Raw genomic sequence first — 55,341 nt, forward strand, 5'->3', positions numbered from 1 at the left:
TGGGATGGCAAGTCGCATTAGTCTGTCGGTTGGCTGGAGCCTCGGCGTGACCGCAGGTCGCGCCGGGGAGGTGTGTGAGGTATCTGCGACAACTGTTCGTTTCAGAAGAATGCCACGCGCTCTTGTCTTCCCGTGGTGACATCCTATCTATGCTTGGCAACCGCTTCGGCGGCTTGTGGCCTGTGGATAAGGCCTTTTCCAAGTTTTCTCGCGCTTTTTTGCTGGAAAAGCTTGACGAGAACTAAAATTGTGGGAATCACCGTTCGACTTGAATAGCGGTGAACTGGGTCAAGGGCAGATCGCACAACCATGGCCGGACATTTGGTGACATATGAACTCTGTCGTCCGGCGCCGGCAATCGTGGTTAATCAGGCATTAAATGTCATCCCGTTATCTGGGATCAGGTGATTCGAGACGGCCGTTTGCGGCGCGCCGGCTTTGATAGGGCCGTTTTACCGCAGCGAGTTTGAATAGCGTCAGGAAGGCGACGATATACATGGCAACGAAGGTCAAAGAGAACGAAGAAGCGGAAGTCGAACGCGACGGCGGTACCGACGGCCCTCTTCTCGATCTTTCCGATGACGCGGTCAAGAAAATGATCAAGGCCGCCAAGAAGCGCGGCTATGTGACGATGGACGAGCTCAATGCCGTTCTCCCGTCCGAGGAAGTGACATCCGAACAGATCGAAGACACGATGTCGATGCTGTCGGATATGGGCATCAACGTCATCGAGGATGAAGAAGCCGAGGAAGCTGGCGGCAACGACGGCGGCGACGACGATTCCGGTTCGGACGACGAAAGCGAAGGCGGCGAGCTTGCTCCCTCCGGCGGTACCGCACTTGCGACCGCCAAGAAGAAAGAGCCGACCGACCGCACCGACGACCCCGTGCGCATGTATCTGCGCGAAATGGGCTCGGTGGAGCTTCTGTCGCGCGAAGGCGAAATCGCCATTGCAAAGCGCATCGAGGCCGGCCGCGAAACGATGATCGGTGGTCTCTGTGAGAGCCCGCTGACCTTCCAGGCGATCATCATCTGGCGCGACGAACTCAACGAAGGCACGACACTGCTGCGCGAGATCATCGATCTCGAAACGACCTATTCCGGTCCCGAGGCGAAGGCTGCTCCGCAGTTCCAGAGCCCCGAGAAGATCGAGGCCGACCGCAAGGCCGCCGAAGAGAAGGAAAAGACCCGCCGCACCCGTTCGGGCGACGACGACATCACCAATGTCGGCGGCGAGGGCCTGCCTCCGGAAGAGGAAGAAGAAGACGAGGACGAATCCAACCTGTCGCTGGCCGCCATGGAAGCGGAACTGCGTCCGCAGGTCATGGAAACGCTCGACATCATCGCCGAGACCTACAAGAAGCTGCGCAAGCTGCAGGACCAGCAGGTCGAGCAGCGTCTCGCTGCGACTGGCACGCTGTCTTCCGCCCAGGAGCGCCGCTACAAGGAGCTCAAGGATGAGCTCATCAAGGCGGTGAAGTCTCTGTCGCTGAACCAGAACCGCGTCGACGCCCTTGTCGAGCAGCTCTACGACATCTCCAAGCGACTGATGCAGAACGAAGGCCGTCTGCTGCGTCTGGCCGAATCCTACGGCGTCAAGCGCGACTCGTTCCTGGAACAGTATCAGGGCGCTGAGCTCGATCCGAACTGGATGAAGTCGATCGCCAATCTGGCCGCACGCGGCTGGAAGGAATTCGCCAAGGGCGAAAACACGACGATCCGCGACATCCGCCAGGAGATTCAGAACCTTGCAACGGAAACCGGCATCTCGATCGCCGAATTCCGCCGCATCGTGTCGATGGTGCAGAAGGGCGAGCGCGAAGCGCGTATCGCCAAGAAGGAAATGGTCGAAGCGAACCTTCGCCTCGTCATCTCCATCGCCAAGAAGTACACGAACCGCGGCCTGCAGTTCCTCGACCTCATTCAGGAAGGCAACATCGGCCTGATGAAGGCGGTCGACAAGTTCGAATACCGTCGCGGTTACAAGTTCTCGACCTATGCGACATGGTGGATCCGTCAGGCGATCACCCGTTCGATCGCCGACCAGGCTCGTACGATCCGTATTCCTGTGCACATGATCGAAACGATCAACAAGATCGTTCGTACCTCGCGCCAGATGCTGCACGAGATCGGCCGCGAGCCGACGCCGGAAGAACTGGCCGAGAAGCTCGCCATGCCGCTCGAAAAGGTTCGTAAGGTCCTGAAGATCGCCAAGGAGCCGATTTCGCTCGAAACGCCTGTCGGTGACGAAGAAGATTCGCACCTCGGCGATTTCATCGAGGACAAGAACGCGCTTCTGCCGATCGACGCGGCCATTCAGGCGAACCTGCGCGAAACGACGACGCGTGTTCTGGCATCGCTCACGCCGCGCGAAGAGCGCGTGCTGCGCATGCGTTTCGGCATCGGCATGAACACCGACCATACGCTCGAAGAAGTCGGCCAGCAGTTCTCGGTTACCCGCGAACGTATCCGTCAGATCGAAGCGAAGGCGCTGCGCAAGCTGAAGCACCCGAGCCGCTCGCGTAAGCTCCGCTCGTTCCTCGACAGCTAAGTCGCGGACATATGTCATTGGAAAAGCCGGGCCGTTGGTCCGGCTTTTCTCGTTTCTGACGGTGTCTGGCTGGGGATTATCCGCCTTGGCGTTCACGCCCTTGTCAGGTGTGCGTGTTTTTTGCCTTTAAGGCTTGATGATGCCTTCTTAAAAGGCCACATCGACAACTTGTCGTTCAGCATTGCGTGGGTATGGCCAAGGCAACGGAAAAGCAATTGGGGTTGTTCGGCTGGGGCGTCATCGCCTCAGTGCTGCTTCATATTGTCGTCGTCGCCGGCTTCCTGATCAAGCTGCCGCAGCCGACGCCGCCTCCTCAGGAGGAGACGGTCAATGTCGAGATGGTGCCGCCGCCGGAAGAGAAAAAGCCCGAAGAGAAGAAGCCGGAGGAGCAGGCTGCGCTGAAGGTGCCGGAAGAGCCGAAGCCCGAGGAGAAGAAACCCGAGCAGCCGGCTGCGGCCGAAAAGCCCGCCGACGAACAGAAGCCGGAAGAAAAGAAAGCCGAGCAAAAGCCACCGGAGCCCAAGCAGGAAGAGGCCAAGGCCGAACCACCACCGCCGCCACCAAAGCCGCCGGAGGAGAAGCCGCCGGAAGCGCCCAAACCGCCTGAAGAAAAACCGCCCGAGCCGCCGCCGCCTGAAAAGCCTCCGGAAGAAAAGCCGCCCGAGGAAAAGAAAGCTGAGGAGAAGAAGGCCGAGGAACCGCCGAAGCCTGATCCTGCCGAACAGGCAAAGGCCGACCAACAGCCGAAGGGACCTGACGGCAAGCCGCAGCCGATCCAGCCGCTGCGCCCCGTCTTCGAGTTTGGCGACAAGGCGAGCGGCCCGAGGAAGGCCGAGGATGGCGATGCTTCCACCGAGGCGGGGAAGCCCGCAGGCGCACCCGATGCGGAAAAGCCGACGGATGACCCCGCATCGGCTGGGAAGCCCAATGCCGACGACAAACCGCCGGCCAAGCCGATGCCTGACGATATCAACCTGCCGCAGGTTGATGTCGCCGATGCGCATCAGGAAAACAACGGGCCGGCCGCAGAGGCGACCGGTGTGGTGACGACCGAAATTACGCAGGCCAAGCCGAAGGAGATCGCCAAGGCGGATCCCGCCGCCAGTGCCGCTCCCACGGCCGATCCGCTGACCAAGGTGAAGAAGCTCTATTCGCAGAACGACACGGGCGGTGACGTGGCGCGGACGGCGATCGACGGCATGCCGCGCGGTATGCGCGTTGCCGAACTCTGCACGACGGAACTGCGCGAGCAGCTCAGGCACTCGCCGCAGGGGTTCCGGCCGGAGCTCTTGCCATCCTATCGCCTGCAGCAGGGCAATGTGCTGGAGATCAAACGCGGCGCCTTCCGTGCCAGTGCGCGCTGGTACGATATGAGCTTCCGCTGCGAGGTCGATACCGACGGAACCAAGGTGCTGTCGTTCGCCTATGACGTGGGCGCCGCTATCCCGAAGTCGCAGTGGCGCAGCCGCGGGTTCCCCGATTTCTGAAGGGCGGATGCGGGCGCTGTTGTGGCACCCGCGAGCCTTGATCCAGACCTATTTGCTGCTGCCCGCAATCAGCGACGGCAGTTCGGCGAAGAGGGCGTCGCGGGCGCGAACGCCTGCCGTACCCTCGGTCTTCTTGTCGTCCTGGATCAGGCGGGCGAAGACCACGGTCCGGTCACCCTTCGTCGCCCAGCCGACGAACCAGCCCCAGGGATGCTCCTCGTCGAATGTGTAGTCTGGCAATCTCGGATAGGCCATGCCGGTCTTGCCCTGCACCGACCAGCCATCCGGCAGCTCGGTCTTCTCGACGACCTTCAGCGTCATGTCGGTCGCGTGGGCGGTGACGGGAAGCTGGCGGTTCACGAGCTTGCGCAGGAACGCCACCTGTTCCAGCGGCGATATCTTCAGCGACGAGGCGATCCATGCCCGGTCGAGGCCATTGTTCTTGCCCTTGTCGCCGGAGAAGTCGGCATTGCCGTAGTCCAGCTTCGTCGCGTAGTCGTGCAACGTGTTTTCACCGAGCGCGTGGGTGATGCGCTGGGAGAACCAGACGACCGAGTACTTTAACCAGCGGACGGCATCCGTCGGCTTCTTCCAGTTCTCGCCGCCCCAATCGGAATCGCCCTTGCGGAAGTTCAGGGTCGGGGTGTGTTCGTCCTTCAGGAAGCCGCTGTCATAGCCGATGACGCTCAGCGCCACCTTGAAGGTCGAGGCCGGCGTGACGCGGCCTTCGCAATCGCCCTCTTGGACAATCGTCTGTCCGGTCTTGGCGTCGGCCACGACAGTACAAATAGTCTTGGCTTGCGCGGTCGTGCCCATCGTGGCGAGCGCTGCGGCGGCAAGCAGGGTGGAGCGGAGATGCATGGAATGGCCCTTTCTTGGTGGCTTTCTCGGGATAGCTACCAGTCGTTTGACCCAACGACAAAGGACCAATACTAGATGAAGCCATTAGAAAAATTGGGGCTTCATCATGGTTCGGCCATATCTTCCGCTGAACGCCTTCCGGGCTTTCGAAGCGTCTGCGCGGCATCTGAGCTTCACCAAGGCGGCGATCGAGCTCAACGTCACGCAGGCGGCCGTCAGCCACCAGGTGATCGCTCTCGAGGCGCAACTCGGGGTGACGCTGTTTCGGCGGTTGCCGCGCGGGCTGATGATCACGGCCGAGGGTGACAGCCTGCTGCCGGTGCTGCGCGACAGCTTCGATCGCATGGCTGATGCTGTCGAGCGGCTTCGCGACGGGCATGTGCGCGAAGTGCTGACGGTCGGCGCGGTCGGAACCTTCGCCGTCGGCTGGCTGCTGCCGCGCTTGCCGTCGTTTCAGGAGCGCTATCCCTATGTCGACCTCAGGCTTTCCACCAACAACAACCGGGTGGACCTCGCGGCTGAGGGGCTCGACCTCGCCATCCGCTTCGGCGGCGGGGCATGGCATGCGACGGAGGCGACGCGGCTCTTCGAGGCGCCGCTGTCTGTTCTCTGTCGGCCCGATCTCGCGGAAGGGCTGAAGCGTCCGGAGGATCTCATGGGTCAGACGCTCCTGCGCTCTTATCGGCCGGACGAGTGGACGCGGTGGTTCGAGGCTGCCGGCGTTTCGCATCCGGGGCTGATGCAGAAGAGCATCGTCTTCGACACCTCGCTGGCGATGATGGAGGCGATGCAGCAGGGGATCGGCGTCGGGCTTGCGCCGCCGAAGATGTTCGAGCGCCAGCTGACGTCGGGACTGGTGGCGCAGCCATTCGCGATCACGGTATCGATGGGGAGCTATTGGCTGACGCGGCTGCACTCACGCCCCGTGACGCCCGCGATGGCGGCATTCTCCGCGTGGATGACGTCGGTGATTGCACAAAGTGATGAGGCAGGATGTTAGGGAAATAACAGAAGTTTTGCTGAACGGTCTGGAAGCGTTTTCGAAATGCGCTAAGTTGGGTGTGTCGAAGTGAAACGGAATCGTTAATCGTTTTCCGCTCCAGTCCGACACAAGCATGACCGCCTAGCTTTGTCCCATCGCCGGATGTTAGCGGCACAAGAGGGGACAATGACATGTGGAACGAAATCGAGCGCTTTTTCGAACAGCAGGACGAAGCCACCAAGGTGGCGATCATCGAAAGCCGTGGCGACGAGTTGACCGACATGCTGGTATCGGCGCTCGAAGACGCGCTTTCCATCCTCCACGGCGAAATGCAGCCCGAAACATTGCACTGATCGCCGCAGCCTCGATCGAGGCGAGCACAACTGCCTGAGGCCTTGCTTGGCTCATCCCGTTGCATTGCGCAGCTTCATTGCAGGCTATTCCTGGGATCGCGATCCTGTGGGCCGGTCTCCCTCCGAAGTGTTTCGGCTGGAGTGCGCAGGTGCGCCTGCGCTCTATCTCAAGCGCGAGGCGCAGAGCGCCTATGGCGAGTTGGCGGATGAGGCGGCGCGTTTGCGGTGGTTGTCCGGCCAAGGGCTTCCATGTCCCGATATTGTCGCTTCCACCACGGACGATGGTTGTGATTGGCTGCTGATGAGCGCCCTGCCGGGCCGCGATCTTGCGTCGGATTCGGCTGTTGATGCTGAGGCGCGGGTGATCATGCTGGCTGCGGCGTTGCGTGCGCTTCACTCTCTCGACATTGTCTCGTGCCCCTTTGATCACCGTTGGTCGAAGCGGCTTGCCGTTGCTGAGCAGCGCATGCGGGCCGGCCTAGTCGATGAAGAGGATTTCGACGAGACGCGGCTTGGGCGCAGCGCCGCCGATCTTTATTCAGAGCTTTGCCAGATGCATGTCGGCGAGGAGGATCTGGTCGTCACCCATGGCGACGCCTGCCTGCCGAACTTCGTGGCATCAGGTGATGCCTTCGCTGGCTATATCGATTGCGGACGTCTCGGCGTCGCGGATCGCTATCAGGATATCGCGCTCGCCTGCCGCAGCATCGCTGCGAATTTCGGCGAGGCGTTCGTTGAGCCGTTTTGTCGGCACTACGGCATCGTGTCGTTGGATGCTGATAAAATGCTGCGGTATCAGATGCTTGACGAGTTCTTCTGAGTGATTGATTCAGGCTGATCACGCCGCAAGCGCGTTTCGATCACCGCAACGTTATGCCGTCTTGCCTGCAAATGAGCGCGGCGCTCCCCATATGGATGTCATGAGCATTCAGGGAGCCGCCAATGTCCGCCCAGCCGAGGAAGATCCCCGGTCCGGATCATCCGATCACGATTACGCCCAATCCGAAGCGCGTGGTGGTGACATGGAACGGCCGCGTGATCGCCGATAGCCGCAAGGCGTTGACGTTGAAAGAGGCGAGCTATCCAGCTGTCTCTTATATCCCTCGCGGTGACGTGGATATGCCGTTGCTGACCCACAGCACGCACAAGAGCTTTTGCCCCTACAAGGGCGAGGCGTCGTATTACGGCATCGCGTTGGATGGCGAGCGTTCTGAGAATGCGATCTGGAGCTATGAAGATCCCTCGGATGCCGCCAGCGAGATCAAAGGCTATGTCGCCTTCTACCCTGATCGTGTCGATTCCATCGAGGAGCTGACGATATAGGGGAGGCGAGACGCCGACGGCTTAGGGAGACGTGGGTTCGGCGATCGGTCGCTGCAAACCTGTCTCTGAAAAATCAAGGATCGGTCCGGCAGGGAAACCGGACCAATCCCCGTAACTGATCGGAGGTCAATCGGATCAGAAAAGGCAAACTTGTGAAAGGTGCCCCGGCCTAGACCGGGGCGCCGATAGTCAAATTAGAAAGCGCGCTGCAGGCGGAAGAAGCCCTTGGTTACGCTGTCTTCGTGGTCAACGTCGGTGTAGTCGACGGTAGCCTTGGCGTAGAGGTTGTCTACGATCTGGTAGTCAACAGTTACGCCGACCTTCCAAGCGTCGTTAGACGAGAAGTCGGTGTCCGTTGCATTGTGGCCGTAGTTGCCGAAGTACTGAGCCATCGGTGTGATGGTCCACTTGTCGGTAACCTTAGCTGCGTATTCAGCAGCAACGGTCCACTCGGATTCGTCGTAGTAGCTGTTGATGCCGGTTGCGTAGGCAGCGGCCAGGCCGAGCGTGCCAGGTCCGATGTCAGCGAAGAGCATGCCACGGATCGCGCCGTCTTCGGTGTCCGTGTCGTAACCGCCGATGAGCTGGTAGGATACTACGCCAGCCTTGCCGCCGATTGCAGCAGCGATACCAACAGCGTTGCCGGAGTTGGTGCCGCGCTCTGCGCCAGCGCCGTCTTCCAGTTCGTCAACCGAAATACCAGCGTAGAAGTCGCCGGATTCGTACTGGTAACGAATGGAGTTGTGCAGGGTCTGGTAGCTGGACAGAACGTCCGGCTCGCCGCTCAAATCGTCATCCCACCAGCTGTAGAACAGACCGGCGCGGATGCCAGCGATGTCGATGTAAGCCGAGTCGAGCGTGGACGTCGTCGAGGAGTTGTCGCCGTTGTTACGGAGAACGATAACGCCGGTCAGAGGACCGTATTCCGTGTCGCTCTTGGCGGTGAACTGAACCTGAGCGCGCGTACGAGCGTTCCAGTCCGAGGTACCCTTCTGGTTCGGGCCGCCGTATACTTCAAAACGCAGGTAACCGCCGACCTTGAGGCAGGTTTCGGTGCCCGGGATGTAGAAGTAGCCGGTGCCGTAAGCGTCGCAGACGCGAACGTATTCTACTGCTTCAGGCTCAGCTGCTACGATAGCGTCGGCAGCGAAGACGGGGGACGCGGCGGCAGCGAGAGCTGCTGCGGACGTCAGCATAACCATCCGAATGTTCATTTGAAATCCATTTCCTTTTAGAAGAGACCGTCGCCACACACTGGGAGGTGATAGGCAACCGTTCCGGTAACAGCCTTTCGGCACGCGGATCAGCGAACCGCTGACACTCTTCTCTCATCCCTCAGTAATTCTATCAATTCAGATAGTGCCGAAATCGTTGTTTGTGAAACTTCTTAGGCATGAAATGTGGCGAATATGCCACAATATCAAATAGTTAGACAAATAGACGCAATGCCCCGGCAGCTGCGGAGCAACATAATATCAAAGCCATTTCGGTTGCTCGCGAGAGCACAGTAATGCCGCCATGCAAACACATTGACGCCAATGTCGGCGAGATAATGTCGCGCCGCAGCAAAATGAAGAGGGGCGATTGGAACGCTATGTTCCAAATTTGGAACGAAAGGTTTTCAGGCGGCAGTTGGCATCTTGAGCTAAGCGGCGTAAGCGACTCGCCCAGGGAGGCATTTTAGCATCCCGTTGCAAAAGGAATAACTAATGCCGGCGGCTGACAATATTTTCCCGGACATGAACGATTTTGCTTATTTTGCAGCGGTTGTACGCTACGGTGGCTTCTCCGCCGCGGGGCGCGTACTTGGCTTGCCGAAGTCAAAACTCAGCCGGCACATCAATGCGCTCGAAGATCGGCTGGGGGTCCGATTGATCGAAAGAACGGTGCACAGGTTCCGTGTAACCGAGATTGGTCAATCACTATATATTTACTGTGAGAACATGCTCCGTGAAGCGGAACGTGCCACGAAAGCCGTTGCCGATGTGAATGGTGAACCGCAGGGCACGATCAGACTCAGCGTTCCCACGGGCCTGCTCGAAGGGTCGCTTGGTGCAATCTTCCCCGAATTCCTGCTGCTTCACCCGAAGATCCAGCTGCAGATTCTCGCGACCGACCAGCGAGTCGACATCATCAATGACCGACTCGATCTCGCAATCCGGGCGCAATTGACCGAAGAAACCGATGCCGAGCTGACGATGCGGGTTCTGAGCAAGGTCGATCTCATCCTTGTCGCCAACAAGGAGATGGCGGCGCAGATGCCAAAGGGGGAGGGTATCGAATCGCTTGATGGCGTGCCGACTGTTTCTTTCACCAGCGGCATGGCCGAGTGGCGCGAGGTCGATGTGTGGGACTTCACCGGCCCCGATGGTGCACTGCACAGGCATGAGCATCGACCGCGCATGAGCTGTCGCAGCGTGCCCGCCGTTCTGGAAGCCATTCATGCGGGTGTGGGCGTCGGGCTGCTTCCCGACATCGTTTGCGCAGAGGGACTGCGGCACGGAACGCTGGTCCGCCTGTTGCCTGACTATCAGATGTCGCAGGCGACCATCTATCTGGTGTTCACGGCATCGCGGGGCCTGCCGACGGCGGTGCGCACGCTCGTCGATTTCCTTGTCGAACGCTTCCGCACCTTCAACGCGGCCATCGAGGGCGACCGTGCGGGCGCGGCATGAGTCGATTCTGCTCCTCGCGTCCATATCTTGCCCAACGCGTATGGCGCCTATTTTGAAAGAGGTGTCGGTTCGGGTGCGTCTCGTTCGTCCTTGAAGCGATGCCAACGTTCAAGGGAGAGAGAGCATGTCCTATGTCGACGGTTTTATCGTTGCCGTGCCAAAGAAGAATATCGAGGCCTACAAGGCGCTCTCGGCCAAGGCCGGCGCGATCTGGAAATCATATGGCGCCAAGGATTATGTCGAATGCGTCGCGGACGACGTGCCCTATGGCGAGCTGACGTCATTTCCGCGTGCGGTTCAGGCGACCGATGACGAGGTCGTGGTGTTTTCTTGGATCACCTATGAAACGCGCGAACAGCGCGATGAGATCAATGCCAAGGTCATGGCCGATCCTGAACTGCAGGTCACTGAATGCCTTGATATCTTCGATGCCAAGCGGATGATCTATGGCGGCTTCGTTCCGCTGCTTTGGCTTTGATGTTTCGCCGATCACCGGCATTGACATGACGGCGGGTGCGCGCGACCTCTGGGCGGAGTTTCATCGTCCGGAGGTGCTGCCATGCCACAGAAGATTCTAAGCCTGCAGACGCGCGGGCAGGGCCTTTATGAGTTTACCGATCAGGTCTCGGCCTTCGTGCGCGCCGCGAATATCGAATCCGGGCTGCTTACCGTTTTCGTGCGGCACACATCCTGCTCCCTGCTAATCCAGGAGAATGCGGATCCGGATGTGCGCACCGATCTCAACGGTTTCTTTCGCCGTCTCGTGCCGCCATCGTCCGATCCTTCGATGCGCTGGATCGTGCACACGATGGAGGGACCGGATGACATGCCCGCCCATATCAAGGCGGCTCTGACGCAGGTTTCGATCGGGATTCCCGTGATGGACGGGCGGCTCGTGCTGGGCACCTGGCAGGGGATCTATCTGTTCGAACACCGCGAAAGTCCGCACCGGCGCGAGGTCGTGCTGCATCTTAGCAACTGAACCAAATGTGAACGGCCGGTTCGAACATCGTTCATTTTCAGGCGTTTATCGTTTGTCCAATCCCGCAAGGGAGACCATCGATAACAAATGAAAGCATGAACATGACCCATTTTATCGCCAAAGCTTCGTTCGCCGCCATCCTTGCAATTGCGTCCATTCCCGCGACGTTCTCGGTTGCGTCAGCCGCCAGCCCCGAGCGTGCATCGGTCGTCGAGATTCAGTATCACCGCCCAGCTCCGCCGCGCGCATGCTCACCGATCCGGGCTGTCGAGAAGGCGCGTTATGCCGGTCTGCGCAATGCGCGCGTCACCGATATCACGCCGCGCCGCGTCGTCGTTTCCGGCCGTGGCTATCGCGGCCATTGGGACCGGATGTTCTTCGCGAATGTTCGCGGTTGCCCCGAGATTCGTCGCTGATCCGCCGCTAGTCGGAGCTAGCCACAATAGGAACTGCATCGCCTTGGCCGCGCCATTTTCAGGCTGCTTTGTGCGAATCGCATAACAATGCGTTTATCCGGGAGGGCCGCTCTTCTGACCGGCCGAGAGAATCGAAAAAGGAGCGCGGTCGCAACCGCGTGATATGGAGATTTCGATGATGCAGTTTCTGACCAAGGCGGGGATTGCCCTAGTACTGGGCGTCGGCACGCTTGCCGGCGCTACGGTTCCGGCCTCCGCTCAGGTGGACATCTATATAGACGATGGTCGTCCACCACCGCCTCCGGGCTACGGACGCCCACCACCGCCTCCAGGCTATGGCCGTCCGCCACCGCCGCCGGTTTATGGCCGCCCACCGCCGCCACCGTATTATGGCGGCCGGCCGCGCGGTTGCGATCCGCGTCTGGCTGAGGACAAGGCGATGGACTACGGTTTCCGCCGTGCCCGCGTGGTCGATATCACGCCGCGCCGGGTGATCGTGCAGGGCTTCACGCGTCGCGGACCTGACGAGATCACCTTCGGTAACGTTCGCGGTTGCCCGGTTCTGCGCTGACAGGCCGGTTCCGATAGTTTGAAATGAAACCACCCCTGCCTGCGTGGAGACGCGGACAGGGGTGGTTTTCGTTTTGGGGTGATGTTTCGGCTGCCGCCGATGCCTGTCAGGCCTTCGGCGTGTTCGCGCTTTCGCCGGCGGCCGAGGTGGCAAGCGGCGCCTGGCTGTCGGAGGAGACGACGGATGTCGGCAGCGGCGTGCCGCGCTTGCGTTCGCGCGCCAGCGTCAGCAGGCCGGAGCAGATGATCAGCAAGATGCCACCCGCCATCGGCAGGTCGATCGCGTCATCGAAGATCAGATAGCCGAAGGCGATCGCCCAGAGCATCTGGCTGTATTGCGGCGGCGCCACGAGGTTGGCGGGCGCAATGCGCGCGGCGGTCATCAAGAGGACGTTGCCGGCGGCGCCGAGCAGGCCGTAGCTTGCGATGAACAGCCACTGTCGCGGTGTCGGCATGACGAATTGCGAGGCCATCAGGATGCCGCTGACGATGATGGTGCCGAGCAGGGCGGCGCCGTAGAGCGACAGGCGCTTTTCGGCCGGGCCCATCTTTCTAAGGACAACGATCGAGATCGCCGCCGTCAGGCCACCGATGGCGGCCGCGAGGTGGCCGACGGAGAGCTCGCGGAAGCCGGGGCGCAGCACCACCAGAACGCCGAGGAAGCCGACGATAACGGCGGCCCAGCGCTGCCAGCGCACATCTTCCTTGAGGAAGATGACGGACAAGATCGTCACGAAGGAGGGCAGCAGGAAGAGCAGGCAGAAGGCTTCCGCCATGGGAAGCAGCGTGAAGGTGATGATCGAGGCAATCGCGCCGATCGCGCCGCAGATGAAGCGCAGCAGCCACAATGTGCGGTTCGTGGTGCGGACGACATCCAGCCAAGAATCGTCCTTGGCCTTGATGAAGGGCAGGGCGGCGGTACCGAACAGGGCACCGATGAAGGCGATCTCGTAGGATGGGATGCTGCCGTGGAGGATCTTGATCGAAGCGTCGCTGAACGCGAACACGGCATAGGCGGCAAACGCGATGAGAACGCCGCGCGCGGGCGAATGGGGAGCAGTCATGGGAGCAGTTTCAATTTGAAGAGAGCTTCGGGCGCCGGGGCATCGTTGCCGACAACAGGAGGTATAATTGAGAATGCTGCCCTGCACAATTGAGGAGAAGGCTGCGCCTATCTTAAAGCGAAGGGTGTGATAGCCGCGCCACGCTGTGCCTTGCGTGGCGGCGATCCGCCACCACGTATCATTGGCTATATCCTCAGTTGGAGCCGCGTCGGAGCGCCGGCCCATAGTCGCGGTAGATGCTGAGGCAATCGGTGTAGCTCAGCGATTCGTTGGCGCCGTAGATCACATGCGCGCTCGATGCGTTGGTGGACGCTTCCTCCGATACGAAGAGGATGGCCTCGCCCAACGACTTGCCTGTGATCGGCGCATCGGTGCCATCGTCGAGCGTTATTCCCTTTATGACTGCGGCAATCTCGCGGTGGCTGAAAACTGCCTGTCTGTCTTCCGGTGTCATTGCCTTTACCTCGAACTGAAAATGGATGGTTCTATCGTTGCCGGCCAATAACTGCGCCGACGGTCGCGCGATGCCATCGCCTTGCGGGTTCGATGGCAGGCAGACGTGCGCAAGCACGGCCTTTTCGCGTCTGTATTCGTCGATCGGATGCCGCCGGCGGCCGCCAGCGTCGGATATCCGACCGACATATTATGGACATATGGCCCGATCGCCGCCGGACAAGATCGCTTCCTTCAATCCCCTGTGAATTTAAAAGGAGCCGGCGTGAATTCGCGCGGTGATTGCCGGGCAAGGCTACACGGCTGCGAATTGGCAAGCGCTATCGGGATCGCTATATCAGGCCCCAACGCATGCAAGCATCGGCTGGAAGGTGAATCGACATGTTTCAAACGGCGAAGATCGATCAGGCCGACAAGAAGGCATTCTATCGCGAGCTCGCGCAGCAGCTGACCGGGCTGCTTCACGGCGAGCGCGATGTGATCGCCAACGCGGCCAATACCTCGGCGCTGATGTTCGAGATGATGCCCGATCTCAACTGGGCCGGTTTCTATTTCCTGAAGTCTAGGGATGAGTTGGTGCTCGGGCCGTTCCAGGGGCGCACCGCCTGCGTGCGGATCGCAGTCGGGCGCGGGGTTTGTGGGACGGCGGTCGCAAAGGGCCAGTCGATACTCGTCGAGGACGTGCACGCCTTTCCCGGCCATATCGCCTGCGACGCTGCCTCGCGCTCGGAGCTGGTCGTGCCGTTCAGCCACAATGGCGAGATCCTCGGCGTCATCGATCTCGACAGCCCGATCCCTTCGCGCTTCGATGCGGACGATCAGGCGGGGATCGAGGCGCTGGCCGACATCTTCGTTTCGGCCAGCTATTGACGTTAATTCCACTCAATGAACGAGAAGAGGCTGCGCCCGGATCGAGCGCAGCCTCTTTTGTTTGTCCTGTCACTCAGGACTTCTTCTTTTTGGCCTCATCGTCGATCAACTCGTACCACATGGCGTTGAGGACGGCGAAGGCGGCCGCGAGCGGCAGGCCAAGGATCCATGCGAAATACCACATCCTATTTCTCCTTCAGTATGCGTGACCGCTTTTGTCGGTGATCTGCTTCTCGTCGACCTTGCCCCAGAGCACTTTGTAGACCCAGGCCGTGTAGGCGAGGATGATCGGCAGGAAGATCAAAGTGACGACGAGCATGATGAACAGCGTCAGGTGGCTCGAGGATGCATCCCAGACCGTCAGGCTCGACTTCGGATCGAGCGAGGAGGGCAGGATGAAAGGGAACATCGAGACGCCGACGGTCGAGATGATGCCGAAGATCGACAGCTTGCTGAAGAGCAGCGTGCCAATCTCCAGCCTGGCGCGTATGGCGATCAGGGTGGCGACGGCACCGGCGAAGCCGGCGACCGGGGCGATCATCATCCAGGGATAGGTGCCGTAATTGGCGAGCCAAGAGCCCTCATGGGCTGCCGTCTTCAGAAGCGGGTTCGATGGGCCGTCTGTGACGATGGCGCTCGAGATCGTGTAGCCGTTGACACCCAGCGCCAGGAAGACGCCGCCGAGCGCGAAGAGCACGATGACGAGGATGGCGGCGATGCTGCCATAGCCACGAGCGCGCTCCGCCACCGGTCCGCTCGACTTCAACACCAGCCAGGCGGCGCCGTGCATGGCGAGCATGGCGACGGAGAGCAGACCGCAGAGCAGGGCATAGGGGTTGAGCAGGCCGATGAAGGTGCCTTCGTAGAAGATGCGCATGTCGGCCGGATCGAAGCGGAAGGGTACGCCCTGCAGCACGTTGCCGACGGCGACGCCGAAGATCAGCGACGGAACGAAGCCGCCGATGAAGAGCGCGAGATCCCAATTGCCGCGCCAGCGGGCGCTCTCACGCTTCGAGCGGTATTTGAAGGCGACCGGCCGCAGGATGAGCGCCAGCAGGATCGCGAACATCGCCAGATAGAAGCCGGAGAAGGAGACCGCATAGAGCGGCGGCCAGGCGGCGAAGACGGCGCCACCGCCGAGGATCAGCCAGACCTGGTTTCCTTCCCAGACCGGGCCGATCGTGTTGATGGCGACGCGCCGCTCCGTATCCGTCCTGGCGACGAAGGGGAGCAACATGCCGACGCCGAGGTCGAAACCATCGGTGACAGCGAAGCCGATGAGGAGGACGCCGAGAAGCAGCCACCAGATGAGGCGCAGGGTTTCATAGTCGATGAGTTCGTGCAGGATCATGATCAATCACTCCGCGGCAGGAACGAGGGTTTCGGAAATCAGCTCGGCTTCCGGCTCGGTGTCCGGTTCCGGGCCCTTCTTGATGGCCTTCACCATCAGCGTCATCTCGATGATGATCAGCACCGTGTAGAGCGCCGCGAAGCCGAGAATGGTAAGAAGCACGGTGCTGGCGCCGAGGCTGGAGACGGCGGCGGCCGTCGGCAGCACGCCTTCGATGATCCAGGGCTGGCGCCCGACCTCGGCAACCACCCAACCGAACTCGATGGCGATGAACGGCAGCGGGATCGCCAAGACTGCAACGCGCAGCAGCCAGGGATGGGCGTCGAGACGGCGGCGGGCCGAGAGCCAGAAGAAAGTCGCCGTCAGCACGATGAAGAATACGCCGAGCCCGACCATGATGCGGAACGACCAGAAGAGGGTCGGCACATGCGGGATGGTGTCTCGGGCGGCCTGGTCGATCTGCTGATCGGTGGCGGTGCGGGGATCATCGACATAGCGTTTCAGGAGAAGAGCATAGCCGAGCTGGTGGCCAAGATCCTCAAACGCGCTCTTGGTTTCCGCCGTGATCTTTTCAGGCGAGCCGGCGGCGCGGATCTGCATCAGCGCGTCATAGGCCTTGATGCCTTCGCGGATGCGGGTCTTTGCGTGTTCCTCGAGCTCGTTGATCCCGGGGATGACGGTATCCAGCGAGCGGGTGCCGATCAGGCCCATGACCCAGGGGATATGGACGGCGAAGTGGGTCTCGCGTGCCTGTTGATCCGGGAAGCCGATGGCGGTGAAGGGGGCCGGTGCCGGCTCCGTTTCCCACATGGCTTCGATGGCGGCGAGCTTCATCTTCTGGTTTTCGGTTGCGAGATAGCCGCTTTCGTCACCCAGCACGACAACCGAGAGCGCGGACGCCAGGCCGAAGGAGGCGGCGACCGTCATCGAGCGCTTGGCGATCTCGATGTGCCGGCCCTTCAGCAGGTACCAGGCCGAGACGCCGAGCACGAAGATGGAGGCACAGACGTAGCCGGCCGATACGGTGTGGACGAATTTCGCCTGGGCGACCGGGTTGAAGACGACGTCGAAGAAGCTGGTCACTTCCATGCGCATGGTCTGCGGGTTGAGCGCCGATCCCACAGGGTTCTGCATCCAGCCGTTGGCAACGAGAATCCAGAGTGCCGAGAAGTTCGAGCCGAGCGCCACGCACCATGTCGCCACGAGGTGACCGACCTTGGAGAGCTTGTCCCAGCCGAAAAAGAACAGGCCGACGAAGGTGGCTTCGAGGAAGAAGGCCATCAGACCTTCGATCGCCAAGGGCGCGCCGAAGATGTCGCCGACATAGTAGCTGTAGTAGCTCCAGTTCATGCCGAACTGGAATTCCATGACGATGCCGGTGGCGACGCCGATGGCGAAGTTGATGCCGAAGAGCACGCCCCAGAACTTCGTCATCTGCCGCCAGATCTGGCGGCCGGTCATGACGTAGACGGTCTCCATGATGGCGAGCAGCACGGCGAGGCCGAGCGTCAGCGGTACGAACAGGAAGTGATAGAGCGCTGTCAGCGCGAATTGAAAACGCGATAAGTCGACAATGTCTAGTTCCATAGTCTTTCTCCCACGCCCCATGGGGGTACGAAGATTTTCCGCCGGGCCGGATTGCCTGGCGGTCATGCACGCGCTCAGTCCGGTCTCAGCCGATTCAGAGCTTCTTCGAACGCCGTCTCTCCGCGGCGCGAAATGCTGGCGATGCGGCCGCCATCGAGCGTGGCGATCACATCAGCGATCTCCGCCTCACGGCGGATATGGGTGGCGATAACAAGCGAGCGGCCGTTCGCCTTCTCGGACAGGCGGGCCATGACATCGAGTGCTGTGGCGCGGTCGAGGCCCTCGGTCGGCTCGTCGAGCAGCCAGAGCGGCGTGTCGCGCAGGAAGAGGCGCGCGAGTGCCAGGCGCCGCGACTGGCCGCCCGAGAGACCCATGCCGCCTTCGCCAAGGCGGGCCTCGAGGGCTTCGGGCAGGGCGGCGATATCGGCGAGCAAGCCGGCGGCAGCGAGTGCGGACTTGAGGTCGCTTTCGGTCGCGTTGGGACAGGCCAGACGCAGATTGCCGGCGACCGTGTCCTTGAAGAGTTCGGTGCGCTGGGTCAGAAGGGTTGCCGTCTCGTTGGTGACCTTGCCCTTGAGCGGTTCGATCTCGCCGGCCAGCAGGGCCAGCAGTGTCGACTTGCCGGCGCCGCTGGCGCCGATGAGCGCGAGCTTTTCGCCCGGTTTTAGTGCGAGATTGATATCGGCCAGAACTGGGGTTGCGGCTGCATCATAGGCGGCGCTGACGCCGGCGAGTTGGACCGCCAGTCCGGCTGCGGGTGCGTCGTGCTGGCGTGTGGCTGTGTCGTCTGCCAGGCGAGGGCCGATGCGCTTTGCCGCCAGAAGTGTGCGTCCGAGTTCCAGCGCACCGCGACGCAGCGCGCCGAAGGGCTCGACGGCGGCAAAGGCGATCAGGATGCCGAGGGCGGCAACCGGCGCGGTGATGGTGCCGGCGCCGGCGAGGGCCGCGACGGCCAACAGGGCGCCGGTGAGCAGGACCGTCGAGGCGATGCCGAAGCCTAAGGTCACTGTGCTCTCGATGCGGTTCAGCCTGTTATCGGCATCTTCAGAATAGCGGTCGGCGGCTGCTATGGCTGCCGTCTGCGCTTCGATCCTTCCGGCCATCAAGAGGTCCGACTGGCCGGCGATGAGGTCGATGGTGCGGGCGCGCAGCGCCTCGATGCCATAGGCGCGGCGCCGTGCATGGGCGGCGGCGAGGTGGCCGGCGCAGAGTGGGATGCCAAGGCCGGCGACGAGGAGGAGCAGTGCCGCCGAGAGGCCGAACAGGGGATGCATCAGGCCGAGCGCGATGCCTGTGGCGATGGCGGCGAGGATTGCGACGCCTGCGGGTACCAGCACGCGGAGATAGAGAGAATCGAGCGCATCGATGTCGCCGGTCAGGCGAAACAGCAGGCGGGCAGGGCGTCTTGCGAGATCACGGGCAGCACCGGCCTGCGCCCAGCCACGAAACAGGCGTTCGCGCAGCGCGGCTAGCACGGCGAGCGTTGCGTCATGCGTCGTCAGCCGCTCGCCATAGCGCGAGGCGGTGCGGCCGATCGCCAGCAGGCGGATGCCGGCCGAGGGGGCGAAGACATCGAAGGTGATGGCGGTTGCCACTGAGGCGCCGGCGATCGCCGTTGCGGTGATGAACCAGCCGGAGAGGCCAAGTAGCGCGATGCCGGCGCCAGCCGTCGCGGCCGACATGACGGCGCCCAGCAGCAGGCCGCGCTTCTTCTCCCTGACGAAGAGCTTGAGGATAGGCTTGAGATCGGTCAGCGACGCACTCATTCGGCGGCCTCCCGTGCGGGTTCCGGATTGAGATGAATCGTTCTGCCCATGCGGGCGGCGAGGCGGGGATCGTGGGTGGCGACGAGCAAGGTCTTGCCCTTGGCAAGCGCAAGCAGGCTCTCGGTGATGTCGTCGGCCGTTTCGCTGTCGAGATGGGCGGTCGGTTCGTCGGCGAGGACGATCAGCGTCTCGGGGTCCACGGCGGCGCGGGCGATGGCAAGCCGCAGCGCCTCGCCACCCGACAGGCCAGCTCCGCCATCGCCGAGAGGACGGTTGCGGTAGGCGCTTGCGAGTCGTCCGAGCCGGGCGGCTTCGAGTGCGGCGGCGGCCTGTTGAGTGGAGACCTGCGGCCGGCCGAGCGTGACGTTGCGGGTGATGCTGCCGGCGAAGATATGCGGCTTCTGGCCGATCCAGGCGATCCATGTCCGTGACGATTGACCGGCCGGTTGCCCGCCGATCTCGACGTGGCCGCTTTCACAGGGTGCAAGGCCGGCGGCGAGTGCCAGCAGGGTCGACTTGCCCGAGCCGCTTGGGCCCAGCAGGGCGACATGTTCGCCGGCGCGGATATGGAGATCGAAGTCCTCGATGGCTGAAGTATCGCTGCCGGGATAGCGGAAGGTGGCGGTGTGGAAGCGGATATCCGCGCCAAGGGGGCCTTGAGCGGCCTCTCCCTGCGGCAGCAGCATGCCGTCTTCGCTGAGCGCATCGAGTGCCTTCATCGCCGCTTCGCCCGAGGCGCGGTCGTGCCAGACGGCCGAGAGTTCGCGCAGCGGCTCGAAGAAGGCGGGTGCGAGCAGCAGCACGAAGAGGCCCGATGTGAGGTTCAGTCCGCCAGTCCAGGCGCCGAAGCGGATCTCGCCGAGCAGCGAGAAGCCGACATAGACGGCGACCATGGCGACTCCGAGCGCGGCGAAGAGCTCGAGAGCAGCCGACGACAGGAAGGCGATGCGCAGCACGGCCATGGTGCGGGTCTTCAGGTCCTCGGCATCGGCGCGAAGGCGCGTTGCCGTGGCATCGACGGCATCAAGCGCGCGGATGGTGGCAAGGCCACGCAGGCGATCGAGCAGGAAGCCGTTGAGGCCGCCGGTCGCGGCCAACTGCTTCTCGCTGGCCGCCTGCGCGCGCCAGCCGATCAGCGCCATGAAGACGGGGATGAGGGGCATGGCGAAGAGCAGCACGAGCGCCGCGATCCACGAGATCGGAAAGACGCAGGCGAGGATGACCAGGGGCACGGCGCTGGCCTTGAAGCGGGCCGGCTGGAAACGTGCGAGATAGGGGACGATGAGCTCGGCCTGTTCGCCGACGATGCTGGCGGCCTCGCCCGATGTGTGGCGGGTGCTGTCGACCGGCGAACGGCGCGCAAGGGCCTCGACGGCGCGGGCGCGCCTCAGGGTGAGTTCGGAGCGGGCGGCACGGAAGGCGAGGCGGCCTCCTGCTGCTTCGAGACAGCTTTTTAAGACACCGAGCAAGGCGATGATGATCGCCGGCCAGATGGCGGCCTCTAACCCGCCGCCATCGGCGATGCGGCCGATAGCGATTGAGAGGAGACCTGCCTGCGGAATCCAGAGGAGGGCGGCGAGCGTCTGGACCAGTGCCGCGTTCCGCAGGCCAGACGGCTGGCGGGCGCGCTTGCGCTGTCCGTCGCGGGCCTTATCTTGCTTGGCATCGAGAAAGGCACTGGTCATGGCGCTAACTCTTGTTCGCAGGATTGGGACGGCGGCCACGGCCGAGCGAGATGACCCGGTCCTTGGCCTCAAGCAGCTTCGTCACTTTCGCGCCTAGCGAGAGTAGCGTTGCAAGCCTTTCTGTTTCAAGTTGTTTCACATCGTCATACCAATGTGTCAGCTGTTCAATCAGCGCATGCATTTCACTCATGCGTTCCTGCGCATGGCGCTCGGCTTCGCTTGCCGGCCGCTGCATCAGGATTTCGCGCAACACCGAGAGCGTCGGATCGACTTCGCGCTTCTTGCGCTCTTCGGCGAGCGTGCGAAGGATCAGCCAGACATCGTCAGGCGTGGTGAAGAAGTCACGGCGGTCGTCCGGCCGGTGCCTGAGCAGCACGAGGTTCCAGGTCTGCAGCTCGCGCAGGCTCATCGAGACGTTCGAGCGCGAAATGCCGAGCGCGTCGGCGATCTCCTCGGCGCAGAGCGGCTGCGGGGAGACGTAGAGCAGCGCGTAAATCTGGCTCACCGTCCTGTTGATGCCCCAGCGCGAGCCCATTTCACCGAAGTGCAGGACGAAGGATTGGACGAGCGGCGCAAGGTTCATCATCTGGTTTCCGTTATGACTGTGATTTCAGAAATTTCTGAAATCACTATAACTGGCAATGCGTGGCTGACAATCGGCAAGCCGGGGCTGCGGCAATTGGCGCCGGACTTGACGATAGTCAGCTTTTCGTCCGGGTTTATTGATTCAAATCAAATCGCCGAGGAATGTTTGGCCTTGCCCTCAGCGAGGTAGCGATCGAACTTGGCGGCGATGGTGCGCACGAAGGGGCGGCCTTGATCGGTGATCACGAACCTGTCGCCGTCGAAGGAAACGAAGCCATCCTCGTTGAAGCTTGCATGCAGGGCGTCGTTGCAGGCATCGTCGGCGGCCTTGCCGAAGCGGGCGCGCAGCTCGGTGACCGAGAAGGCGTACTGGCACATCAGCTCCTCGATCGCCTGCGCGCTGGCGCGGTCGGCATCCGAGAGCGCGAAACCCCGGGCAACGGGAAGGCGGCCTTCCGAGATCGCCCGGCAATATTGTCCCGTCGCGACGATGTTCTGGACATAGCCTTGCTGAAGCTTGCCGATCGAGGAGGCGCCAAGGCCGATCAGCGTATCGGCGCCATCGGTCGTGTAGCCCTGGAAGTTGCGCCGGAGTGCGCCATCGCGCAGCTGGCGGGCCATGCTGTCATCGGGCTTCGCGAAGTGGTCGATGCCGACGGCGTCATAGCCTGCCGCAAGGATGGCGCTAGCGCCGGCCGCGGCCATCGCGAAACGGTCGGCGGGACCGGCAAGGGTCGCGGTATCGATCACCGACTGGTGCTTCTTGACCCAGGGGACGTGCGCGTAGCCGAACATGGCGATGCGATCGGGCTGCATCGACAGCGACAGGTCGATCGTGCGCAGCAGCATCTCGCGATCCTGATGCGGCAGGCCGTAGACGATGTCGAGATTGATCGAGCCGATGCCGAGTTCGCGCAACGTCTTCACGACCAAGGCCGTCTGCTCGAAGCTCTGCGGCCGGTTGATCGCGGTCTGGACGATCGGCTCGAAATCCTGCACGCCGACGCTTGCCCGCGTCATGCCGAAGTCGCGCCATGCCTTCAGCTTCTCTGCATCGACATGCGTCGGGTCGATCTCGACGCTGATCTCGCAATTGGGGCCGATGTCGAAATTGGCGTCGAGCGTGGCGCGCAGGCGCATGAGGTCGGCGGGGCTGACGATCGTCGGCGAACCGCCGCCGAAATGGATGGCTGCGACCTTTCGCCGTAGCGGGAGATATGTTGCAACGAGCGCGATCTCGCTATTCAAGGCTTCCAGGTAGGTCGCGATGGGGTCGTAGCGGCGCACCTGCTTGGTATGGCAACCGCAGTAGAAACAGAGCCGGTCGCAGAACGGAATATGCACGTATAGCGATAGTGCGCCTTGTGAATTTGCTTCGAGCCACTGCCGGTAATCCATCTCGCCGACGCCCTCGTGGAAGTGCGGCGCGGTCGGGTAGCTGGTGTAGCGGGGGACGGGGGCGGAATAGCGGGCGATGAGATCGGCGTTCATGAGCGTGTCCTTTCAAGGACCGAAATAATGGGGGTTTTCGATGACTGCCTTGATCTCGATCAAGAAAACGCTGTTCTCCGAAGATGAGCTTGGCTATGCTTCAGGCGGAGCCGGGTGTATGCGAAAAGATATACATAATTCTAATATTCCAGTACGTTGCGTCAGTTGCGAGGTCCGCCACAAGGGGATGTGCGGGGCGCTGACGTCTGACGAACTGCTGTTGCTGTCGGCCCATACGCGGCTGGTCACGCATGATGCCGGCGAGGAACTGGCCGGCGAAAAGATGCCCGTCGAATCCTACGCCACCGTCATCAGTGGTGTGGTGAAACTGACGAAGACGCTCGAAGACGGACGCCAGCAGATCGTCGGCCTGCAGTTCGCCCCGGATTTCCTCGGCCGGTTGCATGCCAATGAAAACGGCGTCTCGGCGGAGGCTGCGTCGGACGTGCATCTCTGCCGGGTTCCGAAGGCCGCCATGGAGCGGCTGGTCAAGAGCACGCCGGCGCTCGCCGAAAGGTTGATGGACCAGACGATGCGCGAGCTCGACGAAGCGCGCGACTGGATGGTGACGCTGGGGCGCAAGACGGCGGCGGAGAAGGTCGCGAGCTTCCTGTTTCTGATCGCGACGCATCTCGATCCCGAAGCGAAGGGCGATAGCCGTCGCTTCGACCTGCCGCTCTCGCGCGCCGATATCGCCGATTTTCTCGGGCTGACGATCGAGACCGTGTCGCGGCAGATGTCGAAGCTGAAGAGCGAAGGCGTCATTTCCATCGTTGCCAACAGGCATATCGAAGTGCCCAAGCTCTCCAAGCTCAAGGCCTGCTGCGGCGCCTGACGGCGTTCACCGCGCGCGCTTCGAATGCGTGTTGCCGAGGCGGGGTGTTTTGTGCAGGAGTGATGGTTTCCATCATTGATTTGAGAGCCTCCATGCCCGCCGCTGAAGCCAATCTCCTCGTCTCCCGCCTGTCTCCGCCGCCCATCCCATCGGTGCTTGCCTGGGCGCGCGAGTACAAGGGCGCCAAGGGGCCGCTGGTCGATCTCTCGCAGGCGGTGCCGGGATATCCCGCGCATCCCGAGATGCTGCGGCTGCTGGGTGAGGCGGCGGCGTCGCCCGCCACAACAGGCTACGGACCGATCGAGGGCGAGAGCGTGCTGCGCGAGGTCTATGCCCGGCAGATGTCCGAGGTCTACGGCGCGCCGGTCGCTGCCGATAACGTCCAGATCACCGCCGGCTGCAACCAGGCCTTCATGGCGGCGGCCATCACGCTTGCCGGGGCAGGCGACAGCGTGGCGCTGACCAATCCCTTCTACTTCAACCAGGAAACGACGCTGTCGATGCTTGGCATCAACAGGGTGCTGGTCGAATGCGACGCCGATAACGGCTTCCTGCCCGATATCACCTCGGCGGAGAAGGCGCTCGCCTCGGGCGCTAAGGTGCTGGCGATCGTCACGCCGAACAACCCGACGGGAGCGATCTATCCGCCGGAGCTGTTGCGCGCGCTGTTTGACCTCTGCCGCAGCCATGGGGCGTGGCTGATCGTTGACGAGACCTATCGCGATTTCCTGCCGGAGAACTATGGCGCCCCGCATCCGCTGCTTGCGATCCCCGGCTGGGAGGAGACGCTGATCCTGCTCTACAGTTTCTCCAAATCCTTCTGCATTCCCGGCCACCGGCTGGGCGCGATCACCGCCGGGGAACGTGTCATCGCCGAGATCGTCAAGGTGATGGACAACATGCAGATCTGCGCGCCGAGGGCTGCGCAGGTGGCGGTTGCCGAGGCGATGCCCGTCCTGGCCGACTGGCGGGCCGCGAACCGGCTGGAGATCACCCGGCGGGCCGATGCGCTGCGGGCGGTGATGGCGGAACTGCCTGGCTGGGAGATCGGCGCGCTTGGCGCGTACTTCGCCTTTATTTGCCATCCGTTTGCTGATTTGAGTTCATCCGAGGTTGCCGAGCGGCTGGCCAAGGAGGCGGGCGTGGTTTGCCTGCCGGGGAGCTATTTCGGGGTGGGGCAGGAGCGGTATTTGCGGTTGGCGTTCGCCAATGCGGATGCGGTGTCGATCGGGCGGTTGGTGGAGCGGTTGCGCTAGGGTTGTTTGGGGTGCGGCGGGGTTGGTGGCTGGTGTGATGTTGGGTGGTGCGCTGGGGATTGAACGCGGTGCCTTGCGTTACCCCCCCTCTGCCCTGCCGGGCATCTCCCCCACAAGTGGGGAGATTGGCTGGGGGCAGCCGCTCGCTCAAGGCTCGTTGTTTGATTGTGGAGCAGGCCACGGGTCGATCTCCCCACCTGTGGGGGAGATGCCCGGCAGGGCAGAGGGGGGTATCCCACGGCAGAACCTCTCTTTAGGCACCTGACAACCGTATGCTATATTCCAGCACACGACGCGTCATCACAGAGGTCCCCCATGCCCCGATTTCTTGCCGTCTACACCATGAAACACGAGGACTTCGACGCTTTCCGGCGTCTTCCCAAATCCGAACAAGACGCCATCGATGCCAAAGGTGTGCCGCTGTGGATGGCCTGGGAGGAGCGGAATGCTGCGGCCATTCTCGATCGCGGCGGCATGGTGGGGAAGACGACGCGGGTCAACAAGGAAGGGGTTGCGGAGGCTTCCAATGCGCTCTGCGGCTATCTGGTGGTCGAGGCGGAGAATGCCGAGGCCGCGGCACGGCTTTTCCTCGATCATCCCCATATCACCGTCTTTCCCGGAGACGGCGTGGATATCATGCCGTTCGTGACCTGACACAAAGGGCGCGTCGATCTAGGCGATCATCGCCCGATCATCCGGAAAGTCTCGCAGCGCTGGCGTGTTGTTGATCGCGCCGCGTGTTCGATTGCGCCCCGCGCTCTTGGCTTCGTAGAGCAGCTTGTCGGCCCGTTCATAGAGCGTTGCGAAATCCTCATCGCCGATGATGCCAGTCACGCCCATGCTTGCCGTCACTGGGCGTTTGAGGCCCGGTACCGTCCGGGCGACGATGGCGGGGATTGCCTGGCGGCGGAGTTCGGCCTGGGTGTCGGCGTCGTCGCCGCGCAGGAGAAGCACGAATTCCTCGCCGCCGAGGCGGTAGGCGCGAACGATCGGGCCGGGCTGGAGCGCCTTGGCGACGGCCTTCAGCACCTCGTCGCCGACGCTGTGGCCGTTGATGTCGTTGATCGCCTTGAAATGATCGATGTCGATAACGGCAAGGGCCACGAAGCCTTTGGCTCGGAGCTGCTCGAATTGTTGTTCGATCGCACGCCGGTTCAGCAATCCGGTCAGCGGGTCGGTTTCGGACAGACGTTCGAGCAACTCGGCGTCGTTGCGGGCACCGTCGCGTTCGCGTTTCATGGTGACGAAGCGCTCGGCCACGCCAAGCGTCGTGAACACGACCTCGCACATGCAGCCGATATAGAAGAGCAGCGTGGCGTCGGTGCTGTGCAGCCAGGGAACGATACCCGTCACCAGACGGATCAGGCCGACCACGACCATGGGCGCGTAGCCGATCGCCTGGAACCGGGCGGCGCGGCTTCCGCGGCGCAGCGCATCGATCATCGACAGGATGAAGATGGCAAGCACCGGCGCGAAGGCGGCCGTATAGGCGCTCGACTGGATGGGGCGGGCAACGAAGGGGAAGGCGGCGTGAAAGATGCTCAGCGCTATCGCCCACGCCGCGCAATAGGGAAGCACGCGGCGCAGGAGCGGATGCATGAGGCCAGGCTCGACGAAGCTATAGGTGAACATCGCTCCCGACGCGATGGTCATGCCGAAGATCACCGTCGTCATCCAGCTCAAGGTCATCGCCGGCGGATCAAAGAGCATGACCGCAAGGCCAGATGTCACCAGAATGGTCATCAGCAGCGAGAATGTCAGCGCCGAGTGCCAGAGAACGAAGGGTTCTCGCAGCGCCCGGTAGAAGGCCGCATTGAAGATCAGCGGCATGACGAGCATGCCGGCAAGGCCCGCCAGAACAAGCATCAAGCGCATGTCGCCGATGCCGCCGGCTGCGTCCGTTGGCGCCAGATAGGCGCGCTCCAGCGTCATCCGATGGCTTGGGAGGTCGATCGCGGCGATGACCTGCCGGGTCTCGCTCGTCACGTCGGGCAGGGGCGCCTTGAAGTAGCCGCCGGCCATGGAGCTTTGGAGTGCTGCGGCGGGAATGGTCTCCTGGCGGATCGCGCCATCGCGATCAATGGCAATGAGATGCACCGCCTGAAGTGCCGCGCGCCTGGAGAGCAGATAGTGCGGAAGGGGTTCACCTGCGTTAATGTCGAAGCGCAGTAGCACGCGCTCGGCATCGATGGAGCGGGCTTGGTCGCCGCAGGACCATCGATCCTGGTTCCTGGCGACCGCGACCACGTCTTCCGACAGGTTGGCGGATGCCCAGCAGGAACTGCGTGTCTCGAAAGAATCCGCCGGGGCAGCCGATGCGGCGCTGAATTGCAGCAGCATCACCAGGAACAAAAGGGCCGCCGGGAGGCTATTTCGAAATCCACTCGAAGTCATGGCTCTAGGCTAGGGCGGAAAGCTTTTGATGCCGTTAATCCGGGCCATCGACTTGGCGGAGCAGTCGATCACGTTATCGGGAGGGCGTGCAATCAGTCATTAACACCGCCCCAACAAATGGCCTCGCCGGGATCGCCAAGCAATGTCACAATCCTGTTCGATTTGATGTTTAGAGCGCAGAAATCGGCACAGAGGATCGTCGGGATGGCAGAAGAGAAGTCGCTTGAGTTCGCGGGTGGGATCGTGGATTTCGATGCCGGGCACGGCGAGACCGCCACCGTCGAGATGAAGGACTACAGCGACAGTCTGGAGCGCGCCAAGGCGAAGTCCGTGCGCCTCGTCGATGCGATCACCGGCGCGGCGTTGAAGAAGAAGGACGCCATCCACTTCGACGACCTGCGCCCTGCGCTGGCCGAGTTCATGCGGCAGAAGCATCCGGGACTGCACTCGGACGATTATATCAATCGCAAGGTGGTCGACGATTATCGCGGCCAGTATATCGCCGAATTGTTGCGCGACGAACGCGGCGAGCTCTCCAACCTCGAGGACGAGGTCGTCGAGAGCCTCAGGAGCCACGATACGCTGGCCGAAAACATCGAAGAGGATTACGAGGAGCATCGCTCGATCGGCGACCGCGTGGCCGATGTCGTCGCCACCTTCGGCGGCAGCTGGACCTTCATCATCTCTTTCTGTCTTTTCCTGGCCGTCTGGATGGGCATCAATCTTCTGATGGGCGAGCGGCAAGCCTTCGACGCTTACCCCTTCATCCTGCTCAACCTCATCCTCTCGACCATCGCCGCCCTGCAGGCGCCGATCATCATGATGAGCCAGCGGCGCCAGGAATCGAAGGATCGGCTGCGCGCGCTCAACGACTACAAGGTCAACCTCAAGGCCGAACTGGAAATCCGCCACCTGCACGAAAAGGTCGATCACCTGCTGAACCGGCAGTGGGAGCGGCTCACCGAAATCCAGCAGATCCAGATCGAGATGATGCTGGAGCAAGCCAAGGCCGCCAACCGCGCGCTGAAGCTCAGTAAGGCGCAGAAGACCAAGACCAGCGCCTTGAAAAACCTCTTCAGCGCCGCGCCGAAGACGGATGAGGCGGACGGCTAGCGCGGAGTGCCGCCGGCGTGATCCTCATTGTGCAAGTGCCCCAAAATAGCCTATAAGATTCCGCTAGATAGCTGCTCCTGATGGCTCAACATCAGGTAGCGTTTTCGATGCCGATAACGGCAAATTGTGGGAGGAATAGACGATGAAAACGGTTCTCATTGCAGCAGCCTTGATCCTGTCGGCTGCGACGGCGCATGCCGCCGACACATGCGCCTCCAAGGCAGTCGACAAGAACGGCAAACCACTGGCAGGTGCTGCGCTGACGTCGTCGATGAACAAATGCCAGAAGGATGCAGCCGCCGCTTGCGACATGTCCGCCAAGGACAAGAACGGCAAGGCGCTGGCTGGTGCCGCAAAGACCGCCTACACCAAGAAATGCGTGAGCGATGCCGTCGGCGGCTGACGCTGGCTGAGACGAGCATGATCTCTATCGGTCGCGGACCGCATAGATTTGACCGGTTATCGGGCACGTTTGTCTAGCTTCGGTCCGATCGCTGGAAGATGTGGGCTGCGGATATGCGTGTTGTCCGGATCGTCGGGCCGACCAAGGCGCTGAGGTTTTCGATCAGCGCCTGAGCTACGGCTGTGTGCTTTTCTGGAGCCAAAGCCAGAAAGGGTGAGAGGCTGCGATGAAGGGCGACGAAGCGCTCGACGCTGTAGTCCTCGGCGACCTCGACATGGCAGAAGAGTTTTTCGGTGAAAGATGCCGTCTGTAGCGGCTTGGAAAGTCCCCAGAACACCTGGGCGACCTCGTCGCGGGATTGCCGCTCGATCGGCTGCGGGTAGCCCGAGCGCTGGAATGCCTCGTCCACGGCCTTGGTCTGCTGCGCCACCGGCTGGGGTTCTTTGTTCCACAGCAGCACGACAAATCCGTCCGGCGCGATCAATTGCCCGATGCGCTGGACACCGCGCTTCTGATCGATCCAGTGAAACGAGGATGCCGCGAGAACGATATCGAATGGACCGGCGAGATCGGCCTGTTCCAGCGTGCTCGTCTGGAAGCTGATATCCGGGAAATGGGCCAGAACGTCTCGGGCGATGGCTAGGAAGTCGGCGTTCGGTTCGACACAGGTAAATCGGCCGCCCAAGGCGGCGAAGTCCTGCGTGGCCGTGCCGGGGCCGCTGCCGATTTCGAGGACACGACTGTCTTGTCGCCATCCCGCCGCCGCTGCCGACGCGGCTATCAGGGCGGGAGGATAGCGTGGTCGCCCTTCGACATAAAACCGTGCGCCGTTGGAATACCAGCGTGCCTTTTCGTCGTCGGTCTGTTCGTCGTAGATCGCCACGTTTGATCCTCCGCGTTGGGGATGCGGACAATTTAGTTCAGGACTTGGGCTTGGCGATGCTTGGTGTGCCGGCTTTCGGGATGGTCCGACGGGCCCAGCTTGTAAAACAAGGCCGATCGCTTCTGTTCCCGAGGCGGCCGTGACACGGGTAGGGGGTAGGCTCCATCGCGGATTTTCGGTTCCCCGCTACGGCAAAGCCTTCACGGCGGTGTCTCATACCGTAACATACATTACAGGCTCGGTTGCCTCCTGTATGATTGCGATGATTTCGATCTTGTCATGGCCAGCGCCAGCGCGTCCATTCAGCGGCAGGGTCATCCTTCGTGCAGCTTTGGAGACACACGATTTAGGGCCGAAACGAAGGCCGGGGGACGGAAATGGCCTGGAACCGACTGTATAGCTTGAAGAGCTACATGAGGTCGTCCTTGTGGCTGGTTCCGTTCTTTGCCTTGCTCATCTATATCGGTGCAATTCGGCTCGTCTATCTGCTCGAGCCATGGTTGGTGCAGATAGAGCCATGGCCCCCATGGGGTGTTGCAGGCTCCCAGCGCTTGCTCGAGACAATCATCACGATGACGCTGACCTTCGTCGTCTTCACCTTCGGCTCGCTTCTTGTTGCAATTCAGATCGCGGGCGGGCAGTTGACGCCCCGGATCATCGCAACGACATTGCTGCGCGACAACGCCATCCGATTTACAGTTGGACTGTTCATATTCACCCTGCTGTTTGCAACCGGATCGCTGGCCCGGCTCGAGACAGATGTCCATCATGCCGTTGTCGGCATCGCGGGGGTCTTTGGCTTCTTGTCCATCATCGCCTTCCTCTATCTGATCGACTACGCGGCTCGGCTGCTGCGGCCCGTCAGTATCGTCCTGCGTGTCAGTCAGTTGGGTCGCGATGTTATCGAAGACGTTTTTCCGACCACGGTTGGAGACGAGGTCGACCTCATGCCAGCGCCCTCCTTGCCGAACGGGCAGCCGGATAAAGTCATCCGCTATCAGGGGCGGCCCGCCATCATCGTCGCTGTAAACAAGAGCGCGCTCCTGAAAATGGCGCAGAAGACCCATTCGGTCGTGGAACTGGTGCCGAGGATTGGCGACTTCGTGGCATCCGGCGAACCGCTCTTCCGGTTGTATGGCGCCACGCTTCCCGACGAGACGCTGCTGAGGACGATGATTGCCTTCGGTCCGGAGCGAACCCTGGAAGAGGATGCCACCTTCGCTTTCAGGATTATCGTCGACATCGCGATCAAGGCGCTGTCGAAAGCGATCAATGATCCAACCACAGCGGTGCTCGCGATCGATCAGTTGCAGCGCCTTCTTTGTTTCGTCGGAAAGCGGAGCCTTCGCGAGGAAGCAACGCTGGATCAATCCGGAGAGTTGCGGGTGCTTTGTCGGACGCCTGATTGGGATGATTTCGTCAAGCTGACCTTCAGTGAAATCCGCCTCTACGGCGCTGGAAACTTCCAGATCGCCCGACGCCTGCGGGCGGTTCTGGAATCCGGCCTGCAGGTCCTGCCGGCGTGCCGCAGGCCGGCGCTCGAAGCCGAGTTGGTGCTGCTCGATCAGCAACTGGCTGAGCTGTATCGTTTTCCGGAGGATCTGGCGCTCGCCCGCGTTGCCGACGCCCAGGGCCTGGGCGGCTCGAAACCTCTGCCGGATGAAGCCAGAATCCGGATGGAGAATGCCCAGTGGGAACCGCGACGCAGCGCGTGAGCGGGACGTCCGGACACCCAGCGCTGATCCTGCATGCTGAACATGCAATCGGAGATATCGGGCGTTCGAAACTCCGGGACAATTCATAGTCGAAATGCTATATTTTGGCGTCTTCGAGGCTGCCAATCCCTGCCCGGGGCTGGCGGTTTTGAAGCGGATACTGATGACAACCTCAAGCTCCGAAACGGAGCGGTTTCTAGGGAGTGAACGATGATGAAATTCTGTCTTTCAATCGCACTCGCAGTCGCAAGTATCAGTTTGGGAAGTCATGCGTTCGCCGCGGAAGCGGATATGTCGAAGTTAACGTGTAAGCAAGTTGGCGCCATGCCCGCCGCCAAGACCATCGGCGTCGCCATGTGGGTGAACGGCTATGTTCACGGCAAGGCGGGCAACCCAATGATCGATGGCGAAAAGGCGCACGCCAATGCCGAAAAGGTCGCGACGTACTGCAAAAGCAATCCGACCACCACATTGGCGGATGCGATAGAAGCCGTCAGCAAGTCCTAGCCGCGGCTGGCACTGCGGAAATCCTCAAAGCATCCGAAGCGATACGAAAGGGGCGTCCACATCCGGACGCCCTAGAGGCGGTGAGTGCCGCGAGGGCTTCGTTTCTCTGCTAGAGACGCCGCGGCAAGGCCCGCTTTCGCGGGCCCTGCATCCTCAATCCACCCTTACACCACCACGGTCAGCGGCGGGATGCGCTTGTCGGGGGCGCTGTCCTGTTCCTGCGCTGCCAGGAGGTTGAGCTCGCGGCGTTCGCGTTCGGAGACGATCGCGAGGTCGATGACCTTCTGCAGGTTGGCGGCGTGGCGGAAGGTGGGGTCGTCCTGTTTGCCAGTGCGCACGGCTTCGGCGAAGCGCTGGTAGTTGGTCAGCACCGGCGGCACCTCGATGTCGCGCCAGGTGGCGCTTTCGATATCGTCGCCGAAGCAGCCGCGCAGGTCCGAGCCATCAGGGCGATGGGTGACCTCGAGGCTGCCCTTTTCGCCGTAGATGCGCAGCTTCAGCTCGTTGAGGTGGCCGGTCGCCCAGCGCGTGGCGTGGATGACGCCGAGCGCGCCGTTGGTGAAATCCACCGACATGGTGAAGCTGTCGTTGGCATCCAGCAGATACTCGCCGATCTGGCCGCCCGGCGCCTTGTTGAAGGTCTTCAGGCGGGCGAAGACGTGGTCGATATCGGTCGCCGCACCATAGGCCGCGAAGTCGAGGATGTGGATGCCGACATCGCCGAGCACGCCGTTGGAGCCATGTCCGGTGGACAGGCGCCACAGCCAGCGCGATTCCGTGCGCCAGTCGCCCCAGGCGCGGGAAACGAGCCAGCTCTGGAGGTAGGAGGCTTCGACGTGCCTGATGGTGCCGAGCTCGCCGGCCAAGACCATCTCGCGGGCGCGCTGCAGGGGCGCGACGTTGCGGTATGTCAGGTTGACCATGTTGATGACGCCGGCGGCTTCCGCCGCTTCCGTCATCTCCAGGGCGTGGTCGTAATGCTCGGCCAGCGGCTTTTCGCAGAAGACGTGCTTGCCGGCCGCGATCAGCGCCAGGCTGGTCGCGTAGTGGATGCGATCAGGCGTGACGTTGGTGGCGCTGTCGAATTCGCCCCATTCGATTGCTTCTTCCAACGTGCGGAAGCGCTTTTCGATGTGGAAGTGATCGGCGAATTCGGTCAGCCGTGCGAGATCGGTATCGACCGCGCCGACAACCTCGACGCCATCGATGGCGAGAAAATTGGCGACCTGGTTTTTGGCCATGACGCCCGTGCCAAGAACGAGTAGACGCATTGCTGTTCTCCTCAGCGGTAACCGGCTTCGCCGGCCTGGTGCAGTCTCGGGCCGCGTTCCGTGATCGGCTCCAGCGCCTTCTCGACCGGGACATTCGGGGCATCGGTGATGCTCTTCAGGTCGCCTTCAGGATTATAGGCCCATTTGACGCCATTGATCAGCACCTTCTGGACGTTGGCGTCGTGGTAGGTCGGATAGGTCTCGTGGCCCGGGCGGAAGTAGAAGATGTTGCCGGCGCCGCGGCGCCAGGTGAGGCCGGAGCGGAAGACTTCGCCGCCCTGGAACCAGGAGATGAACACCGTTTCGAGCGGCTCCGGAACGGAGAACTGCTCGCCGTACATCTCTTCATTCTCCAGCACGAAGTTCTCGCCGATGCCGGCAGCGATCGGGTGGCGCTGGTTGATCGTCCAAAGGCGCTCGCGCTCGCCGGCCTCGCGCCACTTCAGCGCGCAGGGCGTGCCCATCAGGCGCTTGAAGATCTTCGAGAAGTGGCCGGAATGCAGGACGAGCAGGCCCATGCCTTCCCATACGCGCTTGGCCACGCGCTCGACGACGACGTCGGAGACGGCGCCGTGATCCTTGTGGCCCCACCAGGTCAGAACGTCTGTCTCGGCGAGCCGGGCTTCGGTGAGGCCGTGTTCCGGCTCCTGCAGCGTCGCCGTGGTGGCGCTGATCGCGGGATCGGTGTTCAGCGCGTTGGCGATCGTCGTGTGCATGCCGTCGGGATAGATGCCGCGGACGATCTCGTTGGTGTTTTCATGGATGTTTTCACCCCATACGATGGTGCGAATAGCCAAGGTCATGCTCCTTCATGCGCGTGGTGGATCGAAACCGTTGGGAAGCGGCCGGGATCCGGTTGTTTGGGTTGGTTTCAGGCGGCGCCCTTCAGGGGGATCCTTTCGAGCGCGCGTCCGGATGGATCGAAACGGTGGATGGCGCCGGCGACAGGCGAAACGCCGAGATTGTCGCCGGGCTGGTGTCGCGAAACGCCGGTTTCGCGAACGACCAGCGGTTCCGGCGTGCCGATGTCGAGATAGACGAAGCTGTCGGAACCGAGGATTTCGGAGTGGATCACCGTGCCCTTCCAGGCGGGCTCGTGGTTGGTGATCTCGATGTGTTCGGCGCGCACGCCGATGGTGTGGGCGTTGTAGGGTGCGGAGAATTCGCCGGTGAGGAAATTCATCTTCGGCGAGCCGATGAAGCCGGCGACGAAGACGGAATTCGGGGTTTCGTAGAGCTCAAGCGGCGTGCCGATCTGCTCGACGACGCCATCACGCAGCACGCAGATGCGGTCGGCGAGCGTCATCGCCTCGACCTGGTCGTGGGTGACGTAGATCATCGTCGTGTCGTGCATGCTGCGGTGAAGCTTGGCGATCTCAAGCCGTGTGGCGACGCGCAGTGCGGCGTCGAGGTTCGACAGCGGCTCGTCGAAAAGGAAGACCTTCGGATCGCGGACGATGGCGCGGCCGATCGCGACGCGCTGGCGCTGGCCACCGGAGAGCTGGCGCGGCAGGCGCTCCAGATAGGGCGAGAGCTGCAGCATGCCGGCTGCCTGTTCGACGCGGGCCTTGCATTCTTCCTTCGTGCGGCCCGACAGTTTCATGCCGAAGGCCATGTTGTCGAAGACGGTCATGTGTGGATAGAGCGCGTAGGATTGGAAGACCATGGCGATGCCGCGCTTGGAGGGCGAGAGCTGGTTTACCGCCTGGCTATCGAAGGAGAGCGTGCCCTCGGAGATATCCTCCAGGCCGGAGATCAATCGCAGAAGCGTGGACTTGCCGCAGCCGGACGGGCCGACGAAGACCATGAATTCACCCTTGCGGATATCCATGGTGACGCCCTTGATGACTTCGAGAGCGCCGAAGCTCTTTCTGATATTGTCGAGTCTAATCTGTGCCATATCGTGCTTTCTTCAACCTTTGACGCCGCCGGCGGTGAGGCCGGAAATGATCCGGCGCTGGAATATGAGCACCAGGACAACGACAGGGACCGTGACGATGACGGATGCCGCCATGATGTTGCCCCACGGAATCTCGAACTGGCTCCCGCCCGACAGGAGGGCGATGGCGACCGGCACGGTTCGCTGCGCGTCCGAAGACGTAAAGGTTAGGGCGAAAAGGAATTCGTTCCAGGCCGTAATGAATGCGAGCAGCCCGGTCGTGACCAAAGCCGGCCACATCAGCGGCATGAAAACCTGCGTAATGATCACCCACGGAGAGGCGCCGTCGACGATCGCCGCTTCCTCGATTTCGATGGGCAGATCGCGCATGAAGGTGGTCAGAACCCATACCGTGAAGGGCAGGGTGAAGATCATGTAGGAGAAGATCAGCGCGAACGGCGTGTTGAAGATGCCGATCCAGCGGATCAATTCGAACAGGCCGGCCAGCACCGCGATCTGCGGGAACATCGAGACCGAGAGGATTGTCAGCATCAGAAGCGCGCGGCCGCGGAAATGCACGCGGGCCAGCGCATAGGATGCGGTGACGGCGAGCAGCAACGAGGCGGCGACGACGCAGACGGCGACCAGCAGCGAATTGCCGAGGCTGTGGATGAAGCTGCCCGTGGTCAGCACGTTGGCGTAGTTCGCGAACGAGATCGAGGTCGGCCAGTATTCGATTGCGAACAGCGCCGTGCCGGATTTGAAGCTGGTCAGGATCGCATAGTAGAAGGGGAAGACCGCGATGATGACTATGACGCCGACGAGGAGATAGAAGAGGGTGTTCTTGGTGGCTGTGAGAAGCATCAGCGTTCACTCCCGCCGAGGTTGACGCGGCCGAGCCACATGTAGAGCACGGTGACGGTGGCAATGAGCAGGAAGAGAACCGTCGAGGCGGTCGCGCCATAGGCGAACTTGTCGAAGTCGAAGAGGTTCTCTCTCGCCATGACCGACATGGTCTTGGTCTGCGCGTTGTTCGGCGTCAGCACGTAGATCAGGTCGAAGATGCGCATCGCGTCGAGCATGCGGAAGATGACGGCGACCATGATTGCCGGGCGGATCAGCGGCAGCGTCAGGCGCCAGAAGACCTTGACCGGATTGATGCCGTCGATCTTGGCGGCCTCGTAGATATCGCCGGGCACCATCTGCAGGCCGGCAAGGATGAGGAGCGCCATGAAGGGCGTGGTCTTCCAGACGTCGACGATCAGAACGGCGATCATCGCGGTTTCAGGATTGGCGGTCCAGGCGATCTTCTGGCTGATCAGGCCGAGCGCCATGAAGAGGTCGTTCAGGATGCCGAACTGGTCGTTGAGCATCCAGGCCCACATCTTGGCCGAGACGATGGTCGGGATCGCCCAGGGGATGAGGATTGCGGCGCGCACGATGCCGCGGCCGACGAACTGGGCGTTCAGCACGAGGGCGACGATGAGGCCGAGCGCGGTCTCGATGGTGACCGAGAGCAGCGTGAACTTGGCGGTGTTCCACACCGCATTCCACCAGGCTGGATCGGCGAGCAGGCCCTTGTAGACAGTGCGGCCGCTCTTCAGCGTGATCCAGGTGAGGTAATTGTCGAAGCCGACGAACTTGGCGTCGCCGAGACTGGTGAGCGAGGCGTTGGTGAAGCTGAAATAGATGGTGCGGAACAGCGGCCAGCCGGCGACGACGGCGAGGATGAACAGCGTCGGCGCCAGGAACATCCAGGCGGAGCGGACGCGGTCGGCCTTCAGGTCCGACGAGGTGGCCCGGGCGCGCGTCTGCGCTTTCAGGCCTTCAGAAACTGCAACTTCACTCATGGGATACCCGCTTCCTGAGACGATTGACGGTGGCGTCCTTCGGAGCGCCGGCAGCGGATAGCCCGCCGCCGGCGCATCGATGGATTACCAGTTGTCGCCCTTGAGCGACGTCAGGTCGGCTTCGAGAAGCTCGAGGTTTTCAGCGGCCGTGCCATTGCCCGACAGCGTGTTGTGGACGGCGGTCCAGAACTTGGCGGAGACCTCGTTGTACTTGACCTTGGCCGAGGCCGAGGGGCGCGGCACGGCGTTTTCGAAGATCGGCTTCCAGTTCGGCATGAAGGGGGCTGCTGCAGCCACATCTTTGTCGTCGTAGAGAGCGGACAGCGTCGGCAGGTTGGAGAGCTCGATGGCGCGCTGCTTCTGGCTTTCCTTGGACGTCAGGAACTTCACGAGTTCGATCGCGACCTCGGGGTTCTGCGAATATTTGGAGACGGCGAGGTTCCAGCCGCCGAGCGTCGAGGACGGCTTGTCGCCATCGGCCGCTGCCGGCAGCGTGGTGACGTCGAACTTGCCCTTCACGGCGCTGTCGGGGCCGTTGCCGAGCGCATAGGCGTAAGGCCAGTTGCGCATGAAGACGGCGTTGCCGGTCTGCCAGACGCCGCGCGATTCTTCTTCCTGGTAGGCGAGCACGCCGCCCGGAGAGATCGTGCCGACCCAGCCCTTGGCGCGCTCGATGGCGGCCGCGGCCTTCTCGTTGTTGATCGAGATGGTGCCATCGGTTTCGATGATCTGGCCGCCGCCGGAGGACTTGATCCATTCCAGCGCGTTGCAAGTCAGTCCTTCATAGGCGTTGCCCTGGAAGACATAGCCCCAGAGGTCCTTCTGGCCGGCTGCGCGTTCCTTGTCCTGGATCTCCTTGGCGGTCGCCGCCATCTCGTCCCAGGTCTTCGGCGGCTGCTTGCCGTATTTGTCGAGCAGGTCCTTGCGGTAGAAGAGGGCGGGCGCGTCGGTGTAGAGCGGCATGGCCACGAGGCGGCCGTTGACCGTCTGCGACTGGATGATCGAGGGGAAGAAATCGCCCACGACGTCCTTGGCGGCATCCTTCAGATCGAGGAACTGGTCGGCCAGCTGCGGCGCCCAGATCACGTCGGTCTGGTAGACGTCGACGTCCTTGTTGCCGGCGGCGAGCCACAGGCGGTACTGCGAGAATTGCTCGGTCGACGAGGACGGCATGGTGACGATGCTGACCTTGTTGCCGGTCGCCTTTTCGAAGGCGTCGAGCTGCTTGCGGAACAGGTCGAGGTTTTTACCGGTGGAGCTTGCAGAGATGCTGATGTTGGCGGCGTAGGACGGCATGGCCACGCCGATGAGCGCGGCCGCGATAACGGCCGTCGTGAAACGAAACTTCATGATCTTCCTCCCAAAAAGAACCATTGCGTCCTCAAATTTGAAAACGATTTGGTTGGAAAAAATTGTCAGAAGCGCGATATCAAGTCAAGCGGGTAGTTTGGTGGCGGCTTTGACCTGCCGAAATTGGCGATTTTCCACTTAAAAACAATGGAATGCGGCAATGCGTGGATGTGGAGAACGTCGGGCGCTGTGTGTCGATTGTGATTGAACATTGAAATCGGTTTGGCTGATGTGCGGTTTTTGTGCCAAATATCGACGGATTGGCTTATAGGGTGTGTTAGGGGTCCAATAGCGGGCGATGAAAGACGTGTCGGTGCATGAAGCTTAGAGAGTTCGCAAAACAGCTCGGATTGTCGCCGACGACGGTCAGCCGCGCGCTGAGCGGCTATCCCGAGGTGAGCGAAGTGACCCGCGCGCGCGTGGCGGAGGAGGCCGTTCGGCTGGGCTACCGGCCGAACGTCAATGCCGTGAGATTGAAGACCGGGCGTGCCGGCGCAATCGGCGTGGTGATGGGGCGGGCGGGCGAGTTTCACTTCGCCGAGTTCATGGCGGGAATGGCCGAGAGGCTGTTGACCGAGGACACCGACATTCTCGTCATTCCGATGGCCGATCCCGATCATAACGACGAGATGCAGCTCTACCGGCGTCTGGTGGAAAGCCAGCGGGTCGATGCGATCATCGTGCATTCGCCGCGGCCGAACGACGAGCGTATCGCACTGCTCCACAAGCTCGGCATGCCGTTTCTGGTCCACGGCCGCTCGGATATCGACGTGCCGCATGCGTGGCTCGACATCGACAACGAGGGTGCGGTGCGTCGCGCCACGTCGCATCTCATCGATCTCGGCCACACTAGGATCGCCATGATCAATGGCCGACCGGGCGCGACCTATGCGCTACATCGTGACAAGGGCTACCGCGAGGCGCTGCAGAGCCGGGGTATCGAACTCGATCCCCAGTTGATCGCCAGCGGCAATTTCACCGACGAGCTCGGCTTCCGCTTTGCCCGCTCGCTGCTTGAACAGTCCAATCCGCCGACCGCGATCGTCGCCGGCTCGATGATGACGGCGCTTGGTGTCTATCGTGCGGTTCGCTCGCTCGGGTTGCAGGTCGGTCGTGAGGTTTCCGTCATTGCCCATGACGATGTGTTTCCCTATCTGACCGCCGACAACATGGCGCCCTCGCTCTCTGCGACACGCTCATCGATGCGCGCGGCGGGCACGCGGTGCGCGGATCTGGTGCTGCAACTGGTGTCCGGCCGGTCGCCGCTCGAGATCCACGAATTGTGGCCGGTCGAGCTCATCCTGCGCGAATCAACGGCGCCGGTGCAGCGCTGATTTTGACGGGCGAGGCAGTTGCTGAGCGCCTGTTTTCTGGATTGCAACCTGAAAGTGGTAAATTATCCCCCGTTTCCGGGCGGATCTGGAAATTTGATTTACGTCCCTCGATAAATTCAGCTGCCAATTGATTGAATTTTTACGATAGGGGACTAATATTACCTATAGTTGCTTATGCAGTCGGCCGGCCCGCTGGTCGATGACGCAACTGTTCCCCTCTGGAGGTTTTGAAGACCTTCATGACTACGGCCACCGTCACGAGCGGTGGCTTTTTTTTGGCCGCGCGATGGCGCTGGCCGTTAGCGGAACTTTGTCGGATGGCCGCCGTTGTTTCCTCAGATGTGCAAAGGAGACAGTTCATGCAGGTCATCGGCACGCAGGTCATTCCAGAGCAGGGCGGTAGACGAGGATTTACTGTCGAGTTCGTCGGCAAGGGCGGCGAGGTCGTGTCCGTGCTGTTGCGCAAGGACATGGATCGGACGCTGACGTCGAACAATGCGATCGATCGGGCCAAGGCCGTCATGGGCGAGTTGGCGTCGTTCGACGAGACCGCCGCGCTTTCGAGCGTGGAAACAGGCGCGGCGCAGCCAAGCGCCCGGGCGGCCGGCGATGTGGACGAAATGGAGGATCAGCTTGCGCAGGGGCTGGAGGACAGCTTTCCGGCAAGCGATCCGGTTTCGGTCACTTCATCCGCCATTCCGACGGGCAAGGTGCGCAAGCACTAGATTGCTTGCTGCGCGCCCGGGATCGCGCAGGCCTCACCGCCGCCAAACATGCGAGAGCGGGTGAGGAAGCGCTTTTCCCGGCCATTGTCCAGCGAGAACATTCCGCCGCGACCGGCAACGACGTCGATGATCAGCTGCGTGTGCTTCCAGGCTTCGAACTGGCTGGCGCTGATGTAGACCGGGGCGCCCGATATTTCGCCAAGCTTCACGTCATGGTCACCAACGATGAAATCATCGGCCGGGTAGCACATGGGCGAAGAGCCGTCGCAGCAGCCGCCGGACTGATGGAAGAGGATATCGGGATAATCACGCCTGATTTCGTCGATCAAGGCGACGGCGGCGTCAGTTGCGAGAACGCGGGGTTCTCCGTTGACTGTGGTGTCCATTGTTTCCTCCCAAATGGTCCCGCTCCCACATCATATCGTTCCCTCAAACGAAAATCCCCTCCCTTGTCAGGGAGGGGTTTGGGAGGGGTGTTGCGGATGCCCTCCCTGCTGTCGAAAAGGCTCAGAAGAAACCGAGCTTCTTTTCGCTGTAGCTGACCAGCATGTTCTTGGTCTGCTGATAGTGGTCGAGCATCATCTTGTGGGTCTCGCGGCCGATGCCGGATTGCTTGTAGCCGCCGAAGGCCGCGTGGGCCGGGTAGGCGTGGTAGCAATTGGTCCAGACGCGGCCGGCCTGGATTTCACGGCCGAAGCGATAGGCGCGGTTGCCGTTGCGGGTCCAGACACCGGCGCCGAGGCCATAGAGCGTGTCGTTGGCGATCGACAGCGCTTCGGCTTCGTCCTTGAAGGTGGTGACCGACACGACCGGGCCAAAGATCTCTTCCTGGAACACGCGCATCTTGTTGTGGCCGGCAAAGATCGTCGGCTTGATGTAGTAGCCGCTTGCCAGTTCGCCGCCGAGGTCGTTGCGCGAGCCGCCGGTAAGCACTTTTGCGCCTTCCTGCTTGCCGATGTCGAGATAGGCGAGGATCTTCTCCATCTGCTCGTTGGAGGCCTGGGCGCCGATCATCGTGGCACTATCGAGCGGGTTGCCCTGCACGATGGCTTCGACGCGCTTGACGGCGCGTTCCATGAAGCGGTCGTAGATCTTTTCATGCACCAGCGCGCGGCTCGGGCATGTGCAGACCTCGCCCTGGTTCAGCGCGAACATCGCAAAGCCTTCCAGCGCCTTGTCGAAGAAGTCGTCGTCCTCGTCGGCCACGTCGGCGAAGAAGATGTTGGGTGACTTGCCGCCGAGTTCCAGCGTGACAGGGATCAGGTTCTGGCTGGCATATTGCATGATCAGCCGGCCCGTCGTGGTTTCGCCGGTAAAGGCGATCTTGGCGATGCGTGGGCTGGATGCCAGCGGCTTGCCGGCTTCGAGGCCGAAACCGTTGACGATGTTGAGAACGCCTGGTGGTAGCAGGTCGCCGATGATTTCGGCCCAGACGAGCAGCGAGGCAGGGGTCTGTTCAGCTGGCTTGATGACGACGCAGTTGCCGGCGGCAAGCGCGGGCGCCAGCTTCCAGGCAGCCATCAGGATCGGGAAGTTCCAGGGAATGATCTGGCCGACGACGCCGAGCGGTTCATGGAAGTGATAGGCGACAGTGTCGTTGTCGATCTCGCCGATCGAGCCTTCCTGGGCGCGCACGCAGGAGGCGAAGTAACGGAAGTGGTCGATGGCGAGCGGAATGTCGGCGGCCATGGTTTCGCGGATCGGCTTGCCGTTGTCCCAGGTCTCGGCCTGCGCCAGAACTTCCAGCTTGTCCTCCATCCGCTGGGCGATCTTCATCAGGATATTGGCGCGCTCGGTGACCGAGGTGCGGGCCCACTTGTCCTTGGCGGCATGGGCGGCATCGAGCGCTGCGTTGATGTCCTTTTCGCTGGAGCGGGGAATTTCGCAGAGCTTGCCGCCGGTGACCGGGGTGATGTTGTCGAAATACTTGCCTTCGATCGGCTCGCGCCATTCGCCGCCGATATAGTTCCCGTATTTCAGCTTGAATGGCGACTCGACGATTTTCTGATGCAGCATGTCATCCTCCCTTGAGATGAGCCAGGTTCGGACGTGAACCCGTGGGAGGAAATCTGCGCGTCTTTTGTGTCGAGATACAGCGGCACCGAGCAATACCGCAGCGCACAGTGTCGCATCGCTGCTACATCAGTGCCGGCTACAACAGGGTCAATGCAGATTGAGCTTCTTCATCTTGCGATGCAGCGTGGCGCGGCTCATGCCGAGCGCGATCGCCGCCTGCGAGACGTTGCCGCTGGAGCGGGTCAGCGCCCTCAGCAATGCCGCGCGTTCGGCCTCGATGAGGTCCTCGTCGTCGGACATGCGGGTCTCATGCAGGGCATCGGCGGCAGGAATGCCGGCGGCGATGCTGCGGTCGTCGAGCTTCAGCGCCAGGCGCGCGGCGCGGGTGGCGCCGAGCACGAGATCGTGGCGATCGACGGCGAGGAGGGCGGCCGCCGGGTTGGCGCCTGCGGGCACCATCACGAAGCGGGCGCCGGCATAGGCGCTGCGGAAGAGGTTGATCTCGATGCGCATGGCGGCGTCGCGCACCATCTGCGCGAGGATGCCGAGCGTCATCTCGTTGACGTCGTCGCGGCAGGTGGAGATGTCGAGTGCTGCCGCGAGTTGCCCGCGATGATCGCGGATCGGCGAGGTCGTGCAGCTGAGCTTGATGTTGGAGCAGAAGAAGTGCTGGTCGCGGAAGATCGAGACCGAGCGCTCGTCTGCCAGCGCCGTGCCGATTCCGTTGGTGCCGATACTGGCTTCCGTCCAGACCGAGCCGGTCCAGAGGCCGAGATCGTGAAACTCCTTGTCGTCACCGATCGCGCCGCGGCGCTCGAGTGCGATGCCGTCGCGGTCTGTCAAAAGCAGGCAGCAGCCGGCTTTTCCAGCGGTCGTGAACAGCCGGTCGAGCTCGTCGGTGGCGTTGGCGATCAGTTGCTCGGATTGTTCGCGGGCCCGCTTGAACTCCTGGTCCATGAGGCGGAGCGGGGTGCGCCGCTCTTCCGGCGCCAGCTGGTGCATGGCGATGCAACGGCGCCACGAGGCGACCACCGAAGAACTTGCCGCGGCTGAATCGCGCTGCGTGCACGTATAGACATGCTCCGCATGGGCAGAGTGTTCGTGCATCGGGGTTCCTCCCATCAAAGAGCTGCAGCTCCTACCACCACAGATCATCGACAGGAGTGTGACGAAAACTAATGTTCTTGGCAACTCGCGGCAATGTGAGCGGTTGCTTGGATTTCACGGCGCGGATCGCACCTGTCTCAGATTTGCGACAGTTGGCCATTGACGGATGTGCGGAACTTTCCTGCCGCTGCGCTGTTTCTGCTCCAATCGGCAAGGGAGGCAGGTTTCGATGACGCATGTCCGCAAGACCGAGCAGAAACGCAGCCATTTCGACGCGCGCGACAGGCTGATCATCGCGCTCTACGCGCAGCTGAAGGCCGAGCGCGAGACCCGCGAGACGCTGGAGTGGGTGATCCGCCACGGCGCGCTGTCGAGCGAGGTGCTGGAGGCGATCGCTGGCGATCCGGTTCCCGTCGTCACCAGCGACGACATCGCTTCAGTGGAAAAGATCGTGGCGCTGGATCAGCGGCGGCGCAACAAGGGGCGGGGAGAATAGACATGGCCGCGCGGGCAAGCTGGAAGGGGCATCTGAAGGTGGGCGATCTCGTCTGCGCGGTGGGGCTCTACACCGCTGTATCGGTTGCCGACCGCATCTCCTTCAACATCATCAATCGCAAGACCGGCCATCGCGTCGAGCGCCAGTTCGTTGATAGCGAGACGGGAAAGCCGGTGGAGCGCGACGACCAGGTGAAGGGCTACCGCCTGGATAGCGGCGACTACGTCATGATCGAGGGTGAGGAGCTCGCCGCATTCGCGCCCGAGAGCGACAAGCTTCTGACGGTGCAAGGCTTCGTTCCCTACGACGAGATCAACAAGCTCTATTTCGACCGGCCCTATTACCTGGCGCCCGTCAACGAGGACGATGAGGAGGCGCTGGCGCTGATCGCGCGGGCGATGCGCGACCAGAAGGTTGCCGCACTCGGGGAGGCCGTGCTGTTTCGCAAGACGCGGACGGTACTGATCCGGCCGCAGGACGACTGCATCGTCGCGACCACGCTGAACTACGACTACGAGGTGCGCAACGCCGAGACGGTGTTCAAGGATATTCCCGACATCAAGTTCGACAAGGAAATGATCGAGCTCGCCGGCCATATCATCGGTACCAAAAAGGGCAGCTTCAATCCTCGGGATTACGAGGATCGCTATGAGGCAGCTCTTGCCGAACTGGTGCAGGCAAAGATCGAGGGCAGGGCGCTGCCCAAGCGCAAGGCCGAGCCGAAGGGCAAGGTGATCGACCTGATGGAGGCGCTGCGCGAGAGCGCGAAGATGAGCGGCAAGACGAGCGGGAAAGCGGCGGGCAAGACCGCTGCCAAGAGCGCCGCGCGCGGTAACGGCGGCTCGAAGAAGGCGAGCTGACCATGGCGCTCGAAACCTATCACGCCAAGCGCGACTTCAAGCGGACGCCGGAGCCGCGCGGCGGAAAACATGCCAGTGCGGCGCGCGACAGCAATGCGCTGAGCTTCGTGATCCAGAAGCACGACGCGACACGGCTGCATTACGACTTCCGGCTGGAAATGGACGGGGTGCTGAAGAGCTGGGCGGTGACGCGCGGGCCGAGCCTCAACCCCGACGACAAGCGTCTGGCGGTGCATGTGGAAGACCACCCGCTCGACTATGGCGACTTCGAGGGCATCATTCCAAAGGGAGAGTATGGCGGCGGCACCGTCATCGTCTGGGATCGCGGCACATGGGCGCCGCATGGCGACATGCACAAGGCCTACAAGAAGGGCCACATGGAGTTCGACCTCGATGGCGACAAGCTGAAGGGTCGCTGGCATCTGGTGCGGATGCACGGCAAGCCCGGCGAAACCAGGGAGAACTGGCTGCTGATCAAGGCCGAGGACGAGGAGGCGCGCGCCAAGGGCAATATCCTGAAGCTGCGGCCCGAATCGGCAAAGACCGGCCGGAAGATCGAAGAGGTGGCCAAGAATCCGGATGCCGCGTGGCACTCACGCCCGAAGGGGGCGGGGAGCGCGAATGGCAGCAAGGCGTCCGTTCCCCGACCGAAGGCCGCGAAGGCCAAGGCAGCTTCGCGCCAATGGCCGGATGGAGCGGTCAAGGCTGATCTGCCTGATTTCATCGAGCCGGCGCTTGCCAAGCTGAAGCCGAAGCCGCCTGCCGGCGAGGAGTGGGTGCACGAGATCAAGTTCGACGGCTATCGGCTGCAGATCAGGATTGACCGCGGCAAGGTGACGATGCTGACCCGCACGGGCCTGGACTGGACGGAGCGGTTTGGGGAGACGCTTGCGAGGGCATTCTCGGAGCTACCGGTGCAATCCGCTTTGATCGACGGTGAAGTGGTGGTCGAGCGTGACAATGGCGCTTCGGATTTCTCCGCGCTGCAGAGCGATCTCAGCGAGGGCCGCAAGGATCGCTTCGTGTTCTACGCCTTCGACCTTCTGCATCTCGATGGGCATGACATGCGCGAGGTGTCGTTGCTCTCGCGTAAGGCCTTGCTGGAAACGCTTCTGGCTCCCGATGATCCGACGCTGCGCTACAGCAGCCATTTCACGGAGAAGGGGTCTTTGGTGCTCGACCACGCCTGCGGGCTGGGGCTGGAGGGCGTGATTTCCAAGCGCGGCGACAGCACCCATAGCTCGGGGCGCACCGGCGAGTGGATCAAGTCCAAATGCTCGAAGCGGCAGGAGTTCGTGATCGGCGGCTTCGTGCCGTCGACGGCGACGAAGAACGCCATCGGGTCACTGGCCATGGGCTATTACAAGGGCGGCAAGCTGCACTATGTCGGGCGGGTCGGCACCGGATTTTCGGTCGCGGCGGCCAAGATGCTGCACGATCGTCTTTCCGAGGACCGGCAGACGAAAACAGCTTTCCACGATGCGCTTTCGGCCGAGGCGAGGCGCGGGCTTGTCCACGTCAAGCCGAAGCTTGTGGCCGATGTGGAGTTTCAGGCATGGTCGGCGGACGGCAATCTGCGGCATGCGGCATTTCGCGGGCTGCGCGAGGACAAGGCGGCGGGGGATGTGATGCGCGAGACCGAGAAAAGCAAGGCCGAGCCGGCGCCGCAATCGAGCGTCACGCTCACCCATCCCGATCGCATCTACTGGCCGGACGAGGGTGTCACCAAGCAGGGACTTTCGGATTATTACGCGCAGGTCTGGCGCTTCATGGAGCCGTTCGTGATCAACCGCCCGCTGGCGCTGCTGCGCTGCCCTGATGGTATTGCCGGGCATCAGCGCTTCTTCCAGAAGCATGCCTGGAAGGGGATGAACGCCCATATCGAGGAGATCGCGGACCCGAAGGACAGGGGTGGTGAAAAGCTGCTGCGTATCGCTGATTTCGACGGGCTTGTCGCACTCGTGCAATCGGCGGTGCTGGAGATCCACCCCTGGGGTGCGACGACCGCGAGCTTTGAGAAGCCCGACATGATCACCATGGATCTTGATCCGGCCGATGATGTCGCCTGGGCCGAGGTGATCGCGGCGGCTGAAGAGCTTAAACAGCGGCTCGAGGCGGCGGGGCTGGCGGCCTTCGTCAAGACTTCCGGCGGCAAGGGTCTCCATGTGGTGACGCCGCTGAAGCCGAAGGCCGGGTGGGTGCAGGTCAAGGCCTTCGCGAAGGCGCTGGCGGACGCGATGACGAAAGACCAGCCGGACAAATATCTGGCGACCGCCACCAAGGCGAAGCGCAACGGCAAGATCTTCATTGATTATCTCCGCAACGGCCGCGGCAACACCGCCGTCGCCGCCTATTCGACCCGCGCGCGGCCGGGCGCTGCCGTATCGATGCCGCTCGATTGGAGCGAGCTGACGGAGGAGATCGGCGCCGCCTATTTCACGGTCGACAACACGCCGTCGCGGATGAATTCGCTGGCAAGCGATCCCTGGGCGGATTTCTTCAAGGCCGCCGCGCCGCTTGAAAAGCGCAAGTGAGGAGATGCCGACGTTCGCGCCGGGCTAGTGCTTCGGCCGTCCGCCATCCTTGGCGATGCTCTTCTTCAGCGCGTCCATGATGTTGACGACGTTGCCGGTGGATTTGACCGGCGTGCGCTTCGATGCCGCCACAGGTTTTGGAAGGCTCTTCTGCTTGGCGCGGATCATCGCCCTTATGCGCTTCTGCACGGGATCGGTCACCATCGAGGGCTTCCACTCCTCTGTGCGGTCCTTCACCAGCTTGCTCATCAGCGCCAGCACCTTCTGATCCGTCTTGGCGGTAAGATCGACCGTTCCGGCCGGCTCGCGCACCTCGTCGCCGAAATGCAGCGTCCAGAGCACGATGCCCTTGCCCTGCGGCTCGAGCAGCACGGCGCGTTCGCGGCGGTAAAGCACGAGGCGTGCGATGCCCACGACATCGTTTGCCTTCATCGCCTCGCGGATGACGCAGAAGGCCTCGACGCCGACCTTGTCTTCCGGCGCCAGGAAGTGCGGCTTGTCGTACCAGATCCAATCGATCGAGCCGCGCGGCACGAAGCTCGATATGTCGATGGTGCGCGTGCTCTCCAGCCCGACCTCGCTGATCTCGTCATCCTCGAGGATCACGTAATCGTCTTCGCCGCGCGGATAGCCCTTGACCTGATCCTTGTCCGAGATCGGCTTGTGGGTGACGCTGTCGACGTAGCGGCTTTCGACGCGATTTCTGGTCTTGCGGTTCAGCACATGAAACCGCAGCTGGTTACTGTCAGTGGTCGCCGGCGTCAGCGATACCGACGCGGTCACGAGCGACAGCTTGAGATAACCCTTCCAATAGGTCTGACGCGCCATCCGATGCCGGCGCCTACGCGCCCCTCCAAGCCGCAATGCGGCGATCCAGCTTCAACGGTCGGAATGCAGATTTTGTTCCCTCGATTGGTGCTCGGCGCCGCATCTCCCAAGGGCGTCGAGCATCATATGGAGGTCAGCGGATCAGCTGAAAGCGCGTCTCGAACTCTCAGATCCAGCGAAACGTCGCGTTGCCGCGTTTATCGACCTTGCCGAGTTCGATGGAGGCCCATCTTCCGCTCGACGTGTCGGCGAGACGGACGCTCGGCTTCCCAAAAATCATCCCGAGAAAGCGTGGACAGCCGCGGATTTTTCCGCCGCCGTCATCGGCTGTGAAAATGCACTGACGGGACATGGATGTCCCGGATACTGCTATTATTCCAGTCTTTGGCATGTGTGGTTCCCGTCACTATCATGCTCCCGACACGAATAGTTGCGCGGCTTTTTCCCGATGGCAAGCGTAAAATTCACGGGTTTGTCATATTCAGATACTTCGTATGAAAGCAAACGTTAACCTTCAAATATGTTCAAGCACATAGTCGGCGGCTGCTGACAATACACCCAATTGGATGATGCGGTGCAGCATCAGTGGGAGAAAATGCTGCGTCTGCGGGTTGAGGTGATTTGCGCCAACAGCTATCTGGTGCCTGAATGTGCGGATGATCCGCAGACAAGAGGGCGCCGCCACATGATTCCTGAATTTCTCGTCACGCATTCCGGTGGCTTCCATGCCGACGAACTGCTTTCCACCGTCGTTTTGACCCGGCTTTTTCCGGACGCGCGCATCATGCGCAGCCGTGCGCCGGAATGGATCACGCCCGGTCCCGACCGGATCATCTATGATGTCGGCGGCGCCTATGACGCGGACGCTGGTATCTTCGACCATCATCAGCGCGGCGCGCCGCTGCGTGACGACGGCCAGCCCTACAGCTCGTTCGGCCTGATCTGGAAGCATTTCGGGCGCGACTATCTCGCTGCATCGGGTGTTCCAGAGGCTGACATCGAGGACATCCACGCCTCATTCGACGGGAGCTTCGTGCTGCCGATCGATCTCACCGACAATGGTGCGCTCAGCCCCTCCGGCCCGCTTTCCGGGCTGACGCTGCCGGCACTTCTGGAAACGCTGAAGCCCGTCTTCGACGAGACCGATCCCGGCGCCGACGACCGCGCCTTTCATGCCGCACTCGCGATTGCCCGCAGCTTCGTCGAGGCGCGGATCGGCAAAAGTGCCGCGAAGCGCAGGGCCGAGGCGCTGGTCCACAAGGCGATCGTGGCTGCCGGCGAGAACCGCGTGCTGGAACTGCCGATGGGCATGCCTTTCCGCCCCGCCATCATCAAGGCCGGCGCCGACCACCTGCTCTTCGTCGTCCACCCGCGCGACAAGGACTGGTGCGTGACCGGCATTCGCCGCGAGGAAGAAGGCTTCGCGCTGCGCGCCGACCTGCCGGCCGCCTGGGCAGGCCTCACCAACGGCGACCTCGAAGCCGCCTCCGGCGTTGAAGGCGCCAGCTTCTGCCACAACGGCCGCTTCATCGCGGCGGCGAAGAGCCGTGACGCGGCGCTGAAGATGGCGGAGATTGCGGTGGCCGAGGCTGTGGGGGGCGTGTAGGGTGAGTGCGAGAGAGGGACGTCTTCGTTTGCCTCACTCGGTACCTTCAAATGTTAATCGTCAGCAAGGTGCCAACTGACCACCACTAAGAGGAGGACTCGCATGCACGAAAACAAGGTCTTGGCCGCAATCAGAGACGCGCTCTATCGCAACCTTCCGCATATGAAGGAGACGTCCGAGGGGCGCTCTGAGATCGAGAAGATCGCAGTCGAGGCAATGACAAACATCAGGGAGCAAGCCATTATTTTTGCTTCCGCTGGCGAAAAGCCGAACCGGTGAGGCCCCTGCGGTTGCCACGACGCAAACGCCCCTCAAATCGCCTTCAAGACTGCCTTGGCGGTAACTGTAGTTGCTTGATTATTTCCGGAATTGAAGGCCGAGATTCTGACAAGGACGTCCAGCCACACCGTGGATTGGGGTTGAAAATAAAAAAACAGATACTTCAGTGAGTAAATGGTGGGCCCGGAGGGACTCGAACCCCCAACCAAGCGGTTATGAGCCGCCGGCTCTAACCATTGAGCTACAGGCCCTGGCGGCCTTTGCGGCGCCTGGCAGCGGCGCAATGGTTCGCCGGTGCTCGTTGCGTCTAACGCAATTTAGGAGCGGTCACAAGTCATTGCCGCAATAGCTTCACAATCAAACGGCAAGAGGGATCGGTAAGTCACAATCGGGGAGTGAAACAATGCCATTGCTGAACACCAAGAGCTTTGCCGCCGGTCTCTTTCTCAGCCTGCCGGTGCTTGCCGCGGCCTCTCTGCCGGCATTCGCGGCCGATGCGCCGCGCCAGGCGGTCATTACCGTGATCGGCGAGGGGCGGGCGACGATGGCGCCGGATATGGCGGTCTTGACCTTCTCCGTCGTCAAGCAGGAGAAGACCGCGCGCGAGGCGCTCGACAATAACAACAAGGCGATGAGCGATGTGCTCGCGGTGCTGAAGAAAGCCGGTATCGCCGAGCGCGATCTACAGACGTCGGGCTTTTCCGTGCAGCCGCAATATCGCTACCCGCAGGGGACCGACGGGCAGCAGCTGCCGCCGGAGCTCATCGGCTACCAGGTTTCCAACGCGCTGACGGTCCGGGTGCGGGATCTTTCAAAGCTCGGCGGGATCATCGATCAGTCGGTGACGCTCGGCGTCAATCAGGGCGGCGATATCCAGTTCACCAACGACAAGCCCGACAGCGCGGTCGAAGAGGCGCGCAAGAACGCGGTGGCTGATGCCATCTCGCGGGCCAAGACGCTTGCGTCCGCCGCGGGCGTCAAGCTCGGCAATGTCATCGAGATCAACGAAAACGGTCCGCGGCCGCAGCCGATGCCGGTCATGCGGGCGGCGATGATGAAGTCGGAGGCCGATTCAGCCGTGCCGATCCAGGGCGGCGAGAGCAGCTACAATATCCAGGTCAACGTTACATTCGCGATCACCCAGTAGCGCGATCGGCCCCTTCGTTAATCTAAGTTACCAAAAGATTGCCGTTGATATTCGCTTGGATATCAACGGCTTATCTTTTTGTGAACACAGCTGTGGCCAGGCTGCGGCAGAAAAGCGCTTTATCACGCGTATATTACACTATAACATCGATCGTGTTATTCGGTCCGGCCGGGAACTTGAGTTCTGCTTTCGGCGTTAGTGCGGACCGATGAGGAGGAATTGGCTTTATCCCTGCAAAGAGGAGACAGACATGTCGAATGCCTTGCCGCCACTTCACAATGGGCACGCCCCGTTCACCCTTCAAGAGCTCTTTCGCGACGCTCTTTATGCGTTTGAAGAGTGGGATGCGGAACTGACCGAACCGATCGTCACGTTCGAAGGCCGGGTGGTTCCGATCAGCAGCGTCTTCGAGGCCATGCGCCAATGCGACGACATCGTGCCGATGAATATCGTCGGCGCCGTTACCGAGCGACTGACGAAACCCTGGGAGGGCGAAGGCCCGCTGGACCAGATGACGTTTTCGACCGCCGCCCGCGTCATGGGCGTGCTGGTGCGCAAGCGCCTGCACGTGACGGGAACGCCCGATATCGTGGCCGTTGCCGCCGTTCCTGATGAAAGCCGCTCGCGCGGTTGATTTTTCGATGCCGCGGTCGCTTCGGCGGCCGCGTCTCGCCTACAAGCTCTGAAGAATTGGGGCTATTGGCGCTGCATTGATGCGCCACACGCGACCTAGAGGTCGAACGCTTCCTTCAATCCCTGTCCCTTGCGCTCACGCAGATCGAGATCGGCTTCGATATGCGCGATGTGATGCAGCATTAGATGACAGGCGCGGTCGAGATCCTTGGCTTCGATCGCCGAGACGATATCACCATGCTCGTTGTGGCCGCAGCTCGATATGGTCGACTGGCCGTAGAGCGCGATGACAAGCGAGGAGCGTGCGACGAGTTCCTCCATGAAACGCTGCATGATTGTATTGCCGGAGATGGCGGCGAGCGTCAGGTGAAAATCGCCGGATGCCTTGATTTCTGCGCGCCGGGCCGTCTGGCCGCGCTCGCTTATCAGGCGGCTTTCTTCCAGCAGCAGTTGTCTGAGGTGCTGGATCTCTGATGTCGTGATCCTTGCCGCCGCCTCGCGCAGGATGCCGGGCTCGATCAGCCGGCGTGCGGCGAAGATCTGGCGGGCTTCATCGGGCGAGGGGTAGGCCACGAAGGCGCCGCGGTTCTTCTCGACGCTGACAAGCCCCTCATAGGAAAGGGCCTGCAGGGCCGCGCGCGCCAGTGTGCGGCTGACATTGAAGAGATTTCCGACATCGCTTTCCGACAGCTTGGTTCCCGGCGACAGGCGGCGCTCGACGATCGCGTCGCGAATGGCGTCGCGAATCTGCTGCGCGCCGGTCTCGGTGGGCTCTTCGGTCGTCAGAAGCGCATTGGCTGCGGAGTTCATGAGGCGGGATGTCCTGTGATCGGCCGATGATAGCCATATTCAGCCGAAAAGTTAAACGGAATTTGCGAGCAATGCAGCGGTCAAATTGTATACGATTATTTGCGCAAATTGCAGACGAAAGCCTATTTCATGTGCAGACATATCCGATGGTCGAATTTTAGTCATTTGGATATTTCCAGGAAAATTCAATATTCGTAATGACTTGATGCACTGCGGCAGAAACTGGCACGGCGAATGCATCGTACTCCTCGAACAGGGGAAGACACGATGTCGAAAGCGGCAGAGATCGATATAGCATCCGTTTCGAAGGTGTATGGCGCGACCACCGCCGTGCACGCAATCAGCCTGAAGATACCGGCTGGTTCCTATTGCTGCTTCCTGGGGCCATCGGGCTGCGGCAAGACGTCGACGCTTCGGATGATTGCCGGGCACGAGAGCATTTCGTCGGGCGATATCCGCCTCGGCAACACGGTCGTCACCGATTTTCCGCCGGCCAAGCGCGGCACGGCGATGATGTTCCAGTCCTATGCGCTCTTCCCGCATCTCGACCTGATCGACAACGTTGCCTTCAGCCTGAAGATGAAGGGCGTGGAGAAGGAGGAGCGTCGCGCCAAGGCGCTGGAGATGCTGAAGCTGATGCAGATGGAGGCCTATGCCAACAGGCGTCCGGCGCAGCTTTCCGGCGGCCAGCAGCAGCGCGTGGCGCTTGCCCGCGCGCTGATCACCGATCCGGAAGCGCTGCTGCTCGACGAGCCGCTGTCGGCGCTCGATCCGTTTCTCAAGATCCGCATGCGTGCGGAGCTCAAGAAGCTGCAGAAGACGCTGGGGATCACCTTCGTGCATGTGACGCACAGCCAGGAAGAGGCGATGGCGCTCGCCGATATCATCGTCATCATGAACGACGGCAAGATCGAGCAGGCGGCGACGCCGCGCAAGGTGTTCGAGGAGCCGGCCACCGCCTTCGTGGCCCGCTTCATGGGCGATCACAACGTGCTGACGGGCCGCGTGACATCCGCCAAGGACGGCGTGATCACGCTCGAGGTTCCGGAGGGGCAGAGCTTTACGGTGCGCGGCGCGGGCAGGGAGGTCGGCGAGGTCATCGATATCGGCATCCGCACCGACCGGGTTCGCCTCGCCAGCGCCACCGACAAGACGCTCGGCTTCAATGGCATCATCTCCAACATCGAGTATCGCGGCGCCTCGGTGAAGATCACCGTGGTCGGCGCGGGCAGCGATGACTTCACCGTCATTGCGTCCGACGGCGATTATTTCGCCAACCCCGCATCGGTCGGCGATGCGGTGTCCCTGAGTTGGGCTCTGGAGGACGCCGTTCTCCTTGGCCGCGTTTCGGCATGAATCTCAATTACCACAAAAACCAGAGGGAACTGACATGACTGATACAACGAAAACCACCAAGAAGGGTCTGCTCGACAAGGGTGTGTCGCGCCGCGGCCTGCTGAAGACGGGTGCTGCCGCCCTTGGTGCGGCCGCAGGCTCCGGGCTCATCACCGGTTTCCCGACCATCTGGGCGCAGTCGAACATCACGCTTCGCCAGTTCGGCACCGGCGTTTCCAACATCAACGCCATTGCCGAGCAGTGCAAGAAGGACCTCGGCATCACGCTCGAGATGACGGCGACCGATTCCGACGCCGCCGCCCAGCGCGCCGTCACGCAGCCCGATAGCTACGATATCGCCGACATCGAATACTGGATCCTGAAGAAGGTCTATCCGACCGGCGTCATCCAGCCGATGGATGTGAAGAAGCTGAAGTATTACGACAAGGTCGTTCCGCTCTTCAAGAACGGCAAGCTGAAGCCGGATAGCGTGATTGCGCAGGGTACCGCGCCGCACACCGTCGGCTATGTCGAGAGCGCGGACGCCAAGACGTTTGCCAAGGGCGAGACCGAACTCTTCACCATGATGCCGACGATCTACAATGCCGACACGCTCGGCATCCGTCCCGACCTCGTCGGCCGAGAGATCGGCAGCTGGGCCGATATCATGGATCCGAAGTTCAAGGGCAAGACCTCGATCCTCAACATCCCGTCGATCGGCATCATGGATGCCGCGATGATCATGGAAGCGCTTGGCAACATCAAATACGCCGACAAGGGCAACATGACCAAGGAAGAGATCGACAAGACGATCGAATTCCTGATCAAGGCCAAGCAGGACGGCCAGTTCCGCGCCTTCTGGAAGTCGTTCGACGAGTCGGTCAACCTGATGGCCTCGGGCGAAGTCGTCATCCAGTCCATGTGGTCGCCGGCTGTCGCCGCCGTCCGCTCCAAGGGCATCGCCTGCAAGTATCAGCCGCTCAAGGAAGGCTACCGTTCGTGGGGCGGCGGTCTCGGCCTTGCTTCGCACCTCAAGGGCGCCGAGCTCGACGCGGCCTATGAATACATCAACTGGTACACATCCGGCTGGGTCGGCGGCTACCTCAACCGCCAGGGCTACTAC

The 55,341-nt window shown here is 61.8% G+C and carries 56 protein-coding genes and 1 tRNA gene (2 of these 57 running past the window's edge); 31 read left to right on the plus strand and 26 right to left on the minus strand.

All coding sequences use genetic code 11. The features are described 5' to 3' along the window. The 3 genes from ACCD05_RS08010 to ACCD05_RS08020 all read left to right on the plus strand — a co-directional run. Positions 1-21: the 3' portion of a GFA family protein gene (locus tag ACCD05_RS08010; protein WP_047505981.1), read on the plus strand. Its footprint begins 327 nt before the window's first position; only the last 21 of its 348 coding nucleotides appear in the window; its start codon lies off the left edge, out of view; it ends in the stop codon at positions 19-21. Positions 22-496: 475 nt separating this feature from the next. Then, positions 497-2,551 (plus strand): RNA polymerase sigma factor RpoD, encoded by a 2,055-nt coding sequence (gene rpoD, locus ACCD05_RS08015; protein WP_047505977.1) that lies wholly within the window; start codon positions 497-499, stop codon positions 2,549-2,551. Between the two features lie 191 nt (positions 2,552-2,742). Beyond that, positions 2,743-4,038, plus strand: a complete 1,296-nt coding sequence (locus tag ACCD05_RS08020; RefSeq protein ID WP_413392038.1) for a DUF930 domain-containing protein — start codon at positions 2,743-2,745, stop codon at positions 4,036-4,038. Between the two features lie 48 nt (positions 4,039-4,086). Here the strand turns inward: ACCD05_RS08020 and blaOXA are convergent, their stop codons facing one another. Then, a complete protein-coding gene (gene blaOXA, locus ACCD05_RS08025) occupies positions 4,087-4,899 on the minus strand; it encodes a class D beta-lactamase (RefSeq protein WP_413392039.1) in 813 nt (270 codons plus the stop codon). A gap of 106 nt (positions 4,900-5,005) precedes the next feature. Here blaOXA and ACCD05_RS08030 point away from each other — a divergent pair, with 106 nt between their 5' ends. From ACCD05_RS08030 to ACCD05_RS08045, 4 genes are all read left to right on the plus strand, one after another. After that, entirely contained in the window at positions 5,006-5,899 is an 894-nt protein-coding gene (locus ACCD05_RS08030; protein WP_413392040.1) for a LysR family transcriptional regulator, read from the plus strand. A 173-nt stretch (positions 5,900-6,072) separates the two neighbouring features. Beyond that, on the plus strand, positions 6,073-6,234 hold the full coding sequence (locus ACCD05_RS08035) for a hypothetical protein (protein WP_413392041.1): 162 nt from the start codon (positions 6,073-6,075) through the stop codon (positions 6,232-6,234). A 34-nt stretch (positions 6,235-6,268) separates the two neighbouring features. Then, positions 6,269-7,054: an APH(3') family aminoglycoside O-phosphotransferase gene (locus ACCD05_RS08040; RefSeq protein WP_413392077.1), complete on the plus strand. Its 786-nt coding sequence runs from the start codon at positions 6,269-6,271 to the stop codon at positions 7,052-7,054. A 122-nt stretch (positions 7,055-7,176) separates the two neighbouring features. Further along, positions 7,177-7,557 (plus strand): DUF427 domain-containing protein, encoded by a 381-nt coding sequence (locus ACCD05_RS08045; RefSeq protein ID WP_413392042.1) that lies wholly within the window; start codon positions 7,177-7,179, stop codon positions 7,555-7,557. A gap of 194 nt (positions 7,558-7,751) precedes the next feature. On the opposite strand, the gene ACCD05_RS08050 is transcribed toward ACCD05_RS08045, so the two are convergent. Further along, a complete protein-coding gene (locus ACCD05_RS08050; protein WP_413392043.1) occupies positions 7,752-8,771 on the minus strand; it encodes a porin in 1,020 nt (339 codons plus the stop codon). A gap of 495 nt (positions 8,772-9,266) precedes the next feature. Between ACCD05_RS08050 and ACCD05_RS08055 the strand changes: the two genes are divergently transcribed. From ACCD05_RS08055 to ACCD05_RS08075, 5 genes are all read left to right on the plus strand, one after another. Beyond that, positions 9,267-10,232, plus strand: coding sequence for a LysR substrate-binding domain-containing protein (locus tag ACCD05_RS08055; protein ID WP_111562176.1), 966 nt, complete (start codon positions 9,267-9,269; stop codon positions 10,230-10,232). Between the two features lie 124 nt (positions 10,233-10,356). After that, on the plus strand, positions 10,357-10,710 hold the full coding sequence (locus ACCD05_RS08060; RefSeq protein ID WP_413392044.1) for a DUF1428 domain-containing protein: 354 nt from the start codon (positions 10,357-10,359) through the stop codon (positions 10,708-10,710). A gap of 81 nt (positions 10,711-10,791) precedes the next feature. Continuing rightward, the gene (locus ACCD05_RS08065) at positions 10,792-11,214 is read left to right on the plus strand and encodes a secondary thiamine-phosphate synthase enzyme YjbQ (protein WP_413392045.1); all 423 of its coding nucleotides are present in this window, start codon (positions 10,792-10,794) and stop codon (positions 11,212-11,214) included. A gap of 101 nt (positions 11,215-11,315) precedes the next feature. After that, positions 11,316-11,630, plus strand: a complete 315-nt coding sequence (locus tag ACCD05_RS08070) for a hypothetical protein (protein ID WP_026282810.1) — start codon at positions 11,316-11,318, stop codon at positions 11,628-11,630. 175 nt (positions 11,631-11,805) lie between these two features. Then, on the plus strand, positions 11,806-12,201 hold the full coding sequence (locus ACCD05_RS08075) for a hypothetical protein (RefSeq protein WP_047506436.1): 396 nt from the start codon (positions 11,806-11,808) through the stop codon (positions 12,199-12,201). A gap of 106 nt (positions 12,202-12,307) precedes the next feature. On the opposite strand, the gene ACCD05_RS08080 is transcribed toward ACCD05_RS08075, so the two are convergent. Together ACCD05_RS08080 and ACCD05_RS08085 are read right to left on the minus strand one after the other, a co-directional pair. After that, a complete protein-coding gene (locus ACCD05_RS08080; protein WP_413392046.1) occupies positions 12,308-13,264 on the minus strand; it encodes a DMT family transporter in 957 nt (318 codons plus the stop codon). Positions 13,265-13,457: 193 nt separating this feature from the next. Continuing rightward, a complete protein-coding gene (locus ACCD05_RS08085; protein ID WP_111562265.1) occupies positions 13,458-13,718 on the minus strand; it encodes a hypothetical protein in 261 nt (86 codons plus the stop codon). Between the two features lie 380 nt (positions 13,719-14,098). Here ACCD05_RS08085 and ACCD05_RS08090 point away from each other — a divergent pair, with 380 nt between their 5' ends. After that, positions 14,099-14,587, plus strand: a complete 489-nt coding sequence (locus ACCD05_RS08090; RefSeq protein WP_413392047.1) for a GAF domain-containing protein — start codon at positions 14,099-14,101, stop codon at positions 14,585-14,587. Positions 14,588-14,660: 73 nt separating this feature from the next. Here ACCD05_RS08090 and cydX read toward each other — a convergent pair whose 3' ends face one another. From cydX to hemN, 7 genes are all read right to left on the minus strand, one after another. After that, a complete protein-coding gene (gene cydX, locus ACCD05_RS08095; protein WP_018897469.1) occupies positions 14,661-14,771 on the minus strand; it encodes a cytochrome bd-I oxidase subunit CydX in 111 nt (36 codons plus the stop codon). A 12-nt stretch (positions 14,772-14,783) separates the two neighbouring features. Next, positions 14,784-15,938, minus strand: coding sequence for a cytochrome d ubiquinol oxidase subunit II (gene cydB, locus ACCD05_RS08100; RefSeq protein WP_413392048.1), 1,155 nt, complete (start codon positions 15,936-15,938; stop codon positions 14,784-14,786). A gap of 6 nt (positions 15,939-15,944) precedes the next feature. Then, positions 15,945-17,525: a cytochrome ubiquinol oxidase subunit I gene (locus ACCD05_RS08105; RefSeq protein ID WP_413392049.1), complete on the minus strand. Its 1,581-nt coding sequence runs from the start codon at positions 17,523-17,525 to the stop codon at positions 15,945-15,947. 74 nt (positions 17,526-17,599) lie between these two features. Next, the gene (cydC, locus tag ACCD05_RS08110) at positions 17,600-19,291 is read right to left on the minus strand and encodes a thiol reductant ABC exporter subunit CydC (RefSeq protein ID WP_413392050.1); all 1,692 of its coding nucleotides are present in this window, start codon (positions 19,289-19,291) and stop codon (positions 17,600-17,602) included. Then, positions 19,288-20,976: a thiol reductant ABC exporter subunit CydD gene (gene cydD / locus ACCD05_RS08115; protein ID WP_413392051.1), complete on the minus strand. Its 1,689-nt coding sequence runs from the start codon at positions 20,974-20,976 to the stop codon at positions 19,288-19,290. Before cydD ends, cydC begins: the two co-directional genes overlap by 4 nt. Positions 20,977-20,980: 4 nt before the next feature. Then, positions 20,981-21,559, minus strand: a complete 579-nt coding sequence (locus ACCD05_RS08120; protein ID WP_047506429.1) for a GbsR/MarR family transcriptional regulator — start codon at positions 21,557-21,559, stop codon at positions 20,981-20,983. 149 nt (positions 21,560-21,708) lie between these two features. Beyond that, positions 21,709-23,052, minus strand: a complete 1,344-nt coding sequence (gene hemN, locus ACCD05_RS08125) for an oxygen-independent coproporphyrinogen III oxidase (RefSeq protein WP_413392052.1) — start codon at positions 23,050-23,052, stop codon at positions 21,709-21,711. Between the two features lie 118 nt (positions 23,053-23,170). Here hemN and ACCD05_RS08130 point away from each other — a divergent pair, with 118 nt between their 5' ends. The 3 genes from ACCD05_RS08130 (at position 23,171) to ACCD05_RS08140 (ending at position 25,797) form a co-directional block, all read left to right on the plus strand. Continuing rightward, a complete protein-coding gene (locus ACCD05_RS08130) occupies positions 23,171-23,887 on the plus strand; it encodes a Crp/Fnr family transcriptional regulator (RefSeq protein WP_210208044.1) in 717 nt (238 codons plus the stop codon). 92 nt (positions 23,888-23,979) lie between these two features. Continuing rightward, positions 23,980-25,143 carry an aminotransferase gene (locus tag ACCD05_RS08135; RefSeq protein ID WP_413392053.1) on the plus strand — a complete coding sequence of 388 codons (1,164 nt, stop codon included), beginning with the start codon at positions 23,980-23,982 and terminating at the stop codon, positions 25,141-25,143. A 315-nt stretch (positions 25,144-25,458) separates the two neighbouring features. After that, positions 25,459-25,797, plus strand: a complete 339-nt coding sequence (locus tag ACCD05_RS08140; protein ID WP_413392054.1) for a hypothetical protein — start codon at positions 25,459-25,461, stop codon at positions 25,795-25,797. A gap of 18 nt (positions 25,798-25,815) precedes the next feature. Here the strand turns inward: ACCD05_RS08140 and ACCD05_RS08145 are convergent, their stop codons facing one another. After that, complete coding sequence (locus ACCD05_RS08145) at positions 25,816-27,486, minus strand: diguanylate cyclase (protein ID WP_413392078.1); 1,671 nt, start codon at positions 27,484-27,486, stop codon at positions 25,816-25,818. Positions 27,487-27,741: 255 nt separating this feature from the next. Between ACCD05_RS08145 and ACCD05_RS08150 the strand changes: the two genes are divergently transcribed. Next, complete coding sequence (locus ACCD05_RS08150) at positions 27,742-28,650, plus strand: DUF1003 domain-containing protein (protein WP_209191035.1); 909 nt, start codon at positions 27,742-27,744, stop codon at positions 28,648-28,650. A gap of 142 nt (positions 28,651-28,792) precedes the next feature. Continuing rightward, the gene (locus ACCD05_RS08155) at positions 28,793-29,053 is read left to right on the plus strand and encodes a hypothetical protein (protein WP_018897481.1); all 261 of its coding nucleotides are present in this window, start codon (positions 28,793-28,795) and stop codon (positions 29,051-29,053) included. Positions 29,054-29,126: 73 nt separating this feature from the next. On the opposite strand, the gene ACCD05_RS08160 is transcribed toward ACCD05_RS08155, so the two are convergent. After that, on the minus strand, positions 29,127-29,936 hold the full coding sequence (locus tag ACCD05_RS08160) for a class I SAM-dependent methyltransferase (RefSeq protein WP_413392055.1): 810 nt from the start codon (positions 29,934-29,936) through the stop codon (positions 29,127-29,129). 425 nt (positions 29,937-30,361) lie between these two features. Between ACCD05_RS08160 and ACCD05_RS08165 the strand changes: the two genes are divergently transcribed. Together ACCD05_RS08165 and ACCD05_RS08170 are read left to right on the plus strand one after the other, a co-directional pair. After that, on the plus strand, positions 30,362-31,651 hold the full coding sequence (locus tag ACCD05_RS08165; protein ID WP_413392056.1) for a DUF2254 domain-containing protein: 1,290 nt from the start codon (positions 30,362-30,364) through the stop codon (positions 31,649-31,651). A 210-nt stretch (positions 31,652-31,861) separates the two neighbouring features. Continuing rightward, a complete protein-coding gene (locus ACCD05_RS08170) occupies positions 31,862-32,158 on the plus strand; it encodes an HdeA/HdeB family chaperone (protein WP_413392057.1) in 297 nt (98 codons plus the stop codon). 164 nt (positions 32,159-32,322) lie between these two features. On the opposite strand, the gene ACCD05_RS08175 is transcribed toward ACCD05_RS08170, so the two are convergent. The 6 genes from ACCD05_RS08175 to ACCD05_RS08200 form a co-directional block, all read right to left on the minus strand. Beyond that, positions 32,323-33,429, minus strand: a complete 1,107-nt coding sequence (locus ACCD05_RS08175) for a Gfo/Idh/MocA family protein (protein WP_111562163.1) — start codon at positions 33,427-33,429, stop codon at positions 32,323-32,325. A gap of 11 nt (positions 33,430-33,440) precedes the next feature. After that, the gene (locus tag ACCD05_RS08180) at positions 33,441-34,226 is read right to left on the minus strand and encodes a ThuA domain-containing protein (protein WP_112822199.1); all 786 of its coding nucleotides are present in this window, start codon (positions 34,224-34,226) and stop codon (positions 33,441-33,443) included. 74 nt (positions 34,227-34,300) lie between these two features. Beyond that, a complete protein-coding gene (locus ACCD05_RS08185) occupies positions 34,301-35,329 on the minus strand; it encodes an ABC transporter ATP-binding protein (RefSeq protein WP_413392058.1) in 1,029 nt (342 codons plus the stop codon). 12 nt (positions 35,330-35,341) lie between these two features. Continuing rightward, the gene (locus ACCD05_RS08190) at positions 35,342-36,172 is read right to left on the minus strand and encodes a carbohydrate ABC transporter permease (RefSeq protein WP_018897486.1); all 831 of its coding nucleotides are present in this window, start codon (positions 36,170-36,172) and stop codon (positions 35,342-35,344) included. Next, positions 36,172-37,158, minus strand: a complete 987-nt coding sequence (locus tag ACCD05_RS08195; protein WP_413392059.1) for a carbohydrate ABC transporter permease — start codon at positions 37,156-37,158, stop codon at positions 36,172-36,174. The genes ACCD05_RS08190 and ACCD05_RS08195 overlap by 1 nt, the downstream gene beginning before the upstream one ends. An 84-nt stretch (positions 37,159-37,242) precedes the next feature. Next, positions 37,243-38,508, minus strand: coding sequence for an ABC transporter substrate-binding protein (locus ACCD05_RS08200; protein ID WP_413392060.1), 1,266 nt, complete (start codon positions 38,506-38,508; stop codon positions 37,243-37,245). 317 nt (positions 38,509-38,825) lie between these two features. Here ACCD05_RS08200 and ACCD05_RS08205 point away from each other — a divergent pair, with 317 nt between their 5' ends. Together ACCD05_RS08205 and ACCD05_RS08210 are read left to right on the plus strand one after the other, a co-directional pair. After that, positions 38,826-39,842 (plus strand): substrate-binding domain-containing protein, encoded by a 1,017-nt coding sequence (locus ACCD05_RS08205; protein WP_413392061.1) that lies wholly within the window; start codon positions 38,826-38,828, stop codon positions 39,840-39,842. A gap of 359 nt (positions 39,843-40,201) precedes the next feature. After that, the gene (locus ACCD05_RS08210; protein WP_018897490.1) at positions 40,202-40,567 is read left to right on the plus strand and encodes a hypothetical protein; all 366 of its coding nucleotides are present in this window, start codon (positions 40,202-40,204) and stop codon (positions 40,565-40,567) included. Here ACCD05_RS08210 and ACCD05_RS08215 read toward each other — a convergent pair. From ACCD05_RS08215 to ACCD05_RS08225, 3 genes are all read right to left on the minus strand, one after another. Continuing rightward, positions 40,564-40,953 (minus strand): DUF779 domain-containing protein, encoded by a 390-nt coding sequence (locus tag ACCD05_RS08215; RefSeq protein ID WP_413392062.1) that lies wholly within the window; start codon positions 40,951-40,953, stop codon positions 40,564-40,566. The two genes, ACCD05_RS08210 and ACCD05_RS08215, sit on opposite strands and share 4 nt — an antisense overlap. A gap of 121 nt (positions 40,954-41,074) precedes the next feature. Continuing rightward, a complete protein-coding gene (gene adh / locus ACCD05_RS08220) occupies positions 41,075-42,583 on the minus strand; it encodes an aldehyde dehydrogenase (RefSeq protein ID WP_018897492.1) in 1,509 nt (502 codons plus the stop codon). A gap of 147 nt (positions 42,584-42,730) precedes the next feature. Further along, on the minus strand, positions 42,731-43,690 hold the full coding sequence (locus ACCD05_RS08225) for a helix-turn-helix domain-containing protein (protein WP_047505916.1): 960 nt from the start codon (positions 43,688-43,690) through the stop codon (positions 42,731-42,733). Between the two features lie 229 nt (positions 43,691-43,919). Between ACCD05_RS08225 and ACCD05_RS08230 the strand changes: the two genes are divergently transcribed. Genes ACCD05_RS08230 through ligD form a run of 3 tightly spaced genes read left to right on the plus strand, consistent with a single transcriptional unit; the run spans position 43,920 to position 47,580 of the window. After that, a complete protein-coding gene (locus tag ACCD05_RS08230) occupies positions 43,920-44,186 on the plus strand; it encodes a hypothetical protein (protein WP_413392063.1) in 267 nt (88 codons plus the stop codon). Positions 44,187-44,188: 2 nt separating this feature from the next. Then, positions 44,189-45,046 (plus strand): Ku protein, encoded by an 858-nt coding sequence (locus ACCD05_RS08235; RefSeq protein WP_413392064.1) that lies wholly within the window; start codon positions 44,189-44,191, stop codon positions 45,044-45,046. A 2-nt stretch (positions 45,047-45,048) separates the two neighbouring features. Further along, entirely contained in the window at positions 45,049-47,580 is a 2,532-nt protein-coding gene (gene ligD / locus ACCD05_RS08240) for a DNA ligase D (RefSeq protein WP_413392065.1), read from the plus strand. Positions 47,581-47,604: 24 nt separating this feature from the next. Here ligD and ACCD05_RS08245 read toward each other — a convergent pair whose 3' ends face one another. Together ACCD05_RS08245 and ACCD05_RS08250 are read right to left on the minus strand one after the other, a co-directional pair. Continuing rightward, entirely contained in the window at positions 47,605-48,408 is an 804-nt protein-coding gene (locus ACCD05_RS08245; RefSeq protein WP_413392066.1) for a Ku protein, read from the minus strand. Between the two features lie 514 nt (positions 48,409-48,922). Next, a complete protein-coding gene (locus ACCD05_RS08250; RefSeq protein WP_413392067.1) occupies positions 48,923-49,120 on the minus strand; it encodes a hypothetical protein in 198 nt (65 codons plus the stop codon). Here ACCD05_RS08250 and ACCD05_RS08255 point away from each other — a divergent pair. Together ACCD05_RS08255 and ACCD05_RS08260 are read left to right on the plus strand one after the other, a co-directional pair. After that, entirely contained in the window at positions 49,094-50,014 is a 921-nt protein-coding gene (locus ACCD05_RS08255) for an MYG1 family protein (protein WP_413392068.1), read from the plus strand. The genes ACCD05_RS08250 and ACCD05_RS08255 overlap by 27 nt on opposite strands. A gap of 102 nt (positions 50,015-50,116) precedes the next feature. Continuing rightward, complete coding sequence (locus tag ACCD05_RS08260) at positions 50,117-50,293, plus strand: hypothetical protein (protein WP_156144761.1); 177 nt, start codon at positions 50,117-50,119, stop codon at positions 50,291-50,293. A gap of 175 nt (positions 50,294-50,468) precedes the next feature. Here ACCD05_RS08260 and ACCD05_RS08265 read toward each other — a convergent pair. Then, positions 50,469-50,544, minus strand: a tRNA-Ile gene (locus ACCD05_RS08265). A 152-nt stretch (positions 50,545-50,696) separates the two neighbouring features. Here ACCD05_RS08265 and ACCD05_RS08270 point away from each other — a divergent pair. Beyond that, entirely contained in the window at positions 50,697-51,440 is a 744-nt protein-coding gene (locus tag ACCD05_RS08270; RefSeq protein ID WP_413392069.1) for an SIMPL domain-containing protein, read from the plus strand. A gap of 250 nt (positions 51,441-51,690) precedes the next feature. Further along, entirely contained in the window at positions 51,691-52,074 is a 384-nt protein-coding gene (locus ACCD05_RS08275) for a hypothetical protein (RefSeq protein WP_047505903.1), read from the plus strand. A gap of 95 nt (positions 52,075-52,169) precedes the next feature. On the opposite strand, the gene ACCD05_RS08280 is transcribed toward ACCD05_RS08275, so the two are convergent. Next, entirely contained in the window at positions 52,170-52,883 is a 714-nt protein-coding gene (locus tag ACCD05_RS08280; RefSeq protein ID WP_245206025.1) for a GntR family transcriptional regulator, read from the minus strand. Between the two features lie 267 nt (positions 52,884-53,150). Here ACCD05_RS08280 and ACCD05_RS08285 point away from each other — a divergent pair, with 267 nt between their 5' ends. After that, positions 53,151-54,239, plus strand: coding sequence for an ABC transporter ATP-binding protein (locus ACCD05_RS08285; protein WP_047505901.1), 1,089 nt, complete (start codon positions 53,151-53,153; stop codon positions 54,237-54,239). A gap of 34 nt (positions 54,240-54,273) precedes the next feature. Then, positions 54,274-55,341, plus strand: partial view of an ABC transporter substrate-binding protein gene (locus ACCD05_RS08290; protein ID WP_018897505.1) — the 5' portion only. The gene runs 240 nt beyond the window's last position; 1,068 of the gene's 1,308 nt are visible here — the first part of the coding sequence; the start codon lies at positions 54,274-54,276; its stop codon lies off the right edge, out of view.

Source organism: Rhizobium sp. Rhizsp42 (assembly GCF_047304155.1).
In the GTDB taxonomy this organism is placed as follows: Bacteria; Pseudomonadota; Alphaproteobacteria; order Rhizobiales; family Rhizobiaceae; genus Rhizobium.

Bases quoted from the DNA above. Each gene is read 5' to 3' on its own strand.
- ACCD05_RS08285 (WP_047505901.1), top strand. From the start codon at position 53,151: ATGTCGAAAGCGGCAGAGATCGATATAGCATCCGTTTCGAAGGTGTAT.
- ACCD05_RS08250 (WP_413392067.1), bottom strand. From the start codon at position 49,120: ATGCGTGACGAGAAATTCAGGAATCATGTGGCGGCGCCCTCTTGTCTG.
- ACCD05_RS08075 (WP_047506436.1), top strand. From the start codon at position 11,806: ATGATGCAGTTTCTGACCAAGGCGGGGATTGCCCTAGTACTGGGCGTC.
- cydC (WP_413392050.1), bottom strand. From the start codon at position 19,291: ATGAGTGCGTCGCTGACCGATCTCAAGCCTATCCTCAAGCTCTTCGTC.
- ACCD05_RS08225 (WP_047505916.1), bottom strand. From the start codon at position 43,690: ATGCACGAACACTCTGCCCATGCGGAGCATGTCTATACGTGCACGCAG.
- ACCD05_RS08210 (WP_018897490.1), top strand. From the start codon at position 40,202: ATGCAGGTCATCGGCACGCAGGTCATTCCAGAGCAGGGCGGTAGACGA.
- ACCD05_RS08275 (WP_047505903.1), top strand. From the start codon at position 51,691: ATGTCGAATGCCTTGCCGCCACTTCACAATGGGCACGCCCCGTTCACC.
- ACCD05_RS08030 (WP_413392040.1), top strand. From the start codon at position 5,006: ATGGTTCGGCCATATCTTCCGCTGAACGCCTTCCGGGCTTTCGAAGCG.
- rpoD (WP_047505977.1), top strand. From the start codon at position 497: ATGGCAACGAAGGTCAAAGAGAACGAAGAAGCGGAAGTCGAACGCGAC.
- ACCD05_RS08195 (WP_413392059.1), bottom strand. From the start codon at position 37,158: ATGAGTGAAGTTGCAGTTTCTGAAGGCCTGAAAGCGCAGACGCGCGCC.
- ACCD05_RS08020 (WP_413392038.1), top strand. From the start codon at position 2,743: ATGGCCAAGGCAACGGAAAAGCAATTGGGGTTGTTCGGCTGGGGCGTC.
- ACCD05_RS08280 (WP_245206025.1), bottom strand. From the start codon at position 52,883: ATGAACTCCGCAGCCAATGCGCTTCTGACGACCGAAGAGCCCACCGAG.
- ACCD05_RS08090 (WP_413392047.1), top strand. From the start codon at position 14,099: ATGTTTCAAACGGCGAAGATCGATCAGGCCGACAAGAAGGCATTCTAT.
- ACCD05_RS08170 (WP_413392057.1), top strand. From the start codon at position 31,862: ATGATGAAATTCTGTCTTTCAATCGCACTCGCAGTCGCAAGTATCAGT.
- adh (WP_018897492.1), bottom strand. From the start codon at position 42,583: ATGCTGCATCAGAAAATCGTCGAGTCGCCATTCAAGCTGAAATACGGG.
- ACCD05_RS08060 (WP_413392044.1), top strand. From the start codon at position 10,357: ATGTCCTATGTCGACGGTTTTATCGTTGCCGTGCCAAAGAAGAATATC.
- ACCD05_RS08255 (WP_413392068.1), top strand. From the start codon at position 49,094: ATGATTCCTGAATTTCTCGTCACGCATTCCGGTGGCTTCCATGCCGAC.
- ACCD05_RS08085 (WP_111562265.1), bottom strand. From the start codon at position 13,718: ATGACACCGGAAGACAGACAGGCAGTTTTCAGCCACCGCGAGATTGCC.
- cydD (WP_413392051.1), bottom strand. From the start codon at position 20,976: ATGACCAGTGCCTTTCTCGATGCCAAGCAAGATAAGGCCCGCGACGGA.
- ACCD05_RS08235 (WP_413392064.1), top strand. From the start codon at position 44,189: ATGGCCGCGCGGGCAAGCTGGAAGGGGCATCTGAAGGTGGGCGATCTC.
- ACCD05_RS08130 (WP_210208044.1), top strand. From the start codon at position 23,171: ATGCGAAAAGATATACATAATTCTAATATTCCAGTACGTTGCGTCAGT.
- ACCD05_RS08150 (WP_209191035.1), top strand. From the start codon at position 27,742: ATGGCAGAAGAGAAGTCGCTTGAGTTCGCGGGTGGGATCGTGGATTTC.
- ACCD05_RS08070 (WP_026282810.1), top strand. From the start codon at position 11,316: ATGACCCATTTTATCGCCAAAGCTTCGTTCGCCGCCATCCTTGCAATT.
- ACCD05_RS08270 (WP_413392069.1), top strand. From the start codon at position 50,697: ATGCCATTGCTGAACACCAAGAGCTTTGCCGCCGGTCTCTTTCTCAGC.
- ACCD05_RS08190 (WP_018897486.1), bottom strand. From the start codon at position 36,172: ATGCTTCTCACAGCCACCAAGAACACCCTCTTCTATCTCCTCGTCGGC.
- ACCD05_RS08200 (WP_413392060.1), bottom strand. From the start codon at position 38,508: ATGAAGTTTCGTTTCACGACGGCCGTTATCGCGGCCGCGCTCATCGGC.
- ACCD05_RS08175 (WP_111562163.1), bottom strand. From the start codon at position 33,429: ATGCGTCTACTCGTTCTTGGCACGGGCGTCATGGCCAAAAACCAGGTC.
- ACCD05_RS08050 (WP_413392043.1), bottom strand. From the start codon at position 8,771: ATGAACATTCGGATGGTTATGCTGACGTCCGCAGCAGCTCTCGCTGCC.
- ACCD05_RS08080 (WP_413392046.1), bottom strand. From the start codon at position 13,264: ATGACTGCTCCCCATTCGCCCGCGCGCGGCGTTCTCATCGCGTTTGCC.
- cydB (WP_413392048.1), bottom strand. From the start codon at position 15,938: ATGATCCTGCACGAACTCATCGACTATGAAACCCTGCGCCTCATCTGG.
- ACCD05_RS08045 (WP_413392042.1), top strand. From the start codon at position 7,177: ATGTCCGCCCAGCCGAGGAAGATCCCCGGTCCGGATCATCCGATCACG.
- ACCD05_RS08155 (WP_018897481.1), top strand. From the start codon at position 28,793: ATGAAAACGGTTCTCATTGCAGCAGCCTTGATCCTGTCGGCTGCGACG.
- ACCD05_RS08205 (WP_413392061.1), top strand. From the start codon at position 38,826: ATGAAGCTTAGAGAGTTCGCAAAACAGCTCGGATTGTCGCCGACGACG.
- ACCD05_RS08185 (WP_413392058.1), bottom strand. From the start codon at position 35,329: ATGGCACAGATTAGACTCGACAATATCAGAAAGAGCTTCGGCGCTCTC.
- blaOXA (WP_413392039.1), bottom strand. From the start codon at position 4,899: ATGCATCTCCGCTCCACCCTGCTTGCCGCCGCAGCGCTCGCCACGATG.
- ACCD05_RS08035 (WP_413392041.1), top strand. From the start codon at position 6,073: ATGTGGAACGAAATCGAGCGCTTTTTCGAACAGCAGGACGAAGCCACC.
- ligD (WP_413392065.1), top strand. From the start codon at position 45,049: ATGGCGCTCGAAACCTATCACGCCAAGCGCGACTTCAAGCGGACGCCG.
- ACCD05_RS08105 (WP_413392049.1), bottom strand. From the start codon at position 17,525: ATGGAACTAGACATTGTCGACTTATCGCGTTTTCAATTCGCGCTGACA.
- ACCD05_RS08055 (WP_111562176.1), top strand. From the start codon at position 9,267: ATGCCGGCGGCTGACAATATTTTCCCGGACATGAACGATTTTGCTTAT.
- hemN (WP_413392052.1), bottom strand. From the start codon at position 23,052: ATGAACGCCGATCTCATCGCCCGCTATTCCGCCCCCGTCCCCCGCTAC.
- ACCD05_RS08260 (WP_156144761.1), top strand. From the start codon at position 50,117: ATGCACGAAAACAAGGTCTTGGCCGCAATCAGAGACGCGCTCTATCGC.
- ACCD05_RS08140 (WP_413392054.1), top strand. From the start codon at position 25,459: ATGCCCCGATTTCTTGCCGTCTACACCATGAAACACGAGGACTTCGAC.
- ACCD05_RS08065 (WP_413392045.1), top strand. From the start codon at position 10,792: ATGCCACAGAAGATTCTAAGCCTGCAGACGCGCGGGCAGGGCCTTTAT.
- ACCD05_RS08120 (WP_047506429.1), bottom strand. From the start codon at position 21,559: ATGAACCTTGCGCCGCTCGTCCAATCCTTCGTCCTGCACTTCGGTGAA.
- cydX (WP_018897469.1), bottom strand. From the start codon at position 14,771: ATGTGGTATTTCGCATGGATCCTTGGCCTGCCGCTCGCGGCCGCCTTC.
- ACCD05_RS08230 (WP_413392063.1), top strand. From the start codon at position 43,920: ATGACGCATGTCCGCAAGACCGAGCAGAAACGCAGCCATTTCGACGCG.
- ACCD05_RS08215 (WP_413392062.1), bottom strand. From the start codon at position 40,953: ATGGACACCACAGTCAACGGAGAACCCCGCGTTCTCGCAACTGACGCC.
- ACCD05_RS08135 (WP_413392053.1), top strand. From the start codon at position 23,980: ATGCCCGCCGCTGAAGCCAATCTCCTCGTCTCCCGCCTGTCTCCGCCG.
- ACCD05_RS08245 (WP_413392066.1), bottom strand. From the start codon at position 48,408: ATGGCGCGTCAGACCTATTGGAAGGGTTATCTCAAGCTGTCGCTCGTG.